Here is a 53,552-nt window from a genome sequence, read left to right as displayed (position 1 = left end):
GCCCGCGACCGGCCGGTCGGCGAAGTACGCCGCGTTGATCTCCCGATACGGCTCGTCCTCCGGCGCGAGGTCCGCCTCGGGAACGATCGCATCCACCGGGCACTCGTCGACGCAGGCGCCGCAGTCGATGCACGTGGCCGGGTCGATGTGCAGCAGTTCCGCGCGAGCATAGCCGGGCTCGTCCGGCCGAGGCCGGATGCAGTCGACCGGGCAGACCGCGACACACCCGGCGTCATTGCAACAGGGCTGGGTGACGACGTGCGCCATGGCTTCTCCGAACTCCGCAGGAGCGGAAGTGAAGCGTGATACAAATAACGTAGAACGTCATTTGTTATACGCTAAGTGACGCTGGTCACGCAAGAGCGGACCCGTCGCTTCCCCTGGAAGGCAGTCCATGACGACAGCAGTGATCATCGATGCGATCCGAACCCCCGCGGGAAAGGGGAAGTCGGGCGGGCAGTTGTCCGGCATCCACCCCGCAGCGCTGCTGTCGACCGTGCTGTCCGCGCTGATCGAGCGCAACGATCTCGATCCGGCGCTGGTGGACGACGTCATCGGCGGCTGCGTCGGACAAGCGGGTGAGCAGGCCCTGAACATCACGCGCAACGCGGTGCTGGGCGCCGGGTTCCCCGAGTCGGTCCCGGCCACCACCGTCGACCGCCAGTGCGGGTCGAGTCAGCAGGCCGCCCACTTCGCCGCCCAGGGCGTCATCGCCGGAGCCTACGACGTCGTCATTGCCTGCGGCGTGGAGTCGATGAGCCGGGTGCCGATGGGAACCGCCGTCATGGGCCGCGACGCCCACGGTCCCGGGATCGCTGCCCGCTACCCCGAAGGGCTGGTGAATCAGGGGATCGCGGCCGAGATCATCACGGCCAGATGGAGATTGGATCGCACTGGGTTGGACGAGTTCGCCGCGCGGTCCCACGCGCTCGCGGCCGCGGCCGATTTCTCCGCCGAGATCGTCCCGGTCGCGGTCACCGGAGAAGACGGCAGCACCACGGTCGCCGCCACGGACGAGACGGTGCGCGCCGGCACCACGGTGGCCGGGCTGGCCGGGCTCCGGCCCGCGTTCCGTTCCGACGAGGCGGCCCGCCGCTTCCCCGAGATCGGCTGGAACATTACCGCGGGCAACTCGTCCCCGCTCACCGACGGCGCGTCCGCGGTGCTCATCACCAGCGAGAAGACCGCGAACGCGCTCGGCCTGCGCCCTCGCGCGCGTTTCCGCGGCTTCGCTGTCGCGGGCAGCGATCCGGTGCTGATGCTGACCGGTGTCGTCCCAGCGAGCCGCAAGCTGCTGGATCGGACCGGGCTGGCCATCGACGACGTGGACGCCTGTGAGGTCAACGAGGCCTTCGCGCCGGTGCCGCTGGTTTGGCAGCACGAACTCGGCGCCGACCCCGACCGGGTGAACCCGCGTGGCGGCGCCATCGCGCTCGGGCATCCGCTCGGCGGATCCGGCACCCGGCTGCTGACCAGCCTGCTGCACCACCTGGAGAACACCGGGGGCCGCTACGGGCTGCAAACCATGTGCGAGGCCGGAGGGATGGCCAACGCCACGCTCATCGAGCGGTTGTGACACCTGCCTCGGGGCCGGAGTGATCCAGCCCGCAAGGTTCCGGCGTCGCGAAAGGCCTGCCAGCGCGCGGGCGCCGCCAGACTGCCTTGATAACAAATGACGATTGACGTAATTCGTATCATGACGTAGCGTCGGATGTGAGGTACAGCACTTCGCGTAGGCGCACCGGTCGCCCCGCGAGCGCGCCTGCGTGTCATACCTCCCGCGGTGGCCCGTCCCACCGTTGCGTCACCAAGGGCGGAGGTCCCCTCACGGAATCCGCAGGCACGATCGCCCGCCGCCGATGCGGGAACGGACACCGGCGCACCCGCTCCCCAACCGCGAAACATCAGGAGGCTCGCCGCCATGACCACCACGCACCGACGGCTCATCGTCGATCGAACCGTGTGCGCAGGCCACGGCCTGTGCTATGCGATGGCGCCGGTGCTGATCGAGCCCGACGACCAGGGCGACCCGCTCATCCTGGCCGACCCGATACCCGACGCCCGGCTCGGTGATGCCGACACCGCCGTCGCCGTCTGCCCCGAGCGCGCGCTGTCGCTGAGGGCGGCAACCGACAGCGAGCACCGGCCGTGACACCGCACCCACGCGCCGCCACTCCGGCCCGACAGCGACCGGGGCGAACACTCGACATCGGACGTCGGACAGGTATCGTCAGCATGGGAATCGACCGGCATGACGATCTCGGGGAGGGAAGTACCGCACATGGCCCGACGCAACAGCAACGTCCTCAGCTCGGACGTCGAAGAGGCACGGGGCCAGATCCTCGAGGCGGCACAGTCCACCTTCCTGCACTTCGGTGTCGCGAAGACGACGATGGACGACATCGCCAAGGCGGCCGGCGTATCCCGGCCCACCATCTACCGGTACTTTCGCGACCGGGACACCCTCATCGCGGAGCTCATCCGCATGCGTTCGAGGAAGCTGTTCGTCAAGGGCGTCAAATACGTACTAGAGCGGGAGAATTTCCGCGACCAGCTCGTCGACGGGCTCATCTACCTGGTCGACCACGGCCGCAAGGATCCTCTGATCCGCCTGATCGTCAGCCCCGAACACATGGATCTGGCCGCGGCGGTCATCGGCACCTCGCAGCTCGCCTCGGCCCTCACCCTCGAGATGTGGGGCCCGATCCTGGACCGCGCACGCGAGCGCGGCGAACTCCGCGCCGATATCGACAACGAGAAGGCCTGCGAGTGGCTCGGGCTGGTGCAGCTCATCCTCGTCGGCCGCTTCGACTACGACGATCCCGCAGACCCGTCGCATCGCCGCATGCTGCAGGACTTCGTCCTGCCCGCCTTCCTCGACTGAAGCGTAACGCGCGTCGCGATCGCGTTTCCGCGCACCATTGACACATCTAACGTCGTTAGATTAAATGTGACACGCCGCACATATCGCGGGACTTCCATTCATTCCCGTGCCGTCGCCCACCGGCACGGCAGCAGAAGGGCATTTCCGATGACCACGACAGACCAGACTGCCGCGCCCGTCACCCTCAACGACCGCACCCGGGTGTTCATCGGTGGCCGGTGGACCGAATCGACCGGGAACGACTGGATCGACCTGGTGGACTCGTTCACCGAGCAGCCGGTGTCCCGGATCCGGCTGGCCACCGCCGAGGACGTCGCCGCCGCGGTGGCCGCCGCCCGCGCCGCCTTCGATCGGGGCGACTGGGCCTCGAAGCCGATCGCCGAGCGTGCTGATGTGCTCGACGAGATCGCCACCCGGCTGGAGCAGCGGGCCGAGCAGCTCACCCCGATCGGGGTGATCGAGGTGGGCGTACCGGTCTCGGTCAGCGCGCCGACCCAGCAGATGTGCGGCGGGCTGTTCCGTGCGGTGGCCGCGGTCGCCCGCGCCACCGAACTCGCCGAGGTGCGCGCCCGCGCCGACGGCGGTGTCTCCCGTATCGTCAAGGAGCCGAAAGGCGTTGTCGCGGCAATTATCCCGTGGAACGGACCGATCGGCACCATCGCCTTCAAGGTGGCGCCCGCCTTGGCCGCCGGGTGTTCGGTGGTGCTCAAGACCGCTCCCGATGCTCCCGAGTCGCCCTCGGTGTTCGCCGACATCGTCGCCGAACTCGTCGCCGAGGGACGAATTCCGGAGGGCGTCATCAGCGTGCTCTGCGCCGACCGCGACGTCTCCGAGACCCTGGTCACCAACCCCGACGTCGACCACATCACCTTCACCGGCAGCACCGCCGCGGGCCGGCGCATCATGTCGCTGGCCGGAGAGCGGGTCGCGGGCGTCTCCCTCGAGCTGGGCGGCAAGTCCGCGGCGATCATTCTCGACGACGCCGACATGAACACCGTGCTGCAGACCCTGCCGATGGCCGGCTGCATGCAGTCGGGCCAGGCGTGCATCGCGCTCACCCGGGTGCTGGTCTCCCGCGCCCGGCACGACGAGGTGCTGGCCGCGTTGATCGCCGCCTACGGCGCCCTGCCGATGGGTGATCCGTGGGAGCCGACCAACTTCCTCGGCCCGCTCGCATCGAAGCAGCAGCAGGACCGCGTGCTCGGCTACATCGAAATCGCCGAGCAGGAGGGAGCCACCGTCGTGCTCGGCGGGGGCCGCCCGGAGGGCCTCGACCACGGATTCTTCGTCGCGCCGACGGTTCTCGACGGAGTCCGCCCCGACGACCGGATCGCGCAGGAGGAGGTCTTCGGCCCGGTGATCTCGGTGATCACCTACGAGGACGAGGACGACGCGGTCGCGATCGCCAACAACTCCATCTACGGCCTCTCCGGCGCGGTCTACACCGAGGACGCCGAGCGCGGCTATGCCATCGCCCGGCGGATCCGCACCGGCACCATCAGCGTCAACACCGCCGCGATGGACTTCACCCTGCCGTTCGGCGGGTACAAACAGTCCGGTATCGGCCGCGAGGGCGGCCCTGAGGGGCTCGAGGAATTCTTCGAGATCAAGACCGTGCACTTCCCGGCGCCCGTCGGCTGAGCATGCGCACCGGCCCGCAGCCACCGCCGGGCAGTCGCCCGGCCGCGCAGTCCCCCAGCCTGCCGCACAGCGGCGCGCCACGCAGCCGCACGGTCCGCCCGGTGCTGGTCACCCGCTTCGCCGACCTCCCGGATCCGGTCATCCACGGCCGAGTCCGGGAAGTGCTCGACTTCTTCGAGACGTGCCCGGAATGCGGCTATCCCGCCCAGGCGATCGCGGTCGAGCGGGAGCGCGCCGGGGGGCGCATCGACGTGGTCGTGCAGCCCGGATGCGGCCTCCCCTGTGGCTGGCAGGGCAGACCACGAATCGTCACGGCACGTCCCCCGGGCCCCCTCACCTGAGTCGGCTCGGCCGCCACTCCCCCGCTCGCACACAGAACAGGGTGCTGTACCGATGACCCCCTCATCCGCCACCGGGGCGAACCCGGGCAGACGGCGCTCGCCATGGGCCTGGAACCGGCGGAGCGTTCGCACGACCGTCATGCCCCTCGCGCTGGTTCCCAGTCTGATCCTCGTCGCCGCCACGACCGCGCTCGCCGCGCGGCAGACCGAACGGGCGCTCCGGCAGCGCGCGTGGGCGAACGAGGCACGGATCGCCAGCTCCGCGGGGATCTCGGCATGATCCAGACACTGATCGCCGACAATGAGATCGACATCGCCGCCACCCAAGCCCTGCTGACCCGTGCGTACTGGGAACTCGACCGCAACGAGCCCGCCGCGAACGCCACCTCGATCGCGAAGACCTCTGCGGCCGAGGCGGTTTTTCGGATCATCGACCGCACCATGCAGATGTGCGGAGGCTTGGGTGTGTCCGCCGACCTCCTGGCGCGGCTGTCGCGCGAAGTGCGCCCGTTCCGGATCTACGATAGACCGTCCGAAGTTCACCGCTGGGGGATAGCCAAACGCGCGCACGGCGCGGCCAAGCGAGTCCGGCAGGCCGACGAATGAGTCTGCCGGGCATGAACGTCCCCGCCCTCGAGCGGTTCCTGCGCGAGCACGGCGTCGACGTGCGCGGCGAGTTGCGGGTGGAACTGATCAGCGGCGGCCGGTCGAATCTGACCTTCACCGTCTCCGACGACGTGTCACGGTGGGTGGTACGACGCCCACCCGTCGCCGGACTCACCCCGTCCGCGCACGACATGGCACGCGAATTCACCGTCACCAGCGCGCTGGGGAACTCGCCCGTGCCCGTAGCGACAACGGTCGCGTTCGACGCCGAAGGCACCACCCTCGGTGCGCCGATGACCATCGTCGAATTCGTCGACGGAACCGTCGTCCGCGACCAGGACGACCTGGCCGCGCTCACCGACGAGCAAGTCACTGCAAGCGCCCACGGACTCGTGCGGGTGCTCGCCGACCTGCACGCGGTGGATCCCGTGGCGGTCGGCTTGGAAAAATTCGGACGGCCGCAAGGCTTCCTGGCCCGCCAAATGGAACTGTGGGCCTCGCAATGGGAACGGGTGAAGACACGCGAACTTCCCGACGTTGCGACGCTACACGCGGCCCTGTCCGATTCGCTGCCACAGCAGTCGGCCGCCTCGATCGTGCACGGTGACTTCCGTATCGACAACACCATCCTCGACCCGGCCGACCCCGCCCGGATTCGGGCGGTGGTCGACTGGGAGATGTCCACCCTCGGCGACCCGCTCACCGACGCGGCACTGATGTGCGTGTACCGCACACCGATATTCGATCTGGTACTGGGCTCCCGCGCCGCTTGGACCAGCCACCGCATGCCCACCGCTGAGGACCTGGCGCAGTGGTACACCACCGTCTCCGGGCGCGACCTCGCACACTGGGGCTTCTACCTCGCCCTGGCCAACTTCAAACTCGGCGTCATCGCCGAAGGCATCACTCATCGGGCACGACAGGGCTCCGACGCCGGAAACGCCGCCGAACGTGCGGCCGAGGCGACACCGGAATTCATGGCAGCCGGGCTACACGCGCTGAAAGGAAGCCCGACATGAACGCCACCCACCACACCGCATTGATCAGTCGCGCTTCCCGGGAAATCGGCCTCGGCACCGCGAACAAGCGCGCGAGCCAAAACTATCGTTGACGATAAGTGCCCGCTTCTGCTTCGATCCTCACCAGCCGAGTCGCCTACGACTTCCGAGGGGGATCGCTCGGTCCGGATTGCTTCACCCCCGGGGTGAGATGTGGTTGCCGGGTGGAGCCCAAACCGGCCCCTCTCGGTTGTTGCCGCGCCTGCCCAACGAGCGATTGTTCCTCTAACCAGGCTTGAAGGGCTGTCCGACACAAAGCTGAATCCCGTACGCTCCTTCGGGGTTGAGTACGGCGACTATGGCCACCCTGCCGAGACCCTCGACCCTACTTCAATACTGTCGATGCGGTCGCCACCGCGGCACAGTGCGGGGACCCGGTCCCACGGGCCTGCCCGCCGAACTCGGAGCGCTCGTCGCAGACAGGGCCCGCCGATTATTCACCGACGCCTCTCCATTGAGCGCTGTTGTCTGGCAGGGTGGGCCGGCCTCAACACCAACGTCCATACCGGCGACATCTTCTCGCCGACACCGATGTGGCGCTGGCGGTCCAGCCCGCCGCCAACCGACTGCACGCCTTCAGCGCCTTCACCGGACTCTGCGCAACCCTGGACGACGGCTGGTCACCGTGCGCCACTGGTCAACTGGTCGACCATGTGCTGGATAGCCGGAATCTCGGCCACCAGCTTTTCCACAGGCATGCGGAAGGCCAAAGCGCTCACGCTGATGGCGCCGAGCGGGCGCCCGCCGGTGTTCCAGCGCACCGGGACAGCGACACAGTTGATGCCGACCTCGTTCTCCTGATCATCTATCGCGTAACCACGTCGCCCGGTCTCGACCAGCTCGGCCCAGAGTGCATCGACCGAGGTGATGGAGTGCGGAGTTCGCGCGGGCAGCGGGCCGTCACCGATCAGCTCGCGCAACTGGTGCTCACTGTCGAGGGTGGCGCTCAACAGCAGCTTCCCGACCGCTGTGCGATAGGCGGGATTGCGCCCGCCGACGACGGAGGTCAGCCGTACACCACCGGTCGGCGGGTCGACTTTGGCGCGATAGACCACTTCGGCGCCTTCGAGAACCGCGTAGTGCGCGGTTTCTCCGTAATGGTGAGCAAGCTCGACGAGGACCGGTTCCACGAGAACCGATTCCGGCCTCGCGTGGTGGAACCGGAACGCGAGTCGCACGAAGTCGTCGCCCAGCGAGTACACACCTCTGCCGAGTTGAGCCGCCAGGCCCGCTCTCCGCAGGGCACCCAGCGCACGATGCACTGTCGGTTTCCTGCTGCCCAGGCGGTGCGCGAGCTCGTCCAACGTGATCCCGTCCGGATGCTCCGCAAGCTCGAGAAGCACCGCCAGAACGCGATCGGCGCCGACCACCGATGCACCCGCACCTGCTACTTCTTCACCCTTCACGCGTCCCTCTCGCTGACTGGGCTCTACCCGGACCCTTTCAGACTATCGGAACTTCCTTCTAGGAAGCGCCGGTCAGGGGGTTGCGCCAGCGAACGGGTGCGGTACCGTGACCGGTATCTTCGAATTATGTGATCAATATTCCATCTACTAGAATATTGACGTAACTCTCCGACCAGCCGGAGCCGATTGGACAACTCGATGACGAGCTGTGATCCCCGAAGCGGTGATCGCACCGCCCGACGTGGCGACCCGCTCTCCGCCGCCGTGACCCTCATTCGGCATGCTCCGGCCGAGTCGGGCCGCGACCGAAGAACGCCGCACTCGACCTTTTGTCCTCCTCGCGAAGTTCGTCCGGTCGATATGCCGAGCACAGCCTGCGCCTCGGTCGTCGTCGACCACCCCCTCGAAATCCACCCGCCACTGAGCACAGGAAGAACTGACGTCAGAATGCAGACCGACAAACACCGCGAGACAGGGGCGCCCATGCCGCGCACCGACGATCCGCCGCACGGCGCGTGGCGCCCATTCGGCGACCGTTGGACCGTCACCGCTGACGGTGGGCAGCCGATCGAGGTCGCACTGCCGCACGACGCCATGCTCGCCGAGCCGCGCAGCGCCGACGCCCCCAGCGGCAGTGGAGGCGGATACTTCCCGGGCGGCCTGTACACCTATCACAAGCGCTGGGCCTCGCCCGATGTTCCTGCCGGCCACCGAGTGCTCCTGCGCTTCGAAGGAATCTCCCGGGTCTCCACCGTTGTGGTGAACGGCACCGAACTCGGAGGTGCGCCCAACGCCTATCGGGACTTCGAGGTCGATGTCACCGACGTCCTGCGCCCCGGCGACGAGAACGATATCGAGGTCATCGCCGACAACACCGAGCAGCCGAACAGCCGCTGGTACACCGGCTCTGGAATCCACCGGCCCGTCTGGTGGCAGCTGCGCGGGCCGATCACACTGGGAAAGCACGGCGTGCGCATCCGCACAATGAGCATCACCTCCCCCGCACTTGTCGAGGTGGAGCTTTGCTTCACCAATCCCGACCGCCGCACCGTGCAGGCAAGAGTCGAGTTGGCGAGCGGGGGCTCGGTGGTGGCGCAGGAGTACGCCACGACCGACGGAATCACCGCGCGGCTCGTACTGCACGTACCGGAGCCGCAGCTCTGGTCCGCCGACAACCCGGACCTATACGACTGCACGGTCGTTCTCCGCGCCGATGACGAGATCGTAGACGAACGCCGCAGCCGAATCGGGCTGCGCACCGTGGCGCTCGATGCCCGGCGAGGTCTGCTGATCAACGACACTCCGGTGCTGCTGCGGGGCGGCAACATTCACCACGACAACGGTGTCATAGGCTCGCTCGCACTCCCCGCGGCCGAGCACCGGAGAGCGCGCATCCTCAAGGAGAACGGCTTCAACGCGATTCGCAGCGCACACAATCCGCTGTCCCAGGCGATGCTCGACGCGTGCGACGAGATCGGCCTGTATGTAATGGACGAAACCACCGACGTGTGGTGGAACGCCAAGACACGATACGACGATTCCCGAACCTTCCTCGACCAATGGCGTATCGATCTCGACGAGATGGTTCTGCGAGACCGGAACCACCCGAGCGTCATCATGTTCTCGATCAGCAACGAGAACGGGGAGACCGCCGCTCGCGCGGGCATCGAACTGGCCCGCTCCATGGCGGCCAGGATCGACGAATTGGACGGAACACGCCCGGTCACCGCCGGGGTGAACATCGCTATCAATGCCCTGGCATCGCGCGATGCGACGCCACCGACCGGCACCACGCCTGCCGGCAAGACACTCATGGAGAAGGTAGACAGCACCAGTTTCAACGTCGCGATGCAGTTCCTGGTCCCGGCAATGAGCGTCGTGACCGCGACCAAGCGCGCCGACCTCGGCACCCGCGGCATCTTCGACATCCTGGACATCGCCGGGTACAACTACGGTGCCAACCGCTTCCGCCGGGACGCCGCAGCCCACCCCGCCCGGATCATGGTCGGAACAGAAGACCTGCCGGGCGATATCGCGCGCATCTGGCCGCTGGTCGAAAAAATTCCCAACCTGATCGGCGACTTCCTCTGGGCCGGCTGGGACTATCTCGGCGAGACCGGCGTCGGGCACTGGCTCTACCACCGCCGGTGGGCGCCGCTGCTGAAACCGTACCCGTTCGTCACCAGTGGATGTGGAGTCATCGACATCACCGGCCGTCCCGGAGCGCCTGCCGCATTGGCTCGAGCGGTCTGGTCTCCGGCCACGCCTCCCGCGATAACAGTTCGTCCACTCGACATTTCCGAGTATCGGGCAGCGAAAGCCACGTGGCGGCCCAGCGACGCGATCGACAGCTGGTCCTGGGCTGGACGCGACGGTCAACCCGCACACGTCGAGGTCTACTCCGCGGCCGAGGAAGTGGAACTACTCCTCGACGGCACCTCGATCGGGCGGGCTGCAGCGGGGACCGCCCACGGCTTCGTCGCCCGATTCTCGCTACCCTATCGGCCGGGCGAACTCGTCGCAGTCGCCCGGAGCAGCGGTGGCCGGATCGCCGAGTCGCGTTTGCGCAGTGCCCAGGGACCGCTCCGGCTGATTCTCCGAGCCGAGCGCAGCGAGCTCGCAGCCGACGGGAACGACCTTGCATACATCGCCGTGGAAATCGCAGATGCGGACGGCGTGATCGAATCACTAGCCGATGATCTGGTCACCCTGTCGATCGACGGCCCGGCTGTCCTGGCCGGCTTCGGCAGCGCCGCCCCCGCCACCGAAGAGTCGTTCGCCGACAACACGCACACCACCTACTACGGGCGAGCACTCGCGGTCGTCCGCGCGACCCGAGTCCCGGGCTCCGTCCGCATCACCGCGACTTCCGCCCGGCACGGCACGGCAATGTGCGACCTCCAAGTCCGCTGAGCCACCGGCCCGGGGAAAGACGACGCGGAATCGGTAGCGCCCGCACCGACAGGATCGCGTGCGGGCGCTGCGACCGGCACCGAGTCGGCATCATGACGTTTGGGCACATCAGAGAAATTGGTTGAGAGTGATACCTTTCCGAACAGAAGACCGCACTGTAACAGGTTCTTACGCCCGGATACCCATTCGCGACTATCGTCCCGCTGTCGAACGGCCGGACAGTAAGCCGCTGGTGTGGTTGCACGGCGGTGCCTTCGTCTACGGCGGTCTGGATATGCTCGAATCGGACGCACCGGCGCGAGCGGTGGCTTCGGGGCGCCGAGTCGTCACTGTCCATTACCGCCTCGCGCCGAAGTCTGGATTGTGGCGTAAGTCCGCGCCGGGAAAGCATCCGAACCGGTTTCCAGCCGCCCAAGACGACGTTGTCGACGTGGTGAGATGGCTTGTGGAGGACTCCGGCTCAGAGATCCACCTGGGTGGAGCCAGCGGTGGAGCCAATCTTGCCGCAGCCGCGGCCAGACGGCTGCGCGGCGAGTCGGGAGCGGGGATCGCATCGACGGTGTTGGCCTACGGCCTCTTCCACGCTGTCCTGCCGGTAGTCCCTGAGGTCGAAGCAAGCCTCGACCTTTTCGCACGGCCACTGTTGACACCTGCGATGGTGCGCCGGATAAACCTCAACTATGTCGGTGACCAAGCGCTCCTACGCCCCGGGCCTGCTTTCCCCGGTGGATCCGACTTACGCGGATTTCCGCCGACGCTGATGCTCGAGGCTCACAAGGACCGGCTCCGCGCCTCGGGAACGACGATGCATCGCGAACTCCGCGAAGCCGGCACCGAGGTCGAATACACTGTTGTCGAGGGGACGCGCCACGGCTTCCTGAGCTTGCCGCGCAGCCGCGCGTTCCGAACGAGCATGTCGCTCATCACCACGTGGCTCAGCCGGCACGACTGAACACACCAGGTCAGGTCGGAGGCGGCCCGGCACGACCCCAGGCAACCTCCAAGTCCGCTGAGCCACCGGCCCGAGAAGGCGACGCAAAATCGGCAGCGCCTGCACCGACAAGATCGGGTGCAGGCGCTGCCGACCGAAACGCACCCGAACGGGTCTGCACCCGATCGAGACCGAACGAGACGGTCTCTGCCACTGTGCAGGCCCGTGCAGGTCGTGGCTATGCCGAGGTCTCCGTGTCCATTGCGGTGATTCGGTCAGGCGGACGGCAGGGCATCGAGATGGATCCGTGCTCGGGGTCGCCGCTGTAGGCAGCCACCTCGATGAGAATGCTAGTCGGCTTCGGTGAACAGAGGACGGATCCCTCGGGCTGCCATGATGTCGTCGTTGCTGGCCCCGGCCGCGATCATCGGCCAGACCAGCACATCGTCGCCGACGATGAAGTCGATGACGACCGGTTGATCGTCGATCGCTCGCGCTTGCGCGATGACGGATTCGACATCTTCTTCACGATCACATCGGAAGGCTACGCAGCCGAGTGCATCAGCGAGCTTTACGAAGTCCGGGATATGGCGTGAGTGAGTGGAGAGGTCGACGTTGGAGTACCGGCCGGCGTAGTGGATTTCCTGGAGTTGGCGGACCATGCCGAGGTTGCCGTTGTTGATCAGCGCAACCTTGATCGGGATGCCCTCGATCGCGGCCGTCGCCAGCTCCTGGTTGGTCATCTGGAAGCAGCCGTCGCCGTCGATGGCCCACACCTCACGATGGGGGAATGCGAGCTTCGCGCCGATGGCTGCGGGCACGGCGTATCCCATGGTTCCCAGGCCGCCGGAATTGAGCCATGTTCGGGGCCGTTCGTAGCGGATGTAGTGTGCCGCCCACATCTGGTGCTGACCGACACCGGAGGTATAGATGGCCTCCGGGCCTGCTGCCTTCCCCAGTGCTTCGATCACGAATTCGGGTGAGAGCGCGCCGTTGACCGGCTTGTCGTAGCTGACGGGGTAGCTGTGTTCGATTTGATCGAGGTAGGCGGTCCACGGGGTGAGGTCGGGGGCCGTTCCGACAGCCCCGGCCGCTCGGATCGTTGCGATGAGCACCGCGAGGACCGCTTTGCAGTCGCCGACGATCGGAACGTCCACGGCTCTGTTCTTGCCGATTTCGGCGGGGTCGATGTCGATGTGGATGACACGGGCTGCGGGAGCGAAGGAAGCGGACTCTCCGGTGACCCGGTCGTCGAAGCGGGCACCGAGGGTGATCAGCAGATCACTCTTCTGCAGCGCGGCGACAGCGGCGACCGTGCCATGCATGCCAGGCATGCCGTAGTGCAGTGCGTGACTGTCAGGAAACGCGCCCCGCGCCATGAGGGTGGTCACCACCGGGATACCGGTCATCTCGGCGAATTCGAGCAACTCGCGTGATGCGTCCGACTTGATAACACCGCCGCCGACATAGAGGACCGGCCGCTCGACCTGGGAGATCAGCTGCGCGGCTTGCCGGATCCGTTCTGCGCTGGGCTCCGTCTGCGGCCGGTAGCCGGGCAGCTGCATCTCCGGAGGCCAGGCGAAGGCGGTGCGGGCTTGCAGAATGTCCTTCGGGATGTCCACGAGGACGGCACCGGGCCTGCCGGTCGCCGCGATGTGGAAGGCTTCAGCCAGGGTGCGGGTGATCTCGTCGGCGTCGGTAACCAGGAAGGTGTGTTTGGTGATCGGCGCGGTCATGCCGACGATGTCCGCTTCTTGGAAGGCATCTGTTCCGATCAGGTGCGTGCTCACCTGCCCGGTGATCGCCACGAGGGGAACAGAGTCCATGTGTGCGTCGGCGATCGCGGTGATCAGGTTGGTGGCGCCTGGGCCGGAGGTGGCCATGCACACGCCGACCTTGCCGGATGCCTGGGCGTAGCCGGTGGCAGCATGGCCGCCGCCTTGTTCGTGGCGCACCAGGATGTGTCGCACCTGCCGGGATTGAAGCAACAGGTCGTAAACCGGGAGGATCGCCCCGCCAGGGATGCCGAAGACTACCTCGACGCCCAGTTCTTCAAGTGAACGCACAACGGCCTGGGCACCGGTCACACTCTCGGGAGGACGGTGTGCGCAGTCGGTGGGTTCCAGTGCCCGCGTCATCGGCCGGGGGCGGCGAGGAGTCGTGGCGGACAACAGCCGATGGTCGGAGAGAGTATGGCTCACGTGGATACCTCAGTGGTCGGCCGTTCCCACGCGGCGCAGATCGGAATCGCTTCAGCGTGGGTTCGGCAGCGGTGACAGGGGATGAGAGCCTCGTGAGCTGTGTGTTCCCGCGGGCGTGGGGGTCGACCCGACGGCGCAGGGTGGGACCGATCGCAGGGTGTCGGATCTGGCAGCCCATCAGTGACGCGGACGCGAATCGCGTTCGCCTACGCGCACTCCGGTGGTGATGCTGGAAGCTTCAACGCGCCGTTGATCGGTGTTCGCTCCGGGCGTAGCAGGGCGAGTTTGCGATAGCACAACTGTCGTAGGAGTTCGCATGTCGGCATGTCCATCCCGTTGCTGTTTCCGACGATGAGCAGCCGGAGAACGCGTTGATAGAAGACTGCTGGGGTGATTCCGAACGTGGGAAGGATGTATTCGTCGCCGCCGTCGAAGCGGTGCCATCGTTCGGCGAATTCCAGGATCGAGCGCTCGTTCGGAGTCATGTCTTCCTCGCTGATGCCCATCGGCGTTCAGGCCAGATCGCTTGCGGTGAAATTGTTTTCGAGTCTGTACTTGACGGCGGTGAGGTAGCGCGCGGCATCGGCGCCGTCGACGATGCGGTGGTCGTAGGAGAGCGAGAGGTAGGCCATGGATCGGACGCCGATGGTGAGGTTGCCGTCGCGCCGTGCCGGGACCAGGCGTTCGACTACGGCGCCGGTGCCGAGGATCCCGGTCTGGGGCTGGTTGATGATCGGGGTGTCGAACAGCGCGCCGCGGCTTCCGGTGTTGGTCAGGGTGAAGGTGCCGCCGCCGAGTTCGTCCGGGGTGATCGTGGCGGTGCGGACCCGCTCGGCCTTGTCCGCGATGGCCTGGGCGAGCCCCGCGATGGTCAGGGTGTGGGCATCTCGGATGACCGGCACCATGAGCCCCTTGTCGCTGTCGACCGCCATGCCCAGGTGCACGTGGTCGAAGTAGGTGACCTCGGTGACCTCGGAGTCGAGTGCGGCGTTGAGCATCCTGTGGGTGGTGAGCGCTTCGACGGCAGCCTTGGCGAAGAACGGCAGGAACGACAGCTTGACGCCGGTGCGCGCCAGGAAGGCGTCCTTGTGCTGCGCGCGCAGGGCGGCCACGGCGGTGACGTCGACCTCGAGGACGGTGGTCAGCTGGGCGGAGGTTTGCAGCGACTCGACCATGCGCTGCGCGATGGTCCGGCGGATCCGCGGGAGTTTCTGGACTGTGGCTCCGGACCGCGACGGCACCGGCGTGGCGGTCTGCTCGACAGGAGCGGGCGCTGTTGCCGGAGAAGACAACGTGACCGCAGTAGAACCTTCGGGAGCTGAGGAATTGCTCCGCGCCGGTGCGATGGGCGCTGACACCGGAGGAGGCGGCTCCGCTGCTACCGGAGTCGTCGGGGCGGTCTGCGGTGTCGGGGGAAGGTCCGCTTCCGTCGGGTCGGCGCCGGACTCGGCGATGATCGCGAGCGCTGTACCCACTGCCACGACATTGTCTTCCTCTACGAGGATCTGGTCGAGTACCCCGCTGGCTGGAGAGGGGATCTCGGTGTCGACCTTGTCGGTGGCCACCTCCAGCAGGGGTTCGTCGGTGTCGACGCGGTCGCCGGGTGCTTTGAGCCAGCGGGTGATTGTGCCTTCCTCGACGTTCTCGCCCAAGGCGGGCATGCGCACCGTCGTCTTGACGGCGGTCTGGTCTGTGGTCATGGCGTTGCGGGCTCCTGGTGTCCGGATCCGGGTATCAAGGCAGGATGTCGAGCGCGGCGCGCACAATGCTGTCGGTGTCGATGCCGTGGTAGCGGTAGACGTCGTCGAGCGAGCCGACCTGGCCGAATTTGCTGACGCCGAGCGCGGTGCTTCGCACCCGGTTGATTCCGGCGAGAAACGCGAGGGTGTGGGGATGGCCGTCGAGGACGGTGACCATCGGCGTCGCGCGGTCAGGGGGGAAGAGCTGGTCGAGGATCCAGCTCTCACCGGCGTGGCGTCCTTGGCGGGACTGCATCGCCTCGAACAGCAGCCCTGGGCTGGTGACGCACACGACGTCAGCCGGGACCCCGATCTGCGCGAGCCGCTCTGCGGCGGCGATAGCTTCGGTCATCAGCGCCCCCATAGCGACGATGGTGAGCTGAGCGCCCTCGCGCCGCACCAGGGGGTAACCGCCGGCCACGACTTGACGCCTGCGACGTTCGCGGGCCGCGGGGTCGGCGGGTACGTCGGCCAGGGTCTGGTCGACGGGGCGGGTGGACAGCCGCAGGTAGGCCGACGTGCCGTCGGGGCGGCCCATCTTGGCCAGGCTGGCGAGCAGGGTCCACTCCACGTCGATGGCGAAGGCGAGGTCGTAGCTGATGCAGCCGGGCTGTTCCAGACCGATGGAGGGCGTCTTGATCGACTGGTGAGCGCCACCCTCGGCGGCAAGGGTGACCCCGGAGGGAGTGCCGACCAAGATCGACTGGCCGCCGGCATAGATGCCGTAGGACCAGGGTTCCAGGGCGCGTTCGACGAACGGGTCGTAGAGCACCCCGATCGGGAACAGCGGCTGTCCCCAGCGGCTCCAGGTGGCGCCGAGTTCGCCGATCAAACCGACTAGATTGGTCTCGGCGATACCGAGTTCCATGTGCTGGCCGGTGGGCCGCTCGTTCCAATGCATGATCGTCTCGGCGTCGTCGGCGAACCAGTTGTGTCGTTCGTCGGCCGACCACACGCCTACCTTGTTCACCCAGCCACCCAGGTTGGTGGTGGAGCTGACATCGGGGCTGACTGTCACCACGCGTTGTGCGGCCTCGGGGGCGGCGCGGGTCAGATCCAGCAGGGCACGCCCCAGCGCTGCTTGGGTGGTGGAAGTGCCCTTGGGGACACGGCCGAACTCGGTCGGGATAGCGATGTCGGGCAGAGCGGGCACCGGCTCGCGGCGCAGATGTGCCGCGGTCGTCTCACACAGGTTCCCCGCAGCGGTACCGACCGGGAAACGCTGCCACGGTTGGCTCGGGTCGTGGCCGATCCCCTCGGCGAACCGGGTGTATTCATCGACGGTGAGCAGCGCGGAGTGATTTTGCGGGTGCCCCTGGGTGGGCAGGCCGTAGCCCTTGATGGTGTAGGCGATGATCGCGGTCGGGCGCGTGTCATCGATCTGCCTGTAGGCCTGGATCAGCGCGGGCAGGTCGTGGCCGCCGAGATTGCGAATCGCGGCGGTGAGGGTGTCGTCGTCCAGCGCGGCGATCAGCGCGGCGATACGGTCGCTGCCGGTTCCAGTACCGGGGAGCCGGGTGCGAACCTCGGCGGCACTGCACCGCAGCAGCCGCTGATACTCCGGATTGGACATCTCGAGGATGCGAGCGCGCAGCGCGTCGCCTCCGGGACGGGCGAACAGCGATTCGAGCAACCGTCCGAACTTGACGGTGATGACCTGCCAGCCCGCGGCCTCGAACATCTTCTCCAGCCGGCGCGCGGCGATATTGGGCACCACGCGGTCCAGCGACTGACGGTTGAGGTCGACGATCCACACCACCTCGCCCAGTTCGGCGATACCGGGGTCCAGGATCGCCTCCCACACCGCGCCCTCGTCCAGTTCGGCATCCCCGACCAGAGAGTACTGGCGGCCGGAGCCGGTCGCGCCGAGGTGGGTGTCGACGTAGCGGCGGGCCATCGCTCCCCAGATCGGTGCGGTGGCCCCGATACCGACCGATCCGGTGGAGTAGTCCACGGTGTCGGGGTCCTTCGTGCGGCTGGGGTAGGACTGCAAACCCCCGAACTCGCGCAGCGTCGTCAGGTACTTTTCGTCCAGTTCGCCGAGCAGATAGTTGATTCCGTGCAGGACGGGGGAAGCATGGGGTTTGACCGAGACCCGGTCACCGGGCTGCAGCCGGTCGAACCACAGCGCGGTCATGATCGAGACCATGGAGGCACACGAGGCCTGATGTCCGCCGACTTTCAGCCCGGTCGGGTTGGGGCGAACTCGGTTGGCGTGGTGAATGATCGAGGTGGAAAGCCACAGCAGCCGCCGCTCGATGGACTCGAGGGCGTCGAAATCCGGCTCGCCGAAGGCCCGGCTGACCGAAGGGCTGATCTCGGGGGCGTGGCTCATGAACCTCTCCTTGCGTGCAGGATGCCGCGTCGGCGCAGCATGCAACTGCGGCGGGGGTGTGCGAAATGGGCCGTGCGGGACGGAGCCGGTGGGCTCGCGCCGCCCGGCGAGGCGGGGTGGGTTGAACCGATGCGCTGTGTGATCGACCCCGATCCACCGTGGTGTTATAACAGTTGAGCAGGTGGTTTCGGACTGCGCAAGACCCGAGGCCGCGCGTGAGCAGAATGCACACGAGCACCCAGGGACCGAGGAGAACGGTGGGCACTATGACAACCACTAACCAGGCCGACGAGATCGACGCGCGACTACTGCTGGCGCTGACGCAGGCGCCCCGGGCCACCACCATCGCCTTGGCCGAGCAGGCCAAGTTGTCTCGCAACACAGTTCAGGCACGGCTGGCCAAACTCGAAGAATCCGGCGCGCTTCAATCCTTCGAGCGGTGCATCGACCCCGCGGTGCTGGGCTACCCACTGCAGGCATACATCCTGACCAATGTCACCCAGCGCAAGCTCGCTCAGGTCGCGGCCGCGCTCGACGCGGTCCCCGAGGTGCTCGAAGTGCTGGGGCTCAGCGGTGTGGCGGACCTACTGATCCACGTCGTCGCCCGCGACGCCGAGGATCTGTATCGCGTAGCCGGAGATATTCTCGGCATCAAGGGCGTCAAACGCACCAACACCGCGCTGGTGATGCGCCGGATGTCGGACTACCGCACCCGGCAATTGGTGCAGAAGCTGCTCTGATCTGCCCGCCCGCAGGCAGCGATAGCCCGCGCCCATTGAGCAGCTTGTTATAACATCGACGCAACCGCGGGATCGATCGCTGTAGCGCGACAGGAGTTGGGCATGAGACGGGCGGCCGAGAGCGAGATAGTGCGACCGCTGACGCCGACGTCGGTGCCCGAGCAAGTCGCCAAGGAAATTCGGCGCTCGATCCTCTCCGGACGGCTGCGGCCCGGCCAGTCGTTTTCCTTGCGCGAAATCGCCGGGCAACTCGGAGTCAGCTTCATCCCCGTCCGAGAAGCGCTGCGCGATCTCGAAGCTCAAGGGCTGGTCGTTACCAGCCCCGGTCGAAGCGCAACAGTCGCGCCTCTGTCCCACGATGACGTGCACGGCATCTACCGATTGCGCCGCCAGATCGAGCCCGAGATCGCCGGGCGGGCAGCCAAGCTGTTGCGGGACACGGACTTCGCTCGCCTCGAGGGCTATTTGGCGGTACTGGCCGATGAGGCGCAGGGCATCGACGAGGTCTATGAAGCCCACCACGCCTTCCACCTCGGGTTGCTTCGGCCCGCTGCGACCACGTGGGACGTGCTCGTCCTCGAAAGGCTGTGGCGCGCGGCCGAACGGTACGTACGGCTGGCGTTCGCCGGCCGCGATGCCGACCCCGAGGAACCGCATCGCCGCTGGTGTGCTCATCACGAACTGCTGGTGGCCACCCGCACCCGTGACGCCCGCAAGGTCGCTGCGGCGACCCGGAGGCACCTGGCAGCCAATGAGGAGATCGCCCTGCGGGCACTGGACCCCATCGCGCCGTAGGTGGAAAGGCTGGGGGCCTCGAGCACCACTATCAGATCGCCCGCGTCGACCGACTGGCCCTCGTCGACGGCGACCTTGACGACGGTGCCCTGCGTCGGTCTTGGCGGAGCGGGTCGGCACGGCTCCCCCATCGGTCCTCGACAGTGGGTTGCTTCGTGATCGGCGGCGAGGATAGGCATAGGAGTATTGCGGCGATCTCCTCGTCGGAGGGATGACCACAAACTTGGATCGAATTACGTTGCGACGCTGTCACAGTGGGATGTTGCCAGCTAGCTTCCCGGCGGTGGTGTGGATATCGGCATTCATTGGATCTTCTGTGATTGTCACGACTGGGTGATCCTTTGTGTCGGGGCGGTCGCCGGGTTGGCTGTGGCCACTGTGAGCAAGCGGTATTCAGGTCCAGGTCACGGCGCCGGTCGTCTTCAGTGCCCTGAAGTCGGTGCGGATGTCGAGCCCATCGGGGCGAGAACCGGCCCATAGCCCAAGCCGCCATAAGCCACGGGTCAGGACGTGGCCTGGGCATCAAGGGTCTGGGTATGGAAGCGCTCGGCGTAACGGATGTACCAGTCCAGGGCAGCGACGTCCGCGACGGTCGCGCGGTTTACAGCGGTGTCGGCCGGCGCGCCCTGGATGAGTTTCTTGATCGGGATTTCCAGGCGTTTGCCGGTTCGGGTGGTAGGGACGGCCGGAACTTCGAGGATCTCGTCGGGGACATGGCGCGGCGAGACTTCACGCCGGATCGCGGTCCGGATCTTCTCGGCCAAGGCATCGTCGAAGCAAAACCCCTCGCGCAGAACGACGAACAGCGGCATATGGTAGCCGCCGTCGGGCAGCTCGGCGCCGATAACAAGAGCGTCGGCGATCTCGGGCAGGCTCTCCACGACCTGATAGATGTCCGCCGAACCCATCCGCACTCCACCGCGGTTGATCGTGGAGTCCGAGCGGCCGTGCACGATGCAAGAGCCGTCGGGTTGCATCGTGATCCAGTCGCCGTGGCGCCACACTCCGGGGTAGAGGTCGAAATAGGCCGCGCGATAGCGTGTGCCGTCGGGATCGTTCCAGAACGAGATCGGCATCGAGGGCATCGGGGCGGTGATCACCATCTCCCCGACCTCACCGACAACCGGCTGCCCGTCCTTTTTCCAGGCCTGCACGTTCACCCCGAGGTAGGGGCCCTGCAGTACGCCGGTGACAACCGGGCTCAGCGGGTTGGCGCCGACGAACCCGGTGGCGACGTCGGTGCCGCCGCTGTCGGAGCCCAGGTGCACATCCGCGCTGACGGACTCGTAGACCCACCGCCATGTCGTGTCGGGCAGCGGCGAGCCGGTCGACATCACCGACCGAAGCGCGCGCAAATCGAAGTCGGCTCCGGGTCGGGCGCCGCCCTTCTCGCACAAAGTCAGGTAAGCCGCGCCGGTGCCGAATCGGGTGACACCGTAGCGGGCGCAGAGCTCGAACAGGTGGTCGGCGCGCTCGTAGGTGGGGCTGCCGTCGTAGGTGATGATGGTCGCGCCGGTCGCCATCGCGTCGACGAGCATGTTCCACACCACCCAGGCGGTGCTGGCGGCGATGAACACCCGATCGGCCGGCCCCAAATCGTAGTGCAGCGCATTCGCTTTCAAGGCTTCGAGCAGGATCCCGCCGTGGGAATGCACGATGCCCTTCGGCAGCCCGGTGGTGCCGGAGCTGTACAGGATCCACAGCGGATGATCGAACGGCAGCTGCTCGAACTGCGGCCGCGCGTCCCCCACCACGAGGTCGGCGTAGTCGAGGGTGTCGCGGAGTTCCTCGTCGCGCCCGAGCCCGAGGTTGGTGACCAGGATTGTTTCCCGCACGGTCGGCAGCTGCCGGCGGAGTTCGGCCAGGTTCGACCTGCGGTCGACCGGTTTGCCGTTGAACCGGTAGCCATCGACGCCGATCAGTACCGTCGGTTCGATCTGGCCGAACCGATCGACCAAGCCCTTGAGGCCGAAATCTGGTGCGCAGCAGGACCATACGGCCCCCACAGTCGCCGCGGCCAAGACCGCGACGACGGCGGGGGCGATGTTGGGCAAGACGGCGGCGATGCGATCGCCGGGCCGGATGCCGATCGCCCGGAAGTGCGCGGCCAGGTTGGCGACCTGCTCCACCAACTCAGCGCGCGTGATCTGGACGATTGCGCCGGTCTCGTCCACCGAGATGATGGCCGGCCCCGGCGCGTCGAGGTGGCGCAACAGATTCTGTGCCCAGTTCAGGCGGGCACCGATGAACCAGCGCGCACCGGGCATCACATTCTCCGCAAGCACGGCCTGCGGCGGCTGCGATGACAGGACCTCGAAATACTCCCAGATCGAAGACCAGAAACCTGCGAGATCATCGATCGACCACCGCCACAGGGACTCGAAGTCCTCGGTCGTTACGCCCTTCTCCGCGGCAAGCCACTGCTGATATCGGGCCATGCGGGCGGCCGCGGCACGATCCGGTGCCGGGGTCCACAGGACTTCTCGATCGGCCCCAGTCATTCTCGGTGTTTCCTTTCTGCCGACACGCCCACGAACAGCAGGCTGGCCAGCCGGTTCGGGCTCCGGCGACCTGCGGGGCGTCAGCAATAGTTGGACTGCCCATCACCCGTGCCCGCGGTGCGCACGGTCGCAGTCGGCACCACCACGACGAGCGATGCGATCATGCGAGGTGGCCCGCCCGCACCGCGGTGTCAAGAGGATGGGTGCGATGTGTCGGAGCGAAGCGATGCCGCATCTCGCCGATGACCTCGGCCCGGCTCACCAGCTCGTCGTCGAGACCGATCACCCGGCGGGGTTCACGGGTATAGCCGATACCCGCCGGTGTTCCGGTGAAGATCAAGTCTCCTGGCCGCAGCGGCACGATGCTGGACAGGTAGGACACCAGCACCGGCACCGGGAAGATCAGGTGACGAGTCTGTGAGCGCTGCATCAACTCGCCCGATAAGGCGGTGGAGACCTCGATATTGTCGCGGTCGGGGAATTCGTCAGGAGTAACCAGCACCGGCCCGATCGGACTGAAACCGGCGAATGATTTACCGAGGCTGAACTGCTGGGGCGGCGGGCCGGACAACTGCAAGTCTCGCTCGGACAGATCCTGGCCGAGAGTCAGACCCGCGACATGGTCCCAGCCCTCGTCCACCGGTACATGCGCGGCGTGCTTGCCGATGACCGCGACGAGTTCGACTTCGAAATCCACCGACCCTCCCGGATGCCCGATGGTGTCATAGGGGCCGGCGATCGAGGCGGGGAATTTCGTGAACACGAACGGGGTGTCGGGCAGGGTCAGACCGGATTCCTCGACGTGATCGGCGTAGTTGATTCCGACGGCGAACACCTGACCAGGCCGCGGGACCGGGGGCCCCAGCTCGCTCGGAACAAGCGGATCGGCCCCTCTCGCCTCGACAGTCGCCGCCCACGCGAGGAACTCCTCCCACCGGTCGAAGACCTCCTGAGGCTGCGCGGAGAAGTGTCCGTCACTGGCAGCCTCGACGTCGACGACGGTTTCGCCGAGCACGATCTTGAGGCGGCCGGATTGGTTGGCCAGGCGCATAGGGTTGTCCTTCGCATCGAATACTGGTGATCAGTCGGCTCTCCGACGGGCTCAGCTGATCAGGGCAGCCAACGGGTCCGGCAGGTCTGGGCTGGTCCGCAGCGCCCAGGTATGCGTCGTGATCGTCGAGACCGGGGTGCCCTCGGCGAGCGCGGCACGCATCAGCTCCGGAACGAACGACACGCCGACGGGGTTGTCGGCGTACTCCCGGCCGTTCATGTAAGCGGTCGCCTCTTGCGGAGTCGCGAAGTTGTCGATCTGCAACTCGACGAAGTTGCCGTCGGGATCCTGGTAGTACAGCGAGGTGGTCACGCCGTGCTGGATCGGCACCTTGGGCTCGATCCCCTTGGCCTTGAGCGCGTCGTACCGATCGAGCAGATCATCGAGGGTGGCGAAGGTATAGGCGGTGTGGTGCATGCCCGCGCCCCGGGGGTTTCGGGGTTCGAGCTGCACCGGAGCGCCCATCAGGGCGACGCGATGATGTTCCTCGTCGAAGGTGATGAAGCACAGCCCGTGCCCCTCGTAGACCACGTGGGCATCCAGCACAGTGCAGTACCAGTCGCGCATCTGCTCGAATCGGCTGGTTTGCAGCACCACGTGTGCGAACTTCGGTATAGCGGTCACGGTCATTCGATCGGCTCCTTTGCACGTCAGGGTGCGACGCCACACTCCGCTGTGTGTGCCGCTTTCCCGGTGCCCGGCGCAGCCTCATCGCTGCCACGAGCACAGCCCGCTATATGTGATAACATCCACCCACGCCAAGTTGTGGTGTGCATCACGTCAGGGCTACACAATTCCAACCAATTTCCGTCCGGGCCACCACGGGCTGCAAACCAGGAAAAACCAGAAACCCTGGTCTGCAAACCAATGGGCGGCCAGCCGGTTGGGTAGCCCGAGTGAGAGGTAAGAAGTGCCCCATTGGACGTGCGGACTGGCGCCAAGCCGAATAGGAGCACCGGAGCCCGAGTGGCTGGGTCCGGAAGCCGAGCAGGTTCGCGCCGCCCTTGGGCCCGCCGCAGTGCAGTGGGCTTTGGAAGTCGGTGGAAACATCACCGCCCGGATCACGCAGACGCTACCGGCTCTGCGCGAAGGCGCGTCCGCGGCAGAGGCAGTGCTGCGCGCCACCACATCGACCACCTTGCGAGCCCTCACGCTGGTCGCCGGAATCGGTGAGCCGGACACCGCCCTCGCCAGCCGGGTCACCGAAGTCGCCAGCGAGTTCGCGCGTCGCGGCATGGAACTCGACGACCTGCTCCGTGCGATTCGCGTCGGTTACGCGGTCCTGGCATCGGCGCTGCTCGACGGCGCCAGCGAACAGCTTCCGCCGGAACGCAGCGGCGCGGAGCTGCGACGGATCTCGATCCTGCTGTTCGAAGAACTCGACAACTTCACCGGTGTCCATGCCTCGGCGTTCATCGAGGAGCAGAGCTCGTGGGCCGCTGATATTTCGGCGGCGCGCCTGGAACTGGCGACCAAGATCATCCGCGGCCAGGTCGTCGACCCGGCTCGCGCCACCGATGTGCTGGGCTACCCCGTCGCCGGTGACCACCTGGCGATGATCGCCTGGAGCGCCCCATACTCCCACCACGACCTACGCAGCGTCGTCGAACCAGTCCTGCGGCGCTGGGGCACATTGACGGCAACCCTGGTCATCCCGGTGGGCGTCCAGGCGGTCTGGGCGTGGGGCTGTGTCGTCCCGGACTCGTCGCGCCCCCTGCCCTTGCCGACGGTACCTCATCGCGGTGAGACCTGGGTCGTCACTGGAGAACTCGCTTCCGGTATCGACGGGTTCCGCCAGAGTCATCTGGAAGCCCGCGCTGTCGAGCGGCTGGTGCGGATGCGCGAGCAGCCCCAGGCTGCGGTAACCGCCCACGAGGACGTGGCACTGGAAGTATTGTTGCTCGCCGATCCGGACGCCGCCGCGCGATTCGTGGACCGCGTGTTGGGCCCGCTGGGCGCCTTGGATCCCCGCATGACCGATCTGCGCTCGACGCTGGGTCACTACCTGGACTTGGACCACAGTCTGGCCCGGGTCGCCGCGGCCGAACACATCTCCAAGAACACCGTGACCTATCGGGTGCAACAAGCGCTGTCGCTGTGCGGACACAATGGTTCCTCGACGACGAATCTGCGTGCCGCGTTGCGCATCCACGATTGGCTGCACCAGCCCGACAATCAGCGCTGATTCGAGCGCAGCGGTTCCCGATCGCTCGCAAGGCCTGGTCCACAGCCCAGAAACCGGCGCGAACCCTGTGGCGGACACCAGTGTGCTCCAGGCAACCGCTGCGCTCTACTTGTGGTACAGGACACAGCCAGGCGGTGGTGCGGCAGCGACTGACCCACCCTTCGCCTGCATTCACTCCTCCCCACGCACAGCGGCTCCGGCCGCGGTTCGACAGAAGAAGGTGCCCGTTTTGAGTTCTGTACAGCAGTCTTTCAAGGATGTGATGGCAAGTGTGGCCGCCCCGGTCGCCATCGTCACGTCGATGAACGGTGCATCTCCGGCCGGCACCACCGTGAGCGCGTTCACCTCGCTGTCGATGACTCCGCCGATGGTCCTGGTCGCCCTGGACAAGGGGTCGGACACGCTCACCCACATCATCGACTCGAGGGCGTTCGCCCTCAACGTGCTCGCTGTCGAGCAGCAGGACATTGCCCTCGCCTTCGCCAAGAAGGGCGGCACCGACAAGTTCGCCGACGTCGTCTGGCACTGGGACCGCGACCTGCCGCGACTGCCCGGCTCCGCCGGCTGGATCGCCTGCCGATCCGAGCGATTCGTCGACGGCGGTGACCACGTGATCGTGCTGGGCGAAGTCGTCGCGGCCGAGCACCGGGACTGCGACCCGCTGACCTATCGGCGCCGGACCTTCGGTACGCACTCCTCGTTCACCACTGTGTGAGACGGGGGCATCATCCCTCGCCGCATTCGGCGCTCCGAATCCTCACCCTCTCGAAAGGTCCGAAATGACAACGTCGTTCAGGCCTCGTGTCACCGACCCGACGATGTGGTCGACCCTCATCGACGGCGTCTGCGCCCTCGGCGCCGGTGAGCTGATCATCCTGCACCACAACGGACGCTTCGTGATGGTCGGATGCGCGGGCACCGCCACAACCGAGCAGGCCGCCCTGCTCATCCGCTACAGCACCGGCTTCGTGCAGGTCGCGCTCCACGAACGTGACTGTGACCGTCTGCTGCTGCCCGAGGCGACACCGAGCGTCCGCGATATCGGCGCAGCCTGCCACGGCCAGTGCGTCACCGTCGACGCCGGCCTCGGTATCACCACCGGGATTTCGGGTGCGGATCGCGCGCGCACCGCACGAGTGCTGGCCGATCCTGCCTCGAAGTCCTGCGATCTCACCCGGCCGGGGCACCTGGTGCCGGTGCGCGTGAACCCCTACGCGATTCGAGGCCGTCTCAGCCCGGCCGCAGTCGCTCTCGCGCTCACCGACGCGGCGCGGCCGGAGTACTCCGGTGCGCTGTTCGCCGACCTCGAAGGCATCGGCGACCCTACCGATCTCGCCGACGCCGGCGACGCCGAGCTGATCGCCGCGCGGCACGGGCTGACTTTGGTGTCCACGGCGACCCCCTGACCAATTCTCTCGTCGGCACTGGCCGGACCGGCCCGGTCGCGAACCCCGCACGGGTCGGCGGAGCCGACGTGTCCCCGGCACAACCCTGTTCACCCCACCCATCCGAAGGCAAGGAAGCCATGACGATCTCTCCGAACGAGCTGCTCAACCGTGTCCGTGACCTGGTCCCGGCGATCGCCGAACGCGCGCAGAAGACCGAGGAGAACCGAGCTCCGCTCGACGAGACGATCACCGATCTGATCGAGTCGGGAGTGCTTGCCACCCTCACGCCCAAGCAGTACGGCGGGCTCGAGTTCGGTTTGGACGTCGCGGCCGACATCGTGCGCACGCTCAGCGCGGCCTGCCCGTCCACAGGCTGGGTCACCTCCTTCTACATCGGCGCCGCGTGGCGGGTGAACATCTTCACCGAGCAGGCCCAGCGAGAGGTCTTCGCGGACAAGCCCTACACCCTCACCGCAGGAACCGCCGCACCGCTGAAGCATGTAGAGAAGGTCGATGGCGGCTACCGCATCACCGGCCAGACCGCATGGAACTCCGGATCGGTCCACGCCGAGTGGTTCACCTTCGCCGGTCTGGGCGCTGACGAGGCGGGCAATCCGGCGCCGCTGTGGTTCCTCGTACCACGCTCGGAGGTCAAGGTCCTCGACACCTGGTACATCTCCGGGATGGCGGGCACCGGCAGCAACGATGTCTCGGTCGACAACGTCTTCGTGCCCGACTACCGCACCGGTCCCTTCGCGCTCGCCCTGGCCGGCAAAGCTCCCGGTCAGCTGCTGCACGACAACCCGATGTATCACTTGCCGTTCTTGCCGTTCGCGATGGCCGAAGTCACCCCGGTCGTGGTCGGCGCGATGCGGGGAGCCGCTGAGGCCTTCGTCGACCGCACCAAGGCCCGGCAGGGCACCATCAGCCAGGAGAAGGCTTCCGGCAAGCAGGCCGCGCAGATGCGTCTGGGCCGGGCCCTCGCCGCCGCCGACGCCGCGGAAACCCTGCTGCACGCCTACTTCGAGCGGCTCACCAGCCGACGGCCCGAACAGGCCGAACCCTTCGACCGCGCAGAGATGAAACTCAAGGCTGCCTTCATCACCGACCTGTGCCGCAACTCGCTCAACGACATCGTGCGCGGAATCGGTGGCGACGGATTCCGGACCTCATCGCCGATCCAGCGCTTTCACCGCGATCTGAGCGTGCTGGGCGTACACGCCTTCCTCGACATCGACACCGCCACCGAGACAATGGGCCGGTTCACCCTCGAACTGCCCGTCTCCGACCCGCTGCTGTGACCGCCCCGCCCCGGCCCGAACGGGAACAACGATGACCATTCCCACTGTCGGCGGCTTGGATGAGCAGGCCGCATCAGTTTTGTTCTCCGGCGCGCGCACGGCCAACAGCTTCGCGTCCACCCCGGTGAGCGACGAGGAACTCGCCGCGATCTGGCAACACACCCGTTGGGCACCCACCGCGGCCAACTGCCAGCCGATGCGGGTTCTGTTCATCAGAACCGCCGAAGCCAGACAGCGGCTGATTCCACATCTGGACGAGGGCAATCAGGGCAAGACACGGTCAGCGCCGGCCACGGCAATTCTCGCCCTGGACACCGAGTTTCACCAGCGCCTGCCGCAATTGCTGCCCTTCCGCCCGGAAATGCGCGAGGTCTTCGAAACGAATGAGGAACTTCGCACGGAGACAGCTCGATTCAACGCGGCCTTACAAGCGGGCTACTTCATTCTCGCCGTACGTGCCTGCGGGCTGGCAGCGGGACCGATGGCCGGGTTCGACAACAACGGGATCGACGCCGACTTCTTCGTCGGCACCACTTGGCGCTCGATCCTTGTCGTCAACATCGGCCACGCCGGGCCCAACCCCTCGTTCGAACGCCTGCCACGGATAGATCTCCACGAAGCGATCGACTGGGCGTGATCGCCGCTGCCGGGCAGGGAGCGAGGTTCTTCCGGCCCACCAACCACGTCACCGACAACCCCGAGAGAGCTCACAATGACCAACGACACCACTACCTCCCCCAGCGCACTCGAGATCACCCGCAATCTGCTCGAGGCCGCTGACACCGACATCGCCCGATTCTTCGGCTACTTTTCCGAAGACTGCACCTTCCGGATGGGCAACAACGACACGATCCGCGGCAGCCGGGCCATCCAGGACTGGGTTGCCACCTATCTCGGAGCGGTCGCCGGAATGCGGCACTCGATCGTGGAAGAATGGTCCGACGGAGCGGTGACCGCCCTGCGCGTCGAAGTCACTTACACCATGAACGACGGCACCGAATTCACCCTCCCCGCCGTGACCCGCACCCGGATCGACGATGGCAAGGTGACCGAATACCTGATCTTCATCGACCCCAGCCCGGTCACCGCCGGCAGTTGACCGACGACCCCTCTCCCCCGGCCGAGGGGCGGTCACGGCCGCACCGGCAAGCCAGCCACTGTGCTCCAGCAACCGGTCCTGCTGGTCCTGTCACCGCCCCTCGCGTTGTCGGCGTTCGAACCACAGCAACGCCTTCTCTGAACGGAGCATCATGAGTCACCCCACCAGCCCTCCGTCAGACCACGACGTCACCGGCGCCCATCCCGCACAGGAAAGTCTCAACGAGAAGGTCGACACCTCCTACCGGCGTTCGGTGCTGATCTCGGGCGCGGGCCCGGTCGGCATGATCCTCGCGCTCGAACTCAGCCTGCACGGAGTCAAGACCACCCTCGTCGAACAGAACGCCCAGACCACGCGTTTTCCGAAGATGGACCTGACCAACGCGCGCAGCATGGAGCTGCTGGCCCGCCTCGGCCTGGCCGAGGAGATCCGGTCGGTCGGCGTCGGTTCGAGCTACTCCCACGACGTCGTGTTCTGTACCTCGATGGCCGGCCGTGAGGTCGGCCGATGGAGCTACCCCAGCGTGGACCGGATGTCGGAGTGGATCACCTCCCGCAACGACGGCACCACGCCGGCACACGCGTGGCAGCGGGTCACTCAGATCGAGGTCGAGAAGCTGCTCATGCGCCGCTGCCTGGCTGACGAGAACATCGAGGTCCTGCGTCCATGGCGGGTCAGCGAAGTCGCGCACGGTGATGACGGTGTCACGGTCAGGATCGTCTCCCCGGTCGGCAGCGCCGACCACACCCTCGAGGCGGACTACCTCGTCGGCTGTGACGGCGCCGGTTCGGTAGTGCGGCGCGCCATGGGCCTGCGGATGGAGGGCGAGCGCGGAGTGATCACCTTCTGCCAGGTCCACTTCAAATCCCGGGACCTGGCAACCCTGCACGCGCACGGGCAGTTCTGGCATACCTTCTTCGTCGGTGGCGGCGTCGGCGCGATCATCGCCCAGGACGAGAGCGACACCTGGACCCTGCAGACCAGCGCCATCACCGACGGCGTGCGCACCGAGGACATCGACAAGCAGCGATTGCTGGACGCGGTCTGCGGCAAGCACCTGCATGTCGATCAAGTCCTGCAGAGCAGCGTCTGGCAGGCCAACGTCCTCGTCGCAGACCACTACCGCCGCGGTCGGCTGTTCGTCGCCGGTGACGCCGCCCACGAAGTCATCCCTACCGGCGGATACGGCTTGAACACAGGCATCGCGGACGCGGTCAACCTCGGATGGAAACTCGCCGCCGTGGTCAACGGATTCGGCGGCGACGACCTGCTCGACAGCTACGAAGCCGAGCGGCGCCCAGTCGCCCTCCTGGCCCGCGACTGGTCCTTCCGGCACCTCAACGTGCATGTCAACGCTCAGCAACTGGCCGACCGCGAACTCATCGAGTCCGACGGCCCGGCGGCCGACGCGCACCGCAAAGAGCTGGCCGACTACTTCGCGGCCAACACCGGCGAGCACGAAAGCCACGGTGTCGAAATGGGTTACCGCTACCACTCCCCGGTGGTCGCCTCCGACGGCAGCGATATTCCCGATCCGGACGTCTCCACCTACACGCCCACCACCCTTCCCGGCGCACGGGCCCCGCACGTCCGACTCACAGACGGAACTTCCCTGATCGACAGCTACCGCAACACCTTCACCCTCGTCAGCTTCGTCGGTCGCGAAGCAGCCCGGGATCTGTCCACGGTGGCCGCAGAAGCCGGCGTCCCGCTCCAGATCCTCGACATCGACGATGCGATCGCGCACGAGATATACGAACACGACTTGGTGTTGGTCCGCCCAGACGGGCACGTCGCCTGGCGAGGAGACAAGCTGCCCGAGGATGTGCGAGCACTGCTGTTCACCGTCACCGGCCGCACTTCCCTGCCCACTCCCGCCTGACCTGGCGTACACGGCGCAGCCGGTCGGCTGAGTATCAGCCCGTACCGGGCCGACGATGCGAATCGAATCGGTGGAGGCGCTGGGCGCATGCCGGGCATCGGCCACCCCCGACCCGGATCGAAGTCGGCTCGCCCTGGCCATTTCGGGACGATCGCCGTCGTGGCGTTGGCAAGGGAAGCTCAGGGATTTTCGCGAACGGATTTGCAGTGTCCCAATAGGTCGGGCGTTGGGCCCGCGGTGGGTCTGTCTCGCTGGCCCGTGGACAGCCCGCGCAGAGTTGGCAGCACTCGTTCGGGTACCAATTCTTGTATTTCGGTACTGTGAAACGTATCCTCCAGTGACCGCGGTCACGTGCTCCGACGACCGCAGCGGCGTACTCCACGGACACGGTTACCGATCGAAACCTCCGAAGAAGGCAGGAAATCTGACATGAATCAGGCGAACATCGAACTCGATGTAGAGGTGCAGATGCGGGACGGCACCGTCCTGAGGGCCGATGTGTATCGGCCGGCAGCCCCGGGGGCGTACCCGGTCCTGATACAACGCACGCCGTACCACAAGCAGTCGCCCGGTCAGTCCCTGATGTTCGATGTCCTGGCTGCGGTGAAGCGTGGGTTCATCGTCGTACAGCAGGACACTCGGGGCCGTTTCGAGTCCGAGGGGCAGTGGCTGCCGTGGGCTTACGAGCGGCAGGACGGTTACGACACCGTCCTGTGGGCTCGTTCGCTGCCCGGATCGAACGGCAAGGTGGGCATGTTCGGAGGTAGTTTCACCGGCCAGACGCAGTGGACCACAGCCATCGCCCAACCGCCGGGGCTGGCCGCTATCGCACCGCAACTCACGTGGAGCGACCCGGCCAATGGCCTCATGTTCCGCGGCGGGGCGGTCGAACTGGGACTCAACACAGTCTGGGGGCTCGGTACGTCTGTCGCCCAGCTGCCGAAAATCATCGAGGATCCCGACAAGCTCGTTGCCGAGCTGGCAACGGTGATCGGCGACCTCGACTCGCTCGCAACCAAGGGCTATTGGGACTTGCCGGTGGCGCAGTTGCCGGTCCTGACCCGCACGGGTCAGCCTGACGTCGGTGTTCGGCGGGCTCTTCTCGACTTCGACACCACCGACGAATGCCGGGTCGCCGGCAAGCACGACCAGGTGAACGTGCCGAGTTTGAACATCGGCGGCTGGTACGACGTGTTCCAGCAAGGAACGCTCGACAACTTCGCGGCGATGCGGGCGCGCGGCGTACCGGCTCGCCTCGTGGTGGGGCCATGGGGGCATGATCCTCTGTTCATGTTCGGCCAAGTCGGGGAGATCAATTTCGGCATGATGTCGATGGTTGCGCCTGGCGCGAGAACAATGACCGATTTGCAGCTCGACTTCTTCGACGAGCATCTGCGTGACACTTCTTCCGCCCCTGCCGACAAGGCTCCTGTGCAAATCTTCGTCATGGGCATCAACCAGTGGCGCGACGAGCAGCAGTGGCCGCTCGAGCGCGCTCGAGACACTCCGCTCTACCTCCAGCCCAGCGGATGCGCAGCATTCGACGAGCCTGCAGGCGAGCCGTCTCACACCGACTACATCTATGACCCTGCCGATCCGGTTCCGACCTGCGGCGGCAACCTGGCCATGGCCCCCGAGTTCCCTGCTGGGCCGAGGGACCAGTGGAAGGTCGAAAGCCGAAGCGACGTCTTGGTGTTCACGACTCCGGTCCTCACCGAGGATCTCGAGATCACGGGCAGGGTGAAAGCCGTCTTGTACGCCGCGACCGACGGTCCCACCACCGACTGGGTGGTCAGGTTGTGCGACGTCGACGAGCATGGAACCTCCTACAACATTGTTGATGGGATTGCCCGCGTAACGACTGAACCCGGTCGCGTGGACAGGACCGAGATCGACCTGTGGTCGACCAGCATTGTCATCAAGGCCGGCCACCGGTTGCGAGTTCACGTCACCTCCAGCAACTTCCCCCGCTGGGATCGCAATCCCAACACGGACGCGGAGGTCGACCACCCGGACAACTTCCGCGTCGCGAGCCAGCAGATCTACCACGACAGCGAGCACCCATCGCATCTCGTGCTGCCGATCGTTCCGAGTTAGAGTGCGCTGATCCGCCGGTCGGCGGTCATATCACCAGCGACGCACCTCGACTGATATGCGACCGTGTGCAATTCGCATGCCGACGCCGACGTTATTTTGTCGCTTCTGCGACGAGGGTTATGCCACGGGTATTGCCGGACAAGGCGAACGAAAGACGAGTTTCAGTAGCCTCGGGGTAACGACCAGCGTCGTGAAGAAATTGTGCTCTATGATCGCCGACTGCATATTCGAAGCACCTCGGCTTCGCCAACCTCCGCCTTCGTCGCGTTGGGCGCCATCGTTTCGAAGGTCGTGATGCGCGCGCGGTCGTAGCGGATGTTGAGGCGGTGGTAGCCGGTCAGCCAGGAAATCGCGCGATCGATCACCCAGCAGTGGCGGCCGACGACCCGTCAAAGGTCCCTTTTCGCCCGAACACGCGCCGCGTCGATCACCGCTCGCGACCAGTAATGTCACATACACATCCGTAGGAGAGCTTGGATGAAACCTTGTCGTCTTCGCGCCACGACCGTCACGGCAGTCATGCTCGCTGCGGCAGCAACATTCGGTTCGGCCGGACATGCGCAGGCGAATCCGGCACCCGCGGGTCCGGCGGATTTCTACCTGCCACCGAATCCGTTGCCCGCCGGTAACAATGGGGACCTGATCCGCAACGAACCAGTCCGTCTCCTGGGTGGTTCCCTGTTGGCGGCACTGGTGCCGGCAGCAACTGCGACCCGCATCATGTACCGCTCCTCCGACACTGCCGGTGCACCGATCGCGGTCACCGGAACGGTCTTGACCCCGACCGCGGGGTGGTCCGGGCCCGGCCCCCGCCCCCTCGTCAGCTATGCCTTCGGCACCATCGGAGCAGGCGACAACTGTGCCCCGTCGAAACTCATCGCCGACGGCGCCAGCAACCCGCTGCTCGACGCATCCATGGTCGACCCCGCGTCGCTACTGGCACGCGGCGTCACCGTCGTGGTCACCGACTACGAGGGTCTGGGTACCCCGGGCGCACACACCTACCTGCAACCGGTACCCGAAGCGCACGCCGTGCTCGACGCCGCACGCGCCGCCATCCGCTTCGGCGCGGCGACACCGAGTGCGCCGGTGGGGATTTGGGGATACTCGCAGGGCGGCTCCGCAGCCGGCGCAGCCGCCGAATTGGCCCGCAGCTACGCCCCGGACCTCAACCTCGAGGGCACCGTTGTCGGCGCACCGCCGGCGAATGTCTCCTCCACCATCTCGAATGGCGACGGCAAAGCGCTCACCGGTGCGATCGGCTACTTCCTCAACGGCCTGCTCGCCAGCCACCCGGAATTCACGGCGGCGGTCACCACGATGCTCAACCCGGCCGGCATCGACTTCCTGCACCGCACCGCGACCGAATGCCTCTTCGACTCAACGCCACATGCCTATCAGCCCACCAGTTCGTTCACCCTCAGCGGTCGACCCATCATCGACGAACTCCGGGCGGATCCCACGATCCGAGCTGTTCTCGACAGCTTCAATCTGGGCCAACGCGCTCCCGCCGCCCCCGTACTCGTCGCTCAGAACGTCAACGACGACGTCTGCCTCGCCGTAGACACCCACGAATTGGAAACCGCTTGGCGCGCTGCCGGTGCCACCGTGACCAACGCAAACATCGACACACCCCCTCTGCTACCGCAACTCGGGATCGTGGGGCATACGGCGGCAGGGCAGCTGCTGAATCCGACCGCTGTGCCTTGGCTCATCGACCGGTTCAACCACTGAAGGCTCGGCCGATCGGCAACCGAAGCCGACGGCCGGAATCGCGGACGAGCAGCTGATGCTCGCCGAGCCGAGACAGTCCTCGTTATCTCGCCGATGCTTCAGGTCCGGCTGTATCCGGCGCCCGCCGACACGGCCGCCACTCGGCTGATCAGCAAGTTGCGTTGCAGTACGCACAGCTAGGCCGGCCGAGGCGGTCTGGGCCTTCTTCGACTGCTGCGGTCACGACCGGAATGCCTCGGTCATCTTTGTTATCTCCGTGGGGCCCGACCAACCACATGGAAGACCGCAGCAACCGACTGTCGTGACCTTGACTGCGCCGTCCGCGTAATATGTCGTGACGATGAACGCTTGCGCCGCGTAGGCGCATTCCGGACACGACCCGAAAAAGTCCAGCACCTCGCACCTTCGCTGGTCGACAGCGAGACCGGACGGCGGGAGCTTGCCGGATGTGTTTGAACTCGCCTTATTCGCGTCCATGCCAGCAATCACTTCCAGGTTGCCGAAACAATTGCTCGCAAGGCAAACGCGGCAAGATCGTTTGACCACTTATCGGCATGGCTACGATTTCTATCGCCTCGGCACGCTTCCGTCTCCATTCCCGGTAGAACGTCAACGCCGCGCTGGGCGTGGCACAAAAGTCGAGGACCGTGCCGCCCAGCCAGATCCGAACCCGCACATCACCTTCGACTCGCGATGCAGCCGCGCTCGGTGTCGGTGTCCGCACGCTGCCCGTCATAGCGCCGTTCCCACTGGTACGCGGACGATGAGGGCGTCGCCTTGGCCGCCGCCACCGCACAGCGCGGCCGCGCCCACACCACCGCCGCGGCGCTTCAGCTCCAGCGCCAGGTGCAGCACGATCCGCGCGCCCGACATCCCCAGCGGGTGACCGATCGCGATCGCACCACCGTTGACGTTGACCTTTCCCGGGTCGATACCCAGCTTGCGGGTCGAGGCGATCCCGACCGCCGCGAATGCCTCGTTGATCTCCACCAGATCCAGATCCTCCGGCGAAATACCTTCTTTGGCACAAGCTTTCGCGATCGCATTCGCGGGCTGGTCCTGCAGCGTGGAATCCGGACCGGCCACCACACCCGCGGCACCGATCTCGGCGATCCAGCTCAACCCCAGCTCCTGGGCCTTCTCCTTGCTCATCACGACCACCGCGGCCGCACCGTCGGAGATCTGCGACGCCGAACCGGCGGTGATGGTGCCGTCGGCGGCGAAGGCCGGACGCAACCTGCCCAGCGACTCCACCGTCGTATCCGCGCGCACCCCCTCGTCCTCGCTCGCCACGATCGGGTCGCCCTTGCGCTGCGGCACCGACACCGGGACGACCTCGTCGGTGAACACGCCGTTCTTCCACGCGGCGGCGGCCTTCTGATGCGAGGCGGCAGCGAAGGCGTCCTGTTCGGCGCGGCCGATGCCGTCCCCGGCGTTGCGGGATTCGGTCAGCTCGCCCATCGCCTGATCGGTGAAGATGTCATGCAGCCCGTCGTAGGCCATGTGGTCACGCAGGGTCACATCCCCGTACCTGAAGCCCGCACGGCTCTTCTCCAGCATGTGCGGCGCCCGGCTCATCGACTCCTGACCACCGGCCACCACGATCTCGTACTCACCGGCGCGAATCAGCTGATCCATCAACGCGATCGCGTTTATCCCCGACAAACACACCTTGTTCAGCGTCAACGCCGGAACATCCATCGGGATACCACCGGCCACCGCAGCCTGACGCGCCGGAATCTGCCCCGCACCCGCGGTCAAAACCTGACCCATTATCACGTAATCGACCTGCTCGGGCGCCACCCCACCACGCTCCAACGCCGCCTTGATGGCGAAACCACCCAGATCCGAACCGGAGAACCCGGACAACCCACCGAGCAACCGACCGACCGGGGTACGGGCGCCGGAAACGATGACAGTAGTACGTGCCTCAGACATGTGCCGACTCCTCCAGATCGACAATCGGTTCCGCACCTGTCGAGGTGGCGATTTGCCCGACCGTCACATAAGGTGCGAGTTCCGTCCTCCCTCCGCTCGGGCGGTACACATCGGCGCGCAAGATCGTGCTGTCGCGCATCGTGGCCTCGACATAGAGTTCGGTCCGCAGACCGGCGAATCGCCGCGACCGCTCTCGCGATTGCCCGAAAGTGACATCCGAGGCAGAGCCGTCCTGATCGACGAACGTGAACGCCACCACATCGCGGGGGTGGCGATCACACAGCAACCACGCCGGATCGGCATCGTCCGCGGCGATCTCAGCGACGCGCGCGGCGGCACGCTCCCCGGTCGGATTCGGATCCGGAACCATCAAAGCCTCCTGGGTACGCGCCTGGGTACTGAGTTCTATTATAAAGTACCCACGCAATCCCGTCGAGGCAAAGAGGCTTCGTTCACGAGGAAGTAACAGATATCGGCAATACGAATGTCGTCGGTGTGTCGCGAATCGACGCGCCGACGACCTTCTCCAATGCCGACCTGCAGGGTCCAGCAAAGTCATCTGCGAGGGGTGACGTGCGGCTTATATTGGTTTTGCCCGATATGTCCCGGAATGAGTTGAATGGCGGTCACGGCCTGTTTGCCGCGCTGCATCCCAGCATGGCGGCACCTCGGTGGATGTCGGATTGTCAAGAGGTTGTTATTGGTTCGCCGCAGATTTGAGTCGGCCTAGCGAAACGAGCGCGCCGGGGTAGCGATGGGTTGACATGTGGACGAGGGCCACGTGTTCTGGTCGCGGCCGCGCCTACCGCCCCGCTGGTTCTGACACCGAGTCACCACAAGATCGAGAAGGAGGACTCGTGCGCGTTGCGCGCAGGGCAAAGGCGGGCAGGGGGCGTCCGTTCGGGAGAGGCCGGCCACCACCCTGGAGATGCCCTGCTTCTTGCGTTGATTTGTGTCCTGAGAACAACACTCATCGCAGGTGGCAGGGCATCTCTAGGGTGGATCCAGGCTCAGTGGGCCATTACGGGCTCGCCCTCGGATGGCTTCAGAGCTCGATTCGGAATCAGGAAGGCCGCGATCACCGCACCGACCACGAAGAATCCGGTGCCCCATGCCAGGGTGGCCGTGTAGCCCTCGACCCCGGCCTGTGCCGCGGTCAGCGCGCTGGGCGTGTGTGAAGTCAGGTAGTCGGTCGTGGCCGTCGTGGCAACGGTGGTCAGTAGTGCCGTGCTGATGGAGCCGCCGATTTGCTGACCGGTGTTGATCAGTGCCGAGGCGACGCCCGCGTCATCGTGGTGCAGGCCTGAGGTCGCCCCCTGGAACGCGGTGGTCATCGCCCCGCCGATGCCGAGACCCAGCAGGATCATGCCGGGCATGATGTGGGTGGCGTAGGTGCTGTCCAGCTCGAGCCGGGTCAGCAGGGCCATACCGGCTGCGGCGACCAGGAAGCTGGCGCTGACGACGATCTTCGGGCCGACCTTGGGCAGCACCAGCGAAGGCATCGTGGTCGACGTAGCGACGACAGCCGCGACCATCGGCAGGAACGCCAGACCGGTCTTGATCGGCGAGTAGCCGAGGCTCGCCGCGAAGTAGTAGGTCAGGAACAGGAAGATCGAGAACATTCCCATACCGAGGACGAACACCGCCACGAACGAACCACCGCGGGTCCGGTCCAGCACGACGCGCAGCGGCAGCAGCGGATGGGCGACCTTGGACTCCAGCCACACGAACACCACGAGCAGCACCGCGCCCACGATCATGGAGCCGAGGGCGACCGGGTCGGTCCAGCTGGTGGACTCGACGTGCGCGAATCCGTAGACGATGGCGAACAGCGCGGCGCTCACCACAAGGATGCCCGGAATGTCGAGTTTGGGCTTGTGGGTGATCACGGGCTTGGCCAGCAGCAGCAATGCACCGATCAGGGCGGGGGCCGCGAAGGCGACGTTCACGTACATCACCCAGCGCCACGATGCCCATTCGGTGAGCATGCCGCCGAGCAGCAGCCCGATCGCGCCGCCCGCACCACCCAACGCACTGAAGATGCCGAAGGCCTTCGCCCTTTCAGACGGTTCGGTGAAGGTCACGCTGAGCAGTGAGAGTGCTGCGGGCGCGAGCAGTGCGGCGAAGAGGCCTTGGGCCACGCGTGCCGCGACGAGGATCTCGAAGTTGCCAGCCGCGCCGCCGACGACGGATGCGGCCCCGAAACCGGCCAAGCCGATTACGAAGAGGGTACGCCGGCCCAACAGGTCACCGAGTCGGCCGCCGAGCAGCAGCAGGCTGCCGAACGCCAGCGCGTAACCTGTGATGACCCACTGTCGGCTGCCGTCACTGAAGCCGAGGTCTTGCTGCGCCTCGGGCAGCGCGATGTTCACGACGGTCGCATCGAGCATGACCATGAGCTGTGCCAGGCCTAGCACGACCAGCACCCACCAGCGCACGGCATGTGAGCCGCGAAGGCCCGAGTATGCCTTTCCGGAGGCGGGTGCCCTGCGGTCGATATTGGTACTCATTTTTTTCCCCTTGCTTGCTGGGCATGGCTGTAAACCGTCTGAAACTGAATTGGTTTCCAGACGGGAAAACTGATCGATTTCTCACCGACGAGGTGAGGCGAATGGGTGATGGGCTGTGATCTCAGGGCTTCAAGATTGTCCAGTGGCCCCTGGTGGGCTTACCTCGGCGATCCCTGGAGGGCCGCGTCGGTGTCCGCGGTGGCCAGCATCCTGTTGATGTCGGCGCCGGCCAGCGCGCCGGCTGCGGCGGAGGCCCCGACCTGGGCGGCCATATCGGTGGCGTTGCCGGCCACCCACACACCCGGCACCTCGGTGGTGCCGGCCGTGCCGGAGGCGAGAACGCGGCCCGCGTTGTTCGGCAGGTCCTGCACCGGCAGGCCCAGGCCTTCCAGACCCTGGGTACGGGCCTGCATCCGCGGGCCGACCGCGAGGACGCGGCGGGCCACGACCTGGCCGTCGGTCAGGCGCACCCCGGCGAGGGCACCGTCCTCGTCGTTGACGACCTCGGTGAGCGGGGTGTCGATGACGCGGATGGCGCGGGCGGCGAAGCGGGCGCGGCTGTCCTCGTCCAGGTCAGTGCCGTGGGTGAAGTAGGTCAGGTCCTCGGTCAGCTGACGGAACAGCAACGCGTGACCGATGGAGCCCGGGCCGGTGGCGAGGATTCCGACGGGCTCATCACGCACCTCCCAGCCGTGGCAGTACGGGCAGTGCACCACACTGCGCCCCCAGTGCTCGGCGAGCCCGGGCACCTCCGGCAGCACATCGGTGAGGCCGGTGGCCACCAGGACACGGCGAGCGGTGATGCTGCGGCCGTCGGCCAGCGTGACGGTGAACCGCAGGTCCCCGTCCGCCGACGGGGCGGCGGACTCGGCCGAGACCACCTCGCCGTGTACGACGCGTCCGCCGTATTGGCGCACCTGCTCCCGGCCCTGTCGAAGGATCTCGGACGGCGGGGTGCCGTCCAAGACGATGAAGCCGTGCATAGCCTCCGCGGGCGCGTTGCGCGGGGAACCGCTGTCGATCACGACGACCGAGCGGCGGGAACGGGCGAGGATCAGTGCACCGTTCAGCCCCGCGGCGCCCCCGCCGATCACCACCACGTCGACGGTCCCCTCGGCCAGTGCATCGCTCGCGTACGGAGGAGTCGTCACAGTCATGGTCTCCTGCCTTTCCTTGTCAGTCATGGTTCGGTCAACTCGGGTTCTGGATGGTTGGAGAGGGGGTCCGATGAGCTAAGGACCGTTGTGTACTGAACAGTCAGAAATCTAGGCGGTTCTGTACTGAGTTGTCAAGTATGGCGGGTCGGCCTTACCTTCTGCGGATGGGGCCGCCCGCAGTTTCCAGCGCAAAAACAACGATTAGGCTGGTCAGGGTGCAGGAAAGGCTCTCCCTGTGGTGGTGGGGCACGGCCGCGATGGCCGCGGCGAGAGTTGAGCCCTGGTCGCGCGGGGGAAGCGTCGAAAATGAGCGGAGGAGAATCATGACCGGAGCGATTCGCCCTGCTAGGTAAGGGAGAAGCATGAGCATCACCCCTATGCCGGACGAGCTGACCCATTACTCGTCCCGTCGGCTGGACGAGATCGATGAGCTGGCCTTCCCGGTGTTGGGCCAACACACCCTGGACCTGTTGCGGTCATCCGGTGAGGAGCTGCACCCCGCGCCCGGCGAGTTGCTGTGGGACCTCGGTGATCCCACCGACTTCTACCTCGTGCTGAGCGGTGGCGTGCTCCTCGTGGACCCCTGGGCAGACCGGGTCGTCTTCGTGATCGAGGCCGGTGACTTCGTCGGCGAGCTCGCCATGTTGATGGGGCAAAGCGCCGTCTTCCAGGGCGTGGCCATGCAAGACACCGCGATCGTGCGGGTTCGGGTGGAGGAACTGCGCCGGCTGATGGAGATCTCGGGGGAGCTGAGCGATGTCCTGCTGTCCGCTTTGGATGCCCGGCGGCGCTTCCTGACCAGGAAGGGCGAGGGCGGTCTGGTACTGGCCGGAGACGACGACCGCGACCTGCACCGCCTCCAGGACTTCGCTGAACGCAACCAGATTCCCTACCGGACGGTGCTGCGCTCGAACCCGTCGGCGTGGTCGGAGCTGGCGCAGACCTGCGCCTTGCCCGAGGCCGGTACGGCCGTTGTCACGGCACAGCGCCGCGTCATGACAGCGCCGACCATGCGTGACCTGGCAACCGCGCTGGGAATCGACCTGTTGGGCATCGCCGACGATTGCCGGTGCGACCTGCTGGTGGTGGGCGCCGGACCGGCGGGCCTGGCCGCTGCCGTGTACGGGGCGTCGGAGGGACTGGACGTGGTCGTCGTCGAGGACGTCGCCATCGGCGGCCAGGCCGGCAGCTCGTCACGGATCGAGAACTACCTCGGCTTCTACCGCGGCGTGTCCGGAGTGGAACTGGCACGGGCGGCGATGCTGCAGGCGATCAAGTTCGGGACCAGGCTTCTATCACCCCGCTCAGTCACTGGGCTGTCGAAGGTGCCCGGCGGGTTCCGGGTGCGGCTCGACGACGAGCACGACATCCTCGCCACAGCGGTGATCATCGCCAGCGGCGTGCGCTACCGGCGCCTGGACCTGCCTGGCCTGGCCGACCTGGAGGGCCGTGGCGTCTACTACGCCGCAAGCCAACTGGAGGCCAAACCGGTCTCCGGGCGGAACGCCGTCGTGGTCGGGGGCGCCAACTCCGCCGGACAGGCGGCCCTGTTTCTCGCGCGGAACGCCGGCCACGTCCACGTCCTGATCCGCCGCGATGACCTGCGCGACACCATGTCGAACTACCTGGCGCAGCGCCTGACCCACCACGAGCGGATCACCGTGCACCCTCGCTGCGAACTGTCCGCCGTCCATGGCAGCAGCCGGCTCAGCGGGCTGACCTGGCACGACCGCGCCCGCGACCGGGACGTACAACTCGACGCGGCCGCACTGTTCCTGATGATCGGCGCGGACCCCTGCACGACCTGGCTGCACGACATCGGCGTCGACCTCGACGCCAAGGGCTTCGTGCTCACCCACGACAGCTTCGCCACCTCGATACCCGGGCTCTTCGCCGTCGGTGACGTGCGCGCAGACTCCGTCAAGCGGGTGGCATCAGCCGTCGGCGAGGGATCCGTGGTCATCTCCGCAGTGCACGCCTACCTCACCAGCAGAAGGACGTTCTGACCCGAGCCTTACGGCGAGCCATGGTGGAACAGCTCCGGATGCCGGGTCAGCTCTACCCGGTCCGGCGGATGTGACCGGAGCGGAACCGCGCTCGGCGTCCACCGACCCCAGCGCCGGATCGCCGATCCCGGTGGTCTCGCCGCGAGGGTCGAGTGATCCGCTACTCGGCCCATGCCGCGATCCGTTCCGCGATCGCCTCGGGGGCCTCGATGTGCAGGAAGTGACCGACGTCGGGGACGACCTGCAGTGCGTGCGGGGCGGCGAACCGATGCCGGTCGTCGACCTGCGGGGGGAGGATGCCGCCGTCGTCGGCACCGTGGAGCTGCAGCAGGGGCACCGTGATCGGCTGAGATAGGCGGCGCAACACCCCGAGCATGCCGGGCCGCAGCATCTGCCGGTAGTACTTTATGGGCGCGGGCATGCTCGCCCGCAGGTCCTGGTGTAGGTCCGCCTGCAGAGCTGGATCGAGCGAAAGGCTGGGCGACCATTGACGCCAGAGGTGGTCGATGAGGGCGAGATCGCGGGCGGTGGCCATCCAGCCGCTTCCCGGCAGTTGAAAGAGCCCCATGTGCCAGCTCCGGCGTAGCTGAGCGGGGCGCATCTGGTTCAGGAACGTGCGTGGGTGAGGGATGGCGAGCGTGACCGCGCGTTCGATCCGCTCCGGCGCGGTGACGCAGGCATCGTATGTGATGAAGGCGCCCCAGTCGTGGCCGATCAACTCCACTGCTCGCCCAGGAGACCAGCGGTCGATCATCGCGAGCACGTCGCTGGTGAGGGATGCGAAGTCGAACGGCCCCGCGGTGGGCGACGGCGCGTAGCCCCGAAGCCAGGGTGCGACGACGTGACGTCCGCGGCGGCCGAGCTCGGCGAGGAAGGGCTTCGCGGTCGGCGGATGGTCCGGGAAGCCGTGCAAGACGAGCGTTGGTTGACCATCGGGATCGCCACCCTGCAGCGCGTGAAAGGTGCCGTGTGGCAGGTCGAAGGTGACGTGTTCGAACTCCATGTGTGTCAGCCTTTTCCAAGAGTGGTCGGACGAGAGATGCTGGTGCTGGCTTCGGTGTCTCTGGTTTGGGACATGTGCGTCTGCTCAGGCGCCGGGTGTACTGCGGGGTCAGTCGGCGAGTCGGTTGAGCTTGCGGACTTGCTTGTCGAAGGCGCGCGAGGGCACGATCCGGCGCAGGATGCTGACGCGTGCGGCCATCGAGCCGGCGGCGTACCGGAGCTTGGGCTTGGAATCGGTGGCGGCCGCGACGATCACCTTCGCGACAACGTCCGGGTCGTCGGCGGTGCGCAAGGCCGTGGCCAGCACGTCTCGGGCGATCTCCCGCTGTGCGGCGTAGATCGGCAGGGGCGAGTCGGGTGCCAGGCTGCTCGCCTCGAAACTCGTGGTTGTGTAGGCCGGCTCGATCAGCAGCATCCGGACGCCATGCTCGCGAAGCTCGTGGTCGACGGACTCGGAGTAGCCCTCGATCGCATGCTTGGTGGCGGCGTAGACGGCCATGAAGGGGGCTGGGATCAGACCGAGTACCGAGGAAACGTTGACCACGCGGCCACTGCCCTGGGCGCGCATGTGGGGCAGCACTGCGTTCGTCATGCGAATCAGGCCGAAGACGTTGATGTCGAAGACCTTCTTGGCCTGGTTGATCGAGCTCTCCTCGCCGGCGCCGACCGCGCCCACGCCTGCGTTGTTGACCAGGACGTCGATCCGACCGAACCGCTCGATCACCTCCTCGACCAGGGAGCGGACCGACTCGTCGCTGGCCACGTCGAGATCGAGGAGCGTCACCCCGGCGAGCGGCTCGGCGTTCGCCGCGTTGCGGCTCGTGCCGACCACCGCGAAGCCGGCGTCCACGAGGGCGAGCGCTGCCGCCCGCCCGATCCCGGAGGAGGCGCCCGTCACGAGGGCCACTGGGCGAGCTGTCTGCATGTTGGTTCCTCCCGGTTGTGGGCATGTTTGTCGTGCGCTGTGCGGGGTCGCCTCAGGTCGACATGGTCCGCACCGGTCCTGCAAGCCCGGACCACGCCGGTCCGGCAAGCCCAGGATGGTTGTGTACTGAACTGTCAGAAATCTTCGCAGTTCTGTACTGAGTTGTCAAGAACGGCGGCTCGGCGCTACCTTCTGGGTATGACGAGACCACAAAGCTTCGACCGCGACCACACCGAGGCCATGCTGGCCCTCCTCGACGCGGCGGACCAGATGCCGAGCGCAAGCCTGCTGCGGGCCCGCTCCTACGAACTGCTGTCTCTTGTCCCGGGCTCGTCTGTCGTGGACATCGGGTGCGGTGCCGGGCGGGCCGTCGCCGAGCTGGCCGAGCGTGGCGTCCACGCGGTGGGCGTGGATCCCGATCCGTGGATGCTCGCCGCGGCCCGGAAACGATGGCCGGCGGCCGAGTTCTGGGAGGCGGGGGCGGAGGATCTGCCGTTCGCCGACGGAAGTGTGCGCGGCTACCGTGCCGACAAGGTCTTCCACGCACTTCAGGAGCCGTGGCGCGCGGTGACGGAAGCGCGGCGCGCCCTCTGCCCGGGTGGCAGGATCGTCCTGGTCGGGCAGGACTGGGACGCCGTCATGGTCGACTCTGACGATGCGGCGCTCACCCGCACGATCGTGCACGCCCGCGCCGACCTCCTGGGCACGCCCCGCGCCGGCCGCCAGTACCGCAACCTGCTCCTGGACGGCGGCTTCAACGACGTCACCGTCGAGGTGCACACCAGCGTGTTCACCGATCCTGCGATGCTGTCGTTGGCCACCATGCTCATCGAGCCGGTCTGCACGAGCGGTGCCGTCGGCCGTGACCAGGCCGATGAGTGGCTCGCCGAACAGCGCCGACGCGCCGAGGCCGGCCGCTTCCTCATCGCCATTCCGTTCTTCGTGGCTGCCGCCTCCGCCTAGAGAGCAGATGGAGCGCGGACTGCGAACATCCGCTTGACCGGGAACGGTGACCACGCCTGTCCGGCACTCGTGGCCGATGTGGTTTCCTTGGCCAGCCGGGGGTGGCCCCCTTCCGTGCGAGACGCCTTCGCGGCATCGCGGTCGTGCACGCCCGGACCAAGCCAGTCCGGCAAGCTCAGGGTGGCTGTGTGCTGAACAGTCAGACATCTGGACAGTTCTGTACTGAGTTGTCAAGAAGGGTGGGTCGGCGCTACCTTCTGTGTATGGCGAGACCACGAAGCTTCGACCGCGACCACGTCCTGCATGCCGCCGAGCGGCAGTTCCGCACCTCGGGCTACAACGGCACGAGCGTCGACGACATCAGCGCCGCCACCGGCCTGGGCCGCGGCAGCCTCTATGCCGCGTTCGACGGCAAGCACGGCGTGCTGCTGCAGGCGATGGCCAACTACTTCGCCCGGCTGGGGCAGTTTGCGCCGCAGGCGCTCGCCGGACCGGACGAGGGCGCCCTGGAACGACTGCACGCGTACTTGCTCCGCGCCGTCCACGGGGTGCCCTTGGCCGCCGACGTACCCCCCGCCCCTGACCGGGCGGCGGCGGCCTGCTTCGCCGCCAAGATGGCCCTGGAGATCGGCGCCTCCGACCCCGAGGTGGAACGCCTGGCCAAAGCCTGCTTCTCCGCAGTCGCGACGGCGGTGGCCGAGTGTGTGCGAGCCGCGCAGCGCAGCGGCGACATCGACCCCGACGCGGATCCCGACGACCTTGCGTACCTGCTGCTGACCATCATCCGCGGGATCGATGTCGTAGGCGCCCACGGCCACAGTCCCGCCCGCCTGACCTCGATTGCGGAGAGCGCGTTCGCCTTGCTGCCTCGCCCGCGCCACCGCTGAGAAGGGCACGGCCGGCCTCGTTGCACAGGCATCTGATGTGGTCGGCCCACGACGCCGCGGAGACGAGCGCGTCCTTCATACCGGTCGAGGGCGGGGTGAAAGCACCTTTGCGCAAGCGTGCTCGACATACCTGCGGCGGTTGTTCCGGGTTTCCAGCAGCCCGAGCAGCATCTCGGGCTGCCCGGCGGTCAACTGTCCGGCCAGGTGAGTCCTCAGCCGCTGATCGGCGGCTTGCTTGCACTCGGCGACCAGCCGCTCCAGCATGGAGATACCAGGCAGCCGCGCGCCTTTGCCCCGCAACCCACCGCACGGCCCCGGCCGTGAGAACCTTCGGCCCGTCGCCGGTCGTCTACGCCTGATCGTCGATCCACCCCGCAAGTTCGCTAGCGATAGCGCCGAACCCGATCAGCCCGTGTGCGCGGAGGATCTCGGCCTGATGGTCGTACCGGGTCTGCTAGGTATGCCTTCACACACGACGGATCACCGATACCGAGCTTTTCCGTGAGGTAGTCGACGACAGCGGCTGGTACATCGAGTGGATCCGGCAGCAGCATACTCAGGAAACGCACCGTCGCCAACTGCACCGCGACCCCAAGGCGGCACCGCTCTGGAGCGAGAGGGGCGTTGAGATTGCGTGCTTCGGGGCCGAAGCGCCGATCGCCTCGATTATTTGATCGAAGCGGCACAGACGCGCCTGCCCTCGGCCGGGATGCCTCGGTGACCAGTCGATCTCGGGTCACTGGGCGAACTGCGGGCTGTCCCAAGCCAACCCTGTCTACTTCATCCACACTCTGAATACCGCGCGCGGTCGAGGTCCTCGCCGGTCGCACCGCCGCAACGTCGACTGCTCGGAGGGCGCGCCCGATGCGCGATCCGCGTGTCGCGGTCAGCGTCGACGATGACATGCCCATCGCATCCGTTCCGGATCATGGGTACCAGTACTTGTGAATTAGTACCCAACAAGGTACCGTCTGTGACTACCCTCACAGCAGGCGCGGGTGAATACGCCCGGTCCAGCGCCTACGTCGCAACCATCGGATGGTTGGTGCCGATGAAAGTAACAAAAAATCAGATGAGTCAGGTCCGCATTGACTGGAACGTCGAAGTTCCGATGCGCGGCCGCGACGACCGGACGCTGGGGCGATCGCCGCCTTTCGGCCCGGCATCGTCGTCGAGAGACGACGAGACGCGGCAGGCCGGTCGCCGCTAACTCGGCCTGTCGTTGTCTGCGACGACGAGGATCGGAAAACCGGGGGCCTCATCGTCTCGGCGGAGCCCTGCGCTCCTCGCGTTTATGGTCCGGCATGCGCCGGGTCTTGTGAGTGTGACCACGGCCGGCCGAACCGACCGACCACTGGAATCCGTTCCCGAAGAAGTGAGCCCGAAAATGAATAATTCGCACGAGGTTTCGCACGCGCAGCGTAACAACAACGCGCTGCTGATCATCAGCGTCGTCGCCGTCTGGTGGGCGCTGCTCGGACCGGTCTGGACATATGTGCCGGCAACCGCTACGACTCCAGCCGCCACATTGACTTTCGCCGATCTGGCCGCGTTGAACACCGCCAACCCCAGTGGCCTGCAGGCCGCGTTCTATCAGTGGGTGGCATGGGTTTTCGCGGCGCTGACGACGATCACCGTGGTCGTCGTACTCCGGTCCGGTCGGCGAGCGACGGGTGCGGGCTGCGCTCTGATCGGCCTGCTGCAACTTCTGGTCACCCTATACGTGAGTGCGGAGGCGGCACCGGACTTGTCGGTCCTGCTCTCGAGCCTGCAGTACACCCGGCTGGGGACCGTGCTGTTTCTCGGCTCCATGCTGACACTCACCTATGCCGGTTTCCAGCGGCTGCGGTATGCACAACCCGCTCGCGAAGCGAATCTGGTTGCGGCGCAGGCATAGTCGCACGAGCTTCGAAACGCATCGACCCGGCCGATCCGACGTCGAGATAGGGGTCGTGTTCCGACCGGCGCGGCACGGTGTTCCGGGACAGAATCCGACCTCACGTCGGGTCGACCCGCCCAGGTGGTCGAGCGTCTCGGCGAAAGCTCGCCGGGACCCGTGCAGCATGCCGAGTGTGCCACGGTCAGTTCAGTCCGGACGGCGGAGTAGCCCGTTGAGCAGTAGGGTGCCGAGCTCGGCGAAGGCGTCGGCGGCGGTCATGCCGGTGCGGTCGAGGAGTAGTCCGGATTGGACGCCTTCGATGGCCAGTGCGACCAGGTGGGCGGCGAAATTGCCGTCGGTGGGACGGAATTGGCCGGCGGCGATGCCCTCGTCGATGAGTTCGCGCACGCGCGCGGCCGCGCGTGCGGTGTTGCGGGCGTAGATCTCGGCGGTTGGCGCGAAGGCGACCATGTCGTCGTAGAAGGCGGGCGAGTTGCGCCGCATGGCCTCGGCCACGCCGTCGAGGTAGATGAGGATGCGTTGACGCGGGTCATCGTGCTCGGCTACGCGCTGCTCGATGCTTGCGGCCGAGGAGCGGAAGAACTCCTTGGTTGCCAGCACGACCAATTGCTCTTTGGTCGAGGCGACGCTGTAGAGCGTCGCGCGGGAACAGTGCAGCCGCTCGGCCAGCTCCCCGATGGTGACCGTGGTGAACCCTTCAGCGAGGAAGATCTGCTGAATATTGCCGAGCAGATCGTCGCGCCGTGCGGAGTCCACCCGCCTGCGGCGGGGAGTCTTCACCAGAGAGCGGTTTCCGGACGGGGTTGCGGCCATCTGGCGAGTTTGACACATGCCCACTCCACCGCACCGCGCTGACATCGGCAGCCACTCTATCGGCGGTGCGGTGGGCGGGGCGTGGAGTGCGCAGCACGCCGCCGCCGCTGACTGCTGCGGCAGCCGCGCCTTCCAACCTCACCCCGGAACCTGGCGGTCCGCTCGGCGCGCCTCCTGCTCCCGCGGCCATGCATCTGCGCCAGGTCTCCCCCGGATGCGAACTGCCGGTGCCGGGTGGGCTTTGAGGTCGCCGTCTTTCCCCCTCGGTGACAGTGGGGTAAGTTATACGGTACTGATTAATGGTTTTAAGTACCCAGATGGGAGTGGTGGCGATGAGTGACGACGCCGTGTCGCGTGTCGGCCGATTGCTCGACGAGTTCGGCGCACCGCAGGCCGACGTGGCGTGGCTGTTGTGCGACCGCCATCCGGCCGCGCGCACGGCTTTGACAGTTGCCGACGGGCCGGGTTCGACCACGACCTACACCTACGGTGAGCTGGCCGAGGCCTCGCGGCGGGTCGCGGCGGTGCTGGCCGACGCCGGGGTGGGGCGTGGTGACCGGGTGGCGACGGTGATGGGCAAGAGCGTGGATCTGGTCGCGGTCGTGCTGGGTATCTGGCGGGTGGGCGCGGTGTACACGCCGTTGTTCACCGCCTTCGCCCGAGAGGCGATCGGATCGCGGCTCACCGACGCCGCGGTGGTGCTCGTGGTGGCCGATGACGACCAGCTGGCCAAGGTACCCGAGGGGCCATGGTCGGTGCTGGTGGCAGGCACCGAAGCGGCCGACGGGCTGCGTGCCCGAATGGCCGCCGCGCATCCGGAGGAGATCACCTCGGTGCCGGTCGGGGGCGACGGTGCGCTGGTACACATGTTCACCTCCGGTACCACCGGCAAGCCGAAGGGCGTGGTGCATCCGGTCCGCTACGCCGCGGGCTGGCAGAGCTACCTCGAATTCGGGCTTGGGGTGGGCTCGGACAGCACGTTCTGGTCCGCTGCGGATCCCGGCTGGGCCTACGGGCTCTACACCGCGATCGTGGCTCCGCTGGCCGCGGGTGCGCCGACGATCCTGCTGCGCGGAGGCTTCTCGCCCGAGACCACCTGGGCACTGCTGCAGGAGCTCGCGGTGACCGACTTCGCCGCCGCCCCGACCGTCTACCGCGGGCTGCGCGCCTCCGCCGCGAAGGTCCCCGAAGGGCTTGCGCTGCAACGATTGTCCAGCGCCGGGGAGCCGTTGACCCCGGAGGTGAACGAGTGGGCCGAGCAAGCGCTCGGCTTGCGGGTGCACGACCATTACGGACAGACCGAACTCGGCATGCCGATCGGCTTCCCGCACCACCCGCAACTGGAACTGCCGGTGCGCAACGGGGCGATGGGGGTCGCGCTGCCGGGCTGGACGATGATCGTGCTCGACGAGGACCGCGACGTGCCCGCCCCGACCGGGCAGTCCGGGCGGCTGGCGGTGGTCGTGGCCGAAAGCCCGTTCATGACCTTCCACGGCTATGTCGGCGGTGTCGGCGCGGACCGCTTCCGGGCCGGGGGCGCCTACTTCCTGACCGGGGATCTGGCCTCGGTCGACAGTGAGGGCGTCATCCAATTCTCCTCACGCGACGACGACGTGATCATCATGGCGGGCTACCGGATCGGCCCGTTCGATATCGAATCGACCCTGCTGCGCCACCCGGCAGTCGACGAATGCGCGGTCGTCGCCGCACCCGACGAGGTGCGCGGGGAGGTGGTGGAGGCCTTCGTCGTGCTCGCCCGCGACACCACCGGATCCGACGAGCTCGTCGCCGAGTTGCAGCAGTGGGTCAAGACCGGATACGCCGCCCACGCCTACCCCCGGCACATCCATTTCGTCGACGCGCTGCCCAAGACGCCCAGCGGCAAGATCCAGCGTGCGCAGCTGCGTCGCGATCGGGCCGCCGAGATCACCGCGAGCAGCCGATGAACGCGCCTGTCCCGATCATGATCTCCGATGCCGGGCCGGTCCGCACCCTCACCATGAACCGGCCCGGCCGCCGCAACGCCCTCGATCCCGCGCTGATCGACGCCCTGGACGACGCGCTCACCGACGCCGAGGCCGACGCCGGCATCGGCTGCCTGGTCCTGACCGGTGCCGGAAAGAGCTTCTGCGCCGGCGCCGACCTGCGGTACTTCCTGAGCCTGCGCGACGCCCCGGGTGGGCCGACGGAATTTCTGCGCCGAGTCTCGGCGGTCGTCACCCGGCTCGAACGCAGCCGGCTGCCCGTGGTGGCCGCGGTGCACGGCCACGCCGTGGCCGGTGGGCTCGAGCTCGCGCTGGCCTGCGATGTCGTCGTCGCGAGCGAGGGCACCCTGATCGGTGACGGGCACATCCGCAACAACCTGCTTCCCGCAGCCGGATCCAGCGTGCGGCTACCCCGCAAGGTCGGTGACTCCATGGCCCGCTGGCTCGCGCTCACCGGCACGCTGCTCCCGGCCGAAAAGCTCACCGCCACCGGCTGGCTGCACGCCGTCGTGCCACCCGCCGAGCTCACGGCCACCGCTGCGGCACTGGCCGCCGAACTCGCAGCCGCCGCCGGACCGGCCCAGTCGGCCTTCAAATCCCTGCTCCACGACCTCACCGGCATGAACGAGGACGAGGGCCTGGCCACCGAGCTCGCCGAGTTCGAAAAGCACTGGAACAACACCGATGTCCCCGCGGCGCTGACCGCGTTCCTGCACCGCCGACCGGCCTGACCTGGAAAGGAATACGTTGAACCGCTACACCGATCAGGTGGTCCTGGTCACCGGCGGCGCCCAGGGCTTGGGCGCGGCCATGAGCCAGCGATTCGCCGCCGAAGGCGCGAACGTAGCGATCGCCGATGTCAACGTCGACGCCGCCAACGAGCTGGCGACCCGTCTGCAGGCCGAGACCGGGCGCACCTGCACCAGCCACGCCGTCGATGTCACCTCCTCGGCCGAGGTGACCGCGTGGGCCGACGACGTCGCCGCGCGCCTGGGCCGCATCGACGTGCTGGTCAACAACGCCGGCATCATCCGCGACAACCGCATCGAAGACATCGATGACGACGACTGGCACGCCGTGCTCGAGGTATCACTGTCCGGCGCCTTCTACTGTGCACGAGCGGTACTGCCGCACATGCGATCCCGCAACTACGGACGCATCGTGTCGTTCTCCTCGATGAGCTGGCGCGGCAACTTCGGCCAGGCCAACTACGTCGCCGCCAAAGCGGGCATCGTCGGGCTCACCCGCACCCTGGCGCTCGAGGTCGCCCGCCAGGGCATCACCGCCAACGCCATCGCCCCAGGGCTCATCGACACCCCCATGCTCGCCTCCATGAACGGCCCCGCCCGCGACAAGCTCATCGCCAAGGTCCCCCAGCGCCGCACCGGTGCACCCGAGGACATCGCCGAAGCCGCCGCCTACCTCTGCTCACCGGCCGCCGGCTACGTCAGCGGCATCGTCCTCGACGTCGACGGCGGCCTGGGCATCGGCTCCTCCATCCGCTGAGCACCGCACCACCCGCAATCCCCCGAGTAAGAACGAAAGCGAGACAACGATGTCCGGAATGGAAATCGAATTCGACGTCGAGGCCACCATGCGCGACGGCACCGTCCTGCGCGCCGATGTGTACCGGCCGACCGGGGAGGGCCCGTGGCCCGTCCTCATTCACCGCACGCCCTACCATCGGCGCCAACTGCCCCAGATGATGCTCGACCTATACGCAGCCGTATCCCGCGGCTACATCCTCGTTCATCAGGACACCCGCGGCCGGTCCGGTTCCGACGGCGAGTGGCTCCCGTTCACCTACGAAGTCGAAGACGGCTACGACACCGTGCGCTGGGCGGCCGGCCTGCCCGGCAGCAACGGTGTCGTCGGCATGTTCGGCGCCAGCTACACCGGCAACACCCAGTGGGCAGCGGCCCTGGCCAAGCCGCCGGAGCTGCGGGCGATCAGCCCGCAGACAACGTGGAGCGACCCCAGCGATGGCCTGCACTTCCGCGGCGGTGCGATCGAACTGGGCCTCAACACTGCATGGGCGCTGCAGACCGGCATCGGGGAGATCGTGAGGCGGGAACAGGACCCCGTACAAACCCTCACCGAAATCGGCGCCGCCATCGCGGACTACGACAGGCTGGTCCCCGACGGCTACCAGGGACTGCCCGCCGGGCACCCGCCCGCCATCGCCCGCCACGGAATCCCGGATCTCGGGGTGCGACGCGCACTGGCCGACCCCGCCACCGCCGACGGAGCAACCATCGCCGGCAAACACAGCAGCGTCGAGGCCGCCGCACTCAACACCGCCGGCTGGTTCGACGTCTTCCTGCAGGGCACCCTCGACCACCACACCGCCATGGCAGCTCTGGGCAAACCCACCCGGCTGATCGTCGGACCGTGGACTCATCTGGCCAAAGCCGGAGTAACCGGCGGCGTCATCGGCGAGACGAACTTCGGTCTGGCCTCCACGCACGCGGGCATCCAATTCGACGAGCTGCAACTGGACTGGTTCGACCACTGGCTCAAGGACGCCGACAACGGGGTCGATACCGCGCCGCCGGTCAAAATCTTCGTCATGGGCATCAACCAGTGGCGCGAAGAAGCCGAATGGCCCCCCGCCCGCGCGGTCGACACCCCCTGGTAC

General features: G+C 66.8%; 46 protein-coding genes and 2 pseudogenes. 30 read left to right on the top strand and 18 right to left on the bottom strand.

Annotation, left to right across the window (positions count from 1 at the left end; all coding sequences use genetic code 11):
• Window positions 1-267, bottom strand: a 267-nt coding sequence (locus tag HOV91_RS21950; RefSeq protein ID WP_174187290.1) for a 4Fe-4S dicluster domain-containing protein, incomplete at its 3' end; no start/stop codon positions are given.
• 127 nt (window positions 268-394) lie between these two features.
• Here HOV91_RS21950 and HOV91_RS21945 point away from each other — a divergent pair.
• The 8 genes and pseudogenes from HOV91_RS21945 (at window position 395) to HOV91_RS21910 (ending at window position 6,491) form a co-directional block, all read left to right on the top strand.
• Window positions 395-1,576: a thiolase family protein gene (locus tag HOV91_RS21945; protein ID WP_174187289.1), complete on the top strand. Its 1,182-nt coding sequence runs from the start codon at window positions 395-397 to the stop codon at window positions 1,574-1,576.
• A 345-nt stretch (window positions 1,577-1,921) separates the two neighbouring features.
• Window positions 1,922-2,152 (top strand): ferredoxin, encoded by a 231-nt coding sequence (locus tag HOV91_RS21940; RefSeq protein WP_174187288.1) that lies wholly within the window; start codon window positions 1,922-1,924, stop codon window positions 2,150-2,152.
• A gap of 129 nt (window positions 2,153-2,281) precedes the next feature.
• Window positions 2,282-2,884, top strand: coding sequence for a TetR/AcrR family transcriptional regulator (locus tag HOV91_RS21935; RefSeq protein WP_174187287.1), 603 nt, complete (start codon window positions 2,282-2,284; stop codon window positions 2,882-2,884).
• A 147-nt stretch (window positions 2,885-3,031) separates the two neighbouring features.
• Complete coding sequence (locus tag HOV91_RS21930; protein WP_174187286.1) at window positions 3,032-4,525, top strand: aldehyde dehydrogenase; 1,494 nt, start codon at window positions 3,032-3,034, stop codon at window positions 4,523-4,525.
• Window positions 4,526-4,527: 2 nt separating this feature from the next.
• Window positions 4,528-4,866, top strand: a complete 339-nt coding sequence (locus tag HOV91_RS21925; protein ID WP_174187285.1) for a hypothetical protein — start codon at window positions 4,528-4,530, stop codon at window positions 4,864-4,866.
• Window positions 4,867-4,918: 52 nt separating this feature from the next.
• Window positions 4,919-5,146, top strand: coding sequence for a hypothetical protein (locus HOV91_RS21920; protein WP_174187249.1), 228 nt, complete (start codon window positions 4,919-4,921; stop codon window positions 5,144-5,146).
• Window positions 5,056-5,472, top strand: a pseudogene (locus HOV91_RS21915) (acyl-CoA dehydrogenase family protein); the annotation flags it as partial. The gene HOV91_RS21920 and the pseudogene HOV91_RS21915, both read left to right, overlap by 91 nt.
• A gap of 11 nt (window positions 5,473-5,483) precedes the next feature.
• Complete coding sequence (locus tag HOV91_RS21910) at window positions 5,484-6,491, top strand: phosphotransferase family protein (protein WP_174187284.1); 1,008 nt, start codon at window positions 5,484-5,486, stop codon at window positions 6,489-6,491.
• A 659-nt stretch (window positions 6,492-7,150) separates the two neighbouring features.
• Here the strand turns inward: HOV91_RS21910 and HOV91_RS21905 are convergent.
• Window positions 7,151-7,900, bottom strand: a complete 750-nt coding sequence (locus HOV91_RS21905) for an IclR family transcriptional regulator (protein ID WP_312884731.1) — start codon at window positions 7,898-7,900, stop codon at window positions 7,151-7,153.
• Window positions 7,901-8,419: 519 nt separating this feature from the next.
• On the opposite strand from HOV91_RS21905, the gene HOV91_RS21900 reads away from it, so the two are divergent.
• Both HOV91_RS21900 and HOV91_RS21895 read left to right on the top strand, forming a co-directional pair.
• Window positions 8,420-10,849 carry a glycoside hydrolase family 2 TIM barrel-domain containing protein gene (locus tag HOV91_RS21900; RefSeq protein ID WP_174187282.1) on the top strand — a complete coding sequence of 810 codons (2,430 nt, stop codon included), beginning with the start codon at window positions 8,420-8,422 and terminating at the stop codon, window positions 10,847-10,849.
• A 232-nt stretch (window positions 10,850-11,081) separates the two neighbouring features.
• A complete protein-coding gene (locus tag HOV91_RS21895; RefSeq protein ID WP_174187281.1) occupies window positions 11,082-11,801 on the top strand; it encodes an alpha/beta hydrolase fold domain-containing protein in 720 nt (239 codons plus the stop codon).
• A gap of 329 nt (window positions 11,802-12,130) precedes the next feature.
• On the opposite strand, the gene HOV91_RS21890 is transcribed toward HOV91_RS21895, so the two are convergent.
• From HOV91_RS21890 to HOV91_RS21875, 4 genes are all read right to left on the bottom strand, one after another.
• Window positions 12,131-13,918, bottom strand: coding sequence for an acetolactate synthase large subunit (locus tag HOV91_RS21890; protein ID WP_174187294.1), 1,788 nt, complete (start codon window positions 13,916-13,918; stop codon window positions 12,131-12,133).
• Between the two features lie 269 nt (window positions 13,919-14,187).
• Window positions 14,188-14,466, bottom strand: a complete 279-nt coding sequence (locus tag HOV91_RS21885; protein ID WP_174187280.1) for a DUF3263 domain-containing protein — start codon at window positions 14,464-14,466, stop codon at window positions 14,188-14,190.
• A 27-nt stretch (window positions 14,467-14,493) separates the two neighbouring features.
• A complete protein-coding gene (locus HOV91_RS21880) occupies window positions 14,494-15,681 on the bottom strand; it encodes a 2-oxo acid dehydrogenase subunit E2 (protein WP_174187279.1) in 1,188 nt (395 codons plus the stop codon).
• A 34-nt stretch (window positions 15,682-15,715) separates the two neighbouring features.
• Entirely contained in the window at window positions 15,716-18,055 is a 2,340-nt protein-coding gene (locus tag HOV91_RS21875; protein WP_174187278.1) for a thiamine pyrophosphate-binding protein, read from the bottom strand.
• Between the two features lie 266 nt (window positions 18,056-18,321).
• Between HOV91_RS21875 and HOV91_RS21870 the strand changes: the two genes are divergently transcribed.
• Both HOV91_RS21870 and HOV91_RS21865 read left to right on the top strand, forming a co-directional pair.
• Window positions 18,322-18,795, top strand: a complete 474-nt coding sequence (locus HOV91_RS21870; protein ID WP_174187277.1) for an Lrp/AsnC family transcriptional regulator — start codon at window positions 18,322-18,324, stop codon at window positions 18,793-18,795.
• 102 nt (window positions 18,796-18,897) lie between these two features.
• A complete protein-coding gene (locus HOV91_RS21865; protein WP_174187276.1) occupies window positions 18,898-19,590 on the top strand; it encodes a GntR family transcriptional regulator in 693 nt (230 codons plus the stop codon).
• 14 nt (window positions 19,591-19,604) lie between these two features.
• Here the strand turns inward: HOV91_RS21865 and HOV91_RS39990 are convergent.
• The 4 genes and pseudogenes from HOV91_RS39990 to HOV91_RS21850 all read right to left on the bottom strand — a co-directional run.
• Window positions 19,605-19,688, bottom strand: a pseudogene (locus HOV91_RS39990) (biotin/lipoyl-containing protein); the annotation flags it as partial.
• Between the two features lie 405 nt (window positions 19,689-20,093).
• The gene (locus HOV91_RS21860) at window positions 20,094-22,091 is read right to left on the bottom strand and encodes an acetoacetate--CoA ligase (RefSeq protein WP_174187275.1); all 1,998 of its coding nucleotides are present in this window, start codon (window positions 22,089-22,091) and stop codon (window positions 20,094-20,096) included.
• Window positions 22,092-22,251: 160 nt separating this feature from the next.
• The gene (locus tag HOV91_RS21855; protein WP_174187274.1) at window positions 22,252-23,142 is read right to left on the bottom strand and encodes a fumarylacetoacetate hydrolase family protein; all 891 of its coding nucleotides are present in this window, start codon (window positions 23,140-23,142) and stop codon (window positions 22,252-22,254) included.
• A 51-nt stretch (window positions 23,143-23,193) separates the two neighbouring features.
• A complete protein-coding gene (locus HOV91_RS21850; RefSeq protein WP_174187293.1) occupies window positions 23,194-23,766 on the bottom strand; it encodes a VOC family protein in 573 nt (190 codons plus the stop codon).
• 406 nt (window positions 23,767-24,172) lie between these two features.
• Between HOV91_RS21850 and HOV91_RS21845 the strand changes: the two genes are divergently transcribed.
• The 9 genes from HOV91_RS21845 to HOV91_RS21805 all read left to right on the top strand — a co-directional run bounded on the left by HOV91_RS21845 (window position 24,173) and on the right by HOV91_RS21805 (window position 34,828).
• Window positions 24,173-25,327: a PucR family transcriptional regulator gene (locus HOV91_RS21845; RefSeq protein ID WP_312884729.1), complete on the top strand. Its 1,155-nt coding sequence runs from the start codon at window positions 24,173-24,175 to the stop codon at window positions 25,325-25,327.
• A 262-nt stretch (window positions 25,328-25,589) separates the two neighbouring features.
• On the top strand, window positions 25,590-26,042 hold the full coding sequence (locus HOV91_RS21840; RefSeq protein ID WP_174187272.1) for a flavin reductase family protein: 453 nt from the start codon (window positions 25,590-25,592) through the stop codon (window positions 26,040-26,042).
• Between the two features lie 64 nt (window positions 26,043-26,106).
• Window positions 26,107-26,733 (top strand): 3,4-dihydroxy-2-butanone-4-phosphate synthase, encoded by a 627-nt coding sequence (locus HOV91_RS21835; RefSeq protein ID WP_174187271.1) that lies wholly within the window; start codon window positions 26,107-26,109, stop codon window positions 26,731-26,733.
• 119 nt (window positions 26,734-26,852) lie between these two features.
• Window positions 26,853-28,016, top strand: coding sequence for an acyl-CoA dehydrogenase family protein (locus tag HOV91_RS21830; protein WP_174187270.1), 1,164 nt, complete (start codon window positions 26,853-26,855; stop codon window positions 28,014-28,016).
• 31 nt (window positions 28,017-28,047) lie between these two features.
• Window positions 28,048-28,653, top strand: coding sequence for a malonic semialdehyde reductase (locus HOV91_RS21825; protein ID WP_174187269.1), 606 nt, complete (start codon window positions 28,048-28,050; stop codon window positions 28,651-28,653).
• Between the two features lie 75 nt (window positions 28,654-28,728).
• Window positions 28,729-29,115, top strand: a complete 387-nt coding sequence (locus tag HOV91_RS21820) for a nuclear transport factor 2 family protein (RefSeq protein ID WP_174187268.1) — start codon at window positions 28,729-28,731, stop codon at window positions 29,113-29,115.
• Window positions 29,116-29,266: 151 nt separating this feature from the next.
• Entirely contained in the window at window positions 29,267-30,997 is a 1,731-nt protein-coding gene (locus tag HOV91_RS21815) for an FAD-dependent monooxygenase (protein ID WP_174187267.1), read from the top strand.
• 429 nt (window positions 30,998-31,426) lie between these two features.
• Entirely contained in the window at window positions 31,427-33,094 is a 1,668-nt protein-coding gene (locus HOV91_RS21810) for a CocE/NonD family hydrolase (protein ID WP_174187266.1), read from the top strand.
• Window positions 33,095-33,787: 693 nt separating this feature from the next.
• Entirely contained in the window at window positions 33,788-34,828 is a 1,041-nt protein-coding gene (locus HOV91_RS21805) for a lipase family protein (protein WP_312884728.1), read from the top strand.
• Between the two features lie 732 nt (window positions 34,829-35,560).
• Here HOV91_RS21805 and HOV91_RS21800 read toward each other — a convergent pair.
• From HOV91_RS21800 to HOV91_RS21785, 4 genes are all read right to left on the bottom strand, one after another.
• Entirely contained in the window at window positions 35,561-36,766 is a 1,206-nt protein-coding gene (locus HOV91_RS21800; RefSeq protein WP_174187264.1) for an acetyl-CoA C-acetyltransferase, read from the bottom strand.
• A complete protein-coding gene (locus tag HOV91_RS21795; RefSeq protein ID WP_174187263.1) occupies window positions 36,759-37,325 on the bottom strand; it encodes a hypothetical protein in 567 nt (188 codons plus the stop codon). The genes HOV91_RS21800 and HOV91_RS21795 overlap by 8 nt, the downstream gene beginning before the upstream one ends.
• A 451-nt stretch (window positions 37,326-37,776) precedes the next feature.
• Window positions 37,777-39,276, bottom strand: coding sequence for an MFS transporter (locus HOV91_RS21790; RefSeq protein ID WP_174187262.1), 1,500 nt, complete (start codon window positions 39,274-39,276; stop codon window positions 37,777-37,779).
• Window positions 39,277-39,434: 158 nt separating this feature from the next.
• Window positions 39,435-40,433: an NAD(P)/FAD-dependent oxidoreductase gene (locus HOV91_RS21785; RefSeq protein ID WP_174187292.1), complete on the bottom strand. Its 999-nt coding sequence runs from the start codon at window positions 40,431-40,433 to the stop codon at window positions 39,435-39,437.
• Between the two features lie 362 nt (window positions 40,434-40,795).
• On the opposite strand from HOV91_RS21785, the gene HOV91_RS21780 reads away from it, so the two are divergent.
• Entirely contained in the window at window positions 40,796-42,439 is a 1,644-nt protein-coding gene (locus tag HOV91_RS21780) for an FAD-dependent oxidoreductase (RefSeq protein ID WP_174187261.1), read from the top strand.
• A 160-nt stretch (window positions 42,440-42,599) separates the two neighbouring features.
• Here the strand turns inward: HOV91_RS21780 and HOV91_RS21775 are convergent, their stop codons facing one another.
• The gene (locus tag HOV91_RS21775) at window positions 42,600-43,442 is read right to left on the bottom strand and encodes an alpha/beta fold hydrolase (protein ID WP_174187260.1); all 843 of its coding nucleotides are present in this window, start codon (window positions 43,440-43,442) and stop codon (window positions 42,600-42,602) included.
• A 108-nt stretch (window positions 43,443-43,550) separates the two neighbouring features.
• Window positions 43,551-44,366 carry an oxidoreductase gene (locus HOV91_RS21770; RefSeq protein WP_174187259.1) on the bottom strand — a complete coding sequence of 272 codons (816 nt, stop codon included), beginning with the start codon at window positions 44,364-44,366 and terminating at the stop codon, window positions 43,551-43,553.
• Window positions 44,367-44,564: 198 nt separating this feature from the next.
• On the opposite strand from HOV91_RS21770, the gene HOV91_RS21765 reads away from it, so the two are divergent.
• Together HOV91_RS21765 and HOV91_RS21760 are read left to right on the top strand one after the other, a co-directional pair.
• On the top strand, window positions 44,565-45,329 hold the full coding sequence (locus HOV91_RS21765) for a methyltransferase domain-containing protein (protein ID WP_217441008.1): 765 nt from the start codon (window positions 44,565-44,567) through the stop codon (window positions 45,327-45,329).
• Window positions 45,330-45,592: 263 nt separating this feature from the next.
• Window positions 45,593-46,216: a TetR/AcrR family transcriptional regulator gene (locus tag HOV91_RS21760; protein ID WP_174187258.1), complete on the top strand. Its 624-nt coding sequence runs from the start codon at window positions 45,593-45,595 to the stop codon at window positions 46,214-46,216.
• 383 nt (window positions 46,217-46,599) lie between these two features.
• Here HOV91_RS21760 and HOV91_RS41105 read toward each other — a convergent pair whose 3' ends face one another.
• Window positions 46,600-47,121: a DUF4158 domain-containing protein gene (locus HOV91_RS41105; protein WP_369009324.1), complete on the bottom strand. Its 522-nt coding sequence runs from the start codon at window positions 47,119-47,121 to the stop codon at window positions 46,600-46,602.
• A 68-nt stretch (window positions 47,122-47,189) separates the two neighbouring features.
• Between HOV91_RS41105 and HOV91_RS21750 the strand changes: the two genes are divergently transcribed.
• Together HOV91_RS21750 and HOV91_RS21745 are read left to right on the top strand one after the other, a co-directional pair.
• Window positions 47,190-47,426: a hypothetical protein gene (locus HOV91_RS21750; protein WP_174187256.1), complete on the top strand. Its 237-nt coding sequence runs from the start codon at window positions 47,190-47,192 to the stop codon at window positions 47,424-47,426.
• 177 nt (window positions 47,427-47,603) lie between these two features.
• Entirely contained in the window at window positions 47,604-48,113 is a 510-nt protein-coding gene (locus HOV91_RS21745; protein ID WP_174187255.1) for a hypothetical protein, read from the top strand.
• Between the two features lie 189 nt (window positions 48,114-48,302).
• Here the strand turns inward: HOV91_RS21745 and HOV91_RS21740 are convergent, their stop codons facing one another.
• Window positions 48,303-48,929: a TetR/AcrR family transcriptional regulator gene (locus tag HOV91_RS21740; RefSeq protein WP_174187254.1), complete on the bottom strand. Its 627-nt coding sequence runs from the start codon at window positions 48,927-48,929 to the stop codon at window positions 48,303-48,305.
• A gap of 332 nt (window positions 48,930-49,261) precedes the next feature.
• Between HOV91_RS21740 and HOV91_RS21735 the strand changes: the two genes are divergently transcribed.
• The 4 genes from HOV91_RS21735 to HOV91_RS21720 form a co-directional block, all read left to right on the top strand.
• Window positions 49,262-50,875 carry an AMP-binding protein gene (locus tag HOV91_RS21735; RefSeq protein ID WP_174187253.1) on the top strand — a complete coding sequence of 538 codons (1,614 nt, stop codon included), beginning with the start codon at window positions 49,262-49,264 and terminating at the stop codon, window positions 50,873-50,875.
• Window positions 50,872-51,645 carry an enoyl-CoA hydratase/isomerase family protein gene (locus HOV91_RS21730; RefSeq protein ID WP_174187252.1) on the top strand — a complete coding sequence of 258 codons (774 nt, stop codon included), beginning with the start codon at window positions 50,872-50,874 and terminating at the stop codon, window positions 51,643-51,645. Before HOV91_RS21735 ends, HOV91_RS21730 begins: the two co-directional genes overlap by 4 nt.
• 16 nt (window positions 51,646-51,661) lie before the next feature.
• A complete protein-coding gene (locus HOV91_RS21725) occupies window positions 51,662-52,420 on the top strand; it encodes an SDR family NAD(P)-dependent oxidoreductase (RefSeq protein WP_174187251.1) in 759 nt (252 codons plus the stop codon).
• A 58-nt stretch (window positions 52,421-52,478) separates the two neighbouring features.
• Window positions 52,479-53,552 (top strand): CocE/NonD family hydrolase (locus HOV91_RS21720; protein WP_174187250.1); only part of this gene is annotated, 1,074 nt, incomplete at its 3' end.

The sequence above is a fragment of the Nocardia barduliensis genome (assembly GCF_013315795.1).
Lineage (GTDB): Bacteria > Actinomycetota > Actinomycetes > Mycobacteriales > Mycobacteriaceae > Nocardia > Nocardia barduliensis.
Note: the sequence above shows the minus strand (reverse complement) of the source record. Positions and strands in the feature narration are given on the sequence as shown.

Bases quoted from the DNA above. Each gene is read 5' to 3' on its own strand.
- HOV91_RS21885 (WP_174187280.1), bottom strand. From the start codon at position 14,466: ATGACTCCGAACGAGCGCTCGATCCTGGAATTCGCCGAACGATGGCAC.
- HOV91_RS21900 (WP_174187282.1), top strand. From the start codon at position 8,420: ATGCCGCGCACCGACGATCCGCCGCACGGCGCGTGGCGCCCATTCGGC.
- HOV91_RS21765 (WP_217441008.1), top strand. From the start codon at position 44,565: ATGACGAGACCACAAAGCTTCGACCGCGACCACACCGAGGCCATGCTG.
- HOV91_RS41105 (WP_369009324.1), bottom strand. From the start codon at position 47,121: ATGTCATCGTCGACGCTGACCGCGACACGCGGATCGCGCATCGGGCGC.
- HOV91_RS21830 (WP_174187270.1), top strand. From the start codon at position 26,853: ATGACGATCTCTCCGAACGAGCTGCTCAACCGTGTCCGTGACCTGGTC.
- HOV91_RS21825 (WP_174187269.1), top strand. From the start codon at position 28,048: ATGACCATTCCCACTGTCGGCGGCTTGGATGAGCAGGCCGCATCAGTT.
- HOV91_RS21775 (WP_174187260.1), bottom strand. From the start codon at position 43,442: ATGGAGTTCGAACACGTCACCTTCGACCTGCCACACGGCACCTTTCAC.
- HOV91_RS21840 (WP_174187272.1), top strand. From the start codon at position 25,590: ATGGCAAGTGTGGCCGCCCCGGTCGCCATCGTCACGTCGATGAACGGT.
- HOV91_RS21945 (WP_174187289.1), top strand. From the start codon at position 395: ATGACGACAGCAGTGATCATCGATGCGATCCGAACCCCCGCGGGAAAG.
- HOV91_RS21870 (WP_174187277.1), top strand. From the start codon at position 18,322: ATGACAACCACTAACCAGGCCGACGAGATCGACGCGCGACTACTGCTG.
- HOV91_RS21890 (WP_174187294.1), bottom strand. From the start codon at position 13,918: ATGACGCGGGCACTGGAACCCACCGACTGCGCACACCGTCCTCCCGAG.
- HOV91_RS21780 (WP_174187261.1), top strand. From the start codon at position 40,796: ATGAGCATCACCCCTATGCCGGACGAGCTGACCCATTACTCGTCCCGT.
- HOV91_RS21785 (WP_174187292.1), bottom strand. From the start codon at position 40,433: ATGACTGTGACGACTCCTCCGTACGCGAGCGATGCACTGGCCGAGGGG.
- HOV91_RS21920 (WP_174187249.1), top strand. From the start codon at position 4,919: ATGACCCCCTCATCCGCCACCGGGGCGAACCCGGGCAGACGGCGCTCG.
- HOV91_RS21745 (WP_174187255.1), top strand. From the start codon at position 47,604: ATGAATAATTCGCACGAGGTTTCGCACGCGCAGCGTAACAACAACGCG.
- HOV91_RS21770 (WP_174187259.1), bottom strand. From the start codon at position 44,366: ATGCAGACAGCTCGCCCAGTGGCCCTCGTGACGGGCGCCTCCTCCGGG.
- HOV91_RS21815 (WP_174187267.1), top strand. From the start codon at position 29,267: ATGAGTCACCCCACCAGCCCTCCGTCAGACCACGACGTCACCGGCGCC.
- HOV91_RS21760 (WP_174187258.1), top strand. From the start codon at position 45,593: ATGGCGAGACCACGAAGCTTCGACCGCGACCACGTCCTGCATGCCGCC.
- HOV91_RS21820 (WP_174187268.1), top strand. From the start codon at position 28,729: ATGACCAACGACACCACTACCTCCCCCAGCGCACTCGAGATCACCCGC.
- HOV91_RS21790 (WP_174187262.1), bottom strand. From the start codon at position 39,276: ATGAGTACCAATATCGACCGCAGGGCACCCGCCTCCGGAAAGGCATAC.
- HOV91_RS21865 (WP_174187276.1), top strand. From the start codon at position 18,898: ATGAGACGGGCGGCCGAGAGCGAGATAGTGCGACCGCTGACGCCGACG.
- HOV91_RS21835 (WP_174187271.1), top strand. From the start codon at position 26,107: ATGACAACGTCGTTCAGGCCTCGTGTCACCGACCCGACGATGTGGTCG.
- HOV91_RS21930 (WP_174187286.1), top strand. From the start codon at position 3,032: ATGACCACGACAGACCAGACTGCCGCGCCCGTCACCCTCAACGACCGC.
- HOV91_RS21735 (WP_174187253.1), top strand. From the start codon at position 49,262: ATGAGTGACGACGCCGTGTCGCGTGTCGGCCGATTGCTCGACGAGTTC.
- HOV91_RS21795 (WP_174187263.1), bottom strand. From the start codon at position 37,325: ATGACTTTGCTGGACCCTGCAGGTCGGCATTGGAGAAGGTCGTCGGCG.
- HOV91_RS21730 (WP_174187252.1), top strand. From the start codon at position 50,872: ATGAACGCGCCTGTCCCGATCATGATCTCCGATGCCGGGCCGGTCCGC.
- HOV91_RS21810 (WP_174187266.1), top strand. From the start codon at position 31,427: ATGAATCAGGCGAACATCGAACTCGATGTAGAGGTGCAGATGCGGGAC.
- HOV91_RS21855 (WP_174187274.1), bottom strand. From the start codon at position 23,142: ATGCGCCTGGCCAACCAATCCGGCCGCCTCAAGATCGTGCTCGGCGAA.
- HOV91_RS21860 (WP_174187275.1), bottom strand. From the start codon at position 22,091: ATGACTGGGGCCGATCGAGAAGTCCTGTGGACCCCGGCACCGGATCGT.
- HOV91_RS21880 (WP_174187279.1), bottom strand. From the start codon at position 15,681: ATGACCACAGACCAGACCGCCGTCAAGACGACGGTGCGCATGCCCGCC.
- HOV91_RS21800 (WP_174187264.1), bottom strand. From the start codon at position 36,766: ATGTCTGAGGCACGTACTACTGTCATCGTTTCCGGCGCCCGTACCCCG.
- HOV91_RS21925 (WP_174187285.1), top strand. From the start codon at position 4,528: ATGCGCACCGGCCCGCAGCCACCGCCGGGCAGTCGCCCGGCCGCGCAG.
- HOV91_RS21740 (WP_174187254.1), bottom strand. From the start codon at position 48,929: ATGGCCGCAACCCCGTCCGGAAACCGCTCTCTGGTGAAGACTCCCCGC.
- HOV91_RS21935 (WP_174187287.1), top strand. From the start codon at position 2,282: ATGGCCCGACGCAACAGCAACGTCCTCAGCTCGGACGTCGAAGAGGCA.
- HOV91_RS21910 (WP_174187284.1), top strand. From the start codon at position 5,484: ATGAACGTCCCCGCCCTCGAGCGGTTCCTGCGCGAGCACGGCGTCGAC.
- HOV91_RS21940 (WP_174187288.1), top strand. From the start codon at position 1,922: ATGACCACCACGCACCGACGGCTCATCGTCGATCGAACCGTGTGCGCA.
- HOV91_RS21875 (WP_174187278.1), bottom strand. From the start codon at position 18,055: ATGAGCCACGCCCCCGAGATCAGCCCTTCGGTCAGCCGGGCCTTCGGC.